The following is a 46,133-nucleotide window of genomic DNA, read 5'->3' as shown; positions in this document are numbered from 1 at the left end:
CTCCCCCACAGCACCCTCACCCGACTGTCCTGCGACGCCGAAATCAGCCGCATCATCCTCGACCCCGCCAGCGTCCCCCTCGACATCGGACGATCAACCCGCGTCGTCCCCCCACACCTACGCCGCGCCCTCGCCGCCCGCGACCGAGGCTGCACCTTCCCCGGCTGCGACCGCCCACCCTCCTGGTGCGAAGCACACCACGTCATCCACTGGACACACNGCGGGNTCACCGCCCTNCACAACCTCGTCCTGCTCTGCGGCCACCACCACCGCCAGGTCCACCACGACGGCTGGACCATCCTCTTCACCGACACCGGACACCCCGCCTACATCCCACCCTGGCGCATCGACCCGGCGCAACGCCCACGCCAAAACCCCTACACCCACCCACCCGACCTCCTCACCAGCGTCACCTGACCGGCGGTCGCCCGCGCCGACAGACGGCCGCGAAGACCTGGCGCCATCGCAAGATCTCCGCAGCCATCAGCCGATCACGACTGCCTCCCGAGCACCGGAGGTCTCACTCGTCCCGAGGTGACAGGTCGGCCTTGTCGTCCGGCTGCCCGACAACCCGGACGAGGACGCGGCCGGTGAACGCGCCGCGCAGCAGGTCGACGAAGGCATGCGGCGCGTTCTCGATCCCATCCACGATGGTCTCGTCGAGTCGCAGCCGGCCCGCTGCCAGCCAAGGGCCGATCTCCTGTTCGGCCTCGGCGCGGCGGTCCGCGAAGTCGGCGGTGCGTAGGCCCCGCAGGGTAAGCCGGTTGGCGATGGCATAGCCCAGGTCCAGGGTCGCCTCCTCGCCGTCGGCGCGGCCGGGCCGCGGGCCGTTCTGGCGATCGAGCAGCCCGCACAGCACCGCCCGGCCGTGCGGGCGCAGCAGGCGGACCGCGGCGGCGAGCTGCGCGCCGCCGGTGTTGTCGAAGTAGACGTCGATGCCGTCCGGGGCGAGTGCGCCCAGCCGCTCGAGGACGGGGCCGTCCCGGTGGTCGAAGGCCGCGTCGAAGCCGAGCGTCCCGGTCACGTGGGCGACCTTGGCCGGTGACCCCGCGCTGCCGATGACCCGGCCGGCACCGCGCAGCCGGGCGATCTGACCGGCGAGGCCGCCGACCGCCCCGGCCGCACCGGACACGAAGACGGTGTCGCCGGGACGCAGCTCGCCCGCGACGACCAGCCCAGCCCAGGCGGTCAGCAGCGGCGCCAGATACGCGGTCGGGCTCGGGAGGACGGCGGTGTCGACCCGTCGCAGCGCCGCCGCGTCGGCGACGGCGAACTCCCGCCAGCCGAGCTGGTGACAGACCTCGTCGCCGACGGCGAAATCGGGGTCGGTGCTGGCGACGACCTCACCGAGGGCCGCCCCCGGCACGACGTCGCCGGGCGCGAGCCGGGGCAGCGGCAGGCCAACGTCACCGAGGAACAGTCGGGCGGCGGCGTCGAGGGCGAACAGGGTGGTGCGGACGACGACCTGACCAGGCCGCGCGGTCGGCACCTCGGCCAGCTCCACGCGGAAGTCCTCCGGCGTCGGAAGCCCGGTCGGATGCGCGGCGAGACACACCTGCCGGCCGACGGCCGGCGTCGACGGCACGGGCGGGGAGACCCGCGGCGAAACGGCGGTCGACGGCGAAACGGCGGTCGACGGCGAAGCGACGGTCGACGAGGAGGCAGTGGTGGACGAGGAGGCAGTGGTGGACGAGGAGGCAGTGGTGGACGAGGAGGCAGTGGTGGACGAGGAGGCAGTGGTGGACGAGGAGGCACTCATGCCGGCGACGGTAGGAGTTGCCGTAGGCGTCAAGGTCAAGCCCGCCACGCGGAGAAACTGCCCCGTCTGTCTCCGCCGCCCCCCGTAGAGGGCGGGAGTCCCGGTCGCGTGCATCGACCGCGCACGCCGGGTTTCATCGGGGCGGGGCTTCGGCCGCCTCGCCCAGTTCCCACCGGAGGGAGATCGGACATGACGATTCCGACCGAGGATTCCGCCGCGGGTCCCAACGGGGACTTATCCGGCCGACGCGGTGGCGAGGGTCAACCGCCCGGCGGCCCCCTGACCGACGAACACCGCCGGTTCCTCGCCGCGCATGCGCGTGGCTTCCTGATCGTGACCGGTGCGGACGGCGGGCCGATCGGCTACCCGATGACCGTCCGGTGGTGCGAGGGCACGCTGGAGTTCAACACCTACCGCAGGAGCGCGAAGGTCATCCATCTGCGGCGCGACGGCAGGGTGTGCGTGGTCGTGGTGCCCCGTGACCGGGCCGCCGATCGGCGGGTGCTCAGCGTCTGGGGACGCGTGCAGCCCGGTGAGGGAAGCATCGAGCACTGGATGCACGGCGACGGCGAGGATTCGGCGCCGGGCCTGTCCGCTCCCGCCCGCCCCCTGATGCCCCAGGCCACGCCTTCTCACGCCGCGACTCCGCCTGTCGTGACCCCGCAGCCCGCGACCCCGCACGTCGTGACACCACCCCACGTCGTCGCCAGGGTCCGGGAAAGACTGCTCGACGGCAGACGGATCATCATCCGGGTGACCCCGCTCACGGCCCTGTTCATGCACGCGACGGAAGGACCGGACGATGCCGGCTGAGCGTCGCCGGCGGATCGCGATGGGCGACGAGCAGCTCTCGGCGTTCCTCGACGGTTCCGCGGAGATGGTCGTCGCGTATGTGAACGCGGACGGTTGGCCGGTCGGCACCCTGGCCGGCGCCGAGCGGCACGGGGAGGAGATCACGGTCGAGTTCACCGATCCGACCGGGACCGCCACCGGGATCGGCGTCGGCGAGGCGGTGTGCTGCGTCGCCGAGGAGGGGGTCAGGTACGACGAGATCCGGGGCGCGATCGTGCGCGGCGAGGTGACCGTGGCCGCGACCGTGGCCGGCCGGCACCGTTGGACCGTCCGGGAGCGGCACACCAGCAGCTTCGACTTCGCGGCCCTGGCCGACCCCGGGCCGGGCGACGCCGGCTGATCCTCCCGATGCGTCAATCCAGGGGGCGACGCGTCAGCTCGGGGGCCCATGCGTCCACCCAGGGGCTGGCGCGTCAGCTCGGGGAACGGCGCGTCAGCCCAGGCCGGCCCGGACGATGTCGCCGTCGTGATGGTGGCACTCGTGCAGCGCGCTGCGGGCCACCAGGGCGATCTCGACGACCCGCCCGTCGAGGTCGATCGTCCGGCGCGCCAGGTCCGCGTCGAGCCGCTCCATCGTCTCGCGCAGGCGGGCGACCCGGCGTGCGAACTGGCCGAGGAGATCGTCCAGGTCGCCGTGACGGTAGTCCGCGGCCGCCACCGACGCGTCGGGGTCGACGGCCGGAATCACCGGGGTCTGCTCGGCGGTGGCCCGTTCGATCAGCCAACGATGGAAGGCCATCGCTTCGCGCAGGTGCCCGAGGTACTCGATCGGCGACCAGACCCTCGGTCCCGGGCGGTGCCGCACCACGTCCGGGGGCAGGGCCAGCAGATGCTCGGCGATCCTCGCGGCGACCGGGCCGAGATCGGCGGCGACCTGCCCGACCCCGACGGCGGACGCGTCGAAGTCGCACTCGCTGCACACCTGCTCCACCGTCAACCCCTCCTCGGTCCACGTGCGCTCGGTCCACGTGCGCTCGCTTCAGGAAACCGCCTCGGCACGGCCGAGTTCCACGCAGGTCTCGGCGGCGAGCCGGAACAGGCGCGCGCGGGTGGACAGCGCCTGCTGCCAGTCCCGCGACGCCCAGACCGGACCCGCCAACGAGTCTCCGGCGTAGAGGAGCTGCGCGAACCGCACCCCGCGGAACCGGGCGACCGCAAAAAAGGCGGCGGCTTCCATCTCCACCGTAAGGCAGCCCTCCGCGCGCCGGGCCTCGACCTTGGCCGGCGTCTCCCGGTAGATCGCGTCGGTCGTCCAGGTCTTGCCGCGGACGAACGGCACCCCGTGCCGGGTCAGCACCGCCTCGGCCGCCGCCACTCCGGCGGGATCGGCGCTCACCTCGCGGCTGGGCGGCTGGTAGTGGAACGAGGTTCCCTCGTCACGGACGGCCCGGTCGGGGACGATGACCTGCCCGAGCACATGGGAGTCGACCAGCGACCCCGCCCCGCCGCAGGCCACCAGCGTCCGGGCACCCAGGACGATGGCCTCCTCCATGAATCCCGCGCACAGCGGTGCGCCGATGCCCGGCTGGAACACGGCGATCGGCGTCCCCTCCAGGATCACCTCGTAGACGGGATGCCGGCCGTGCTCGCCGACGAGTTCGGTCAGCACCCGAGCCTGATGGGTCTCCACCAGGGCATCGACGACCTCCCCGAAGAAACACAGCACCGCGAGTTGCGGCAGCCGGACACCCGCCTTCTCCCGGCCCCGGCCCGCGAACGGCCGGACCATGCCCGCGGGAGAGGGATCGAACTCGACCAACGGAAGCGACGCGTTATCCGAGATCTCCACCCGGATCATTCTGGCAGGCCCGTGTATGGCGCGTCGCCGCCCATATCCGTGATCATTCCTGGCGGGATCGCGCCTGATTCGCGCCTCGACACTCGATCCGTCAACCCGATCCGTCAACCCGATACGGTCCGGCGGGCCTCTGAAGGAAGGAGAGGGAAGGAGGTCCGATGGATGAGGAGCGAGACGTCGAGTTCCGGGCGTACTTCGCCAGCCGGCTTCCGGCGCTGCTGCGCCTGGCGTACCTGCTCACCGGGAATGCAGCCGACGCCGAGGACCTGGCCCAGACCGCGCTCGCCCGGGCCTTCGTCGCCTGGGACCGTGTGCGGACCAGCGACGCCCCGGACGCCTACGTCCGGCGCATCCTCATCAACGCTCACAGTCGCCGGTTCCGCCGCCGGCGGGTCGGCGAGACGTTGATGTCCGATGTGCCCGACGGCGTCCCTCATCCCGGCGGGCTGGCCGGGGTCGAGGACCGGGTCGGGCTGGCCGCGGCGTTGGCCGTGCTGCCGACGCGGCAGCGCGCCGTGGTGGTGCTGCGCTACTGCGAGGACCTGCTTGAGGCGCAGGTCGCGGAGATCCTCGGCTGCTCGGTGGGAACGGCGAAGACCCACGCGTCGCGGGGGCTGGCCCGGTTGCGGGCCGACCCCGCGTTGCAGGAGTTCGTGGCGGCGGCGTCCCTGTCGTCCTCGACTCCGGCGGCCTCGACTCCGGCGGCGGCGTCGTCTCCAATCCCGTCTCCACTTCCGACCGCCGCGCCCGAGTCCCGGCCGGCGCGAAGCCGCCAGGAATCTCCGAGCGGCCAGGGCACCCGCGGACGGGAGGGTTTGGCATGAGACATCAGGACGAGGACCCGATGGCGCACGGTCTGCGCGAGGCAGCCCGCAGCGTCGTCGTACGCCCCACGGACGATCTGTGGAGCGGGGTGGAGACGCGGGTGCCGCGGGAACGGCGCCGGCGCCGGGCCAGGCGGATCGTCCCCGCCGCCGTGCTGGTCATCGCGGCGGCGGGCGTCACTACCGGGGTGAGTGCGCTGGGGAACGGCGGTGGGATGTCGGTGACTCCCGCCCAGCTTCCCTCTCCCGCGTCGGTTCCGCATGCGGTGACCCTCACCCCGACCCAGGCCGAGGATGTGATCATGCACTGCGAATACCTGACGCCGGAGCGTCGGCGGTCCGATCCGCTGGAATCCAGGCTGCGGCTGGTGGCCGCCGTCGAGGACGGGACCGGGGTAAGCGTGCTGCTCGCCGCGAGGATCACCGCTCCCGTCCCCGGCCTGGGGCTCGGCACCTACCTGGGGATCTGCACCGTCCCGCGGACCGGCTCCGGGGGCCTGGACCTGGCCGCGGTCAACGGCGGCTCCACCGGACTCATGCCCGATCCGCCCCGCGGCGTGATCGACGTGAACGCCATCAACGTCGCCCCCGTCGCCGGCCGGCCGGCCGCGACGGACCGGCGGAGCCTCGTCGAAACGGCCGGGCGGGTCGGCCCCGCCGTCACCCGCCTGACGGCGACCACCGTCGGCGGGCAGGTCCTCGAGGTGCCGGTGCACGACGGGTACTTCGTGTACCGCACGGTGCGGGACGACACCGGCGCCCCACCCCGCCGCTCGCCGGAATTCGGTCGCATCGGCGGTGACCTGTCCAGGTCCTTTGACGACTGGGCCCAGCCGGACGGCCGCGACCAACGCACCCGGGACTACGACCACTGGTGGCAGGGCCGGCGCATCGTCCTGCGCGCCTTCGACCGCGACGGGAAGCTGCTCGGCGAGGCCTACGGCGGCTGAGCGCAGCGGTCTGGTGACGGTCGCTGCGGCCGTGCAGACGATGCTGCTGTGCAGACGATGCGGCCAGCATCCGTGCGAGGGGGAGCGAGTTCCTGGTTGGCGTACCTCGTTGACGTTCCGAGAGCACCAGAACTATCGGACTGGACGGCGTCTTGCCCGGTGACGGCATCGAGACCGGCGGCCGGAGAGGCATCGCATGATCACACCGCCGATTCCGCGGGCCTGGTCGACGACTCCCAGTCCTCTCGGCTTGGGCCGTCGAAACCGGGTGTGAAGTCGGGGTGCTGCTCCAGCCAGCGGGCCACTCGGCTACGCACCTCCGCGGTGCCCAACGCCTGGTCCTCGGGCAGAAGAAGATGGCGGACCTGGGCACGGGCGCGCATGACCACAGGGTCATCGAGAGCGCAGGCGGCCAGGGCGGCCTTCTCCCGGAGCGGCGCGGTAGAAGCCACCGGCGCGGCGGCCAGGGCGGTGAACCGGGCTTCTCCGGCCCGGTCAGCTTCCACCTGGATGTCGAACCAGGGACGCAGAACCCGCAACGCCCAGCGGTGGTGAGCCGTGGTGAACACCGACGGGTCCGTGGAAACCGACGGGTCCGTGGAAACAGCGTCGGCGTGCTGTGCCACCCACTGCCCGGCCCGCAGAGCCAGCGCCACCCCCTGGCCGAGGGTGGGATTGGTGTGGGTGACCGCGTCCCCGATACCGACCAGCCCGGTGACCACGGGGCCGTCCTGGTCAACCAGAGCCGTCCACCGATTGTCCAGGCCGGCCATCGCATAAACATCCGAGGTCGCCTGGGGGTGCAGCGCCATCCATGCGGCGACCGCGGGGAACCTGCGCGCGACCGCGTCGAACACCTCGGGGTCCCCCAAGGCCCCACGGGTCGGGTCGGTACCAGACAGCGTCAGCGCCACCGCGAAGGTCCCGTTGTCCGAAGGGAACACCCCCGCGGCAGCGAAGGCCGACGCGGAGCCGGCCGGGACCCGCCCAGGATGCTGCGGCCCCTCGGCACGCAGCCGATACCAGCGGCAGAAGTAGGCGATCCCGGTGCGGTGGTTGTCCACCACCGCAGCCCGGCAACCAGCCTCCGCCAGCCACCCGGTCACCGGGGAACGCCGCCCTGCCGCATCCACCACGAGATCGGCCATGCCCACCCCCGACGCCGAGCGCACCCCGATCACCTGGGGAACCTCCGGCCCGTCGGCGAAGACCAGGTTGTCGACGGCTTCGCCGCGGCGCAGCTCGATCCCCGGCTGACGTTCCACCGCGTGGTGCAGGGCGGTCTCCAGCACGATGCGCCGCGTCTGCACCGTCACCAGGTCCTCGTCTCCCGGCCGGGCCGGTGGCCGTTCGGGGAACCAGTCGAGCTCGTTACGCTCACGCGCCCCCATCCGCAGCATCGCCGCGTACACATCCGGCGCCTCAGCGCGCAGCACATCACGGACCGGGGCCAGCAGACCATGCGGCTGGATCGCCTGCGGCACCGCCGGACGCCGCCAGCCGAAAAAATCCTCCTCGAGATCGGTGCCCGGCCGATACCGGTCCCGCTCGAAAAGCGTCACCACATGGCCCCGACGTCCCAGGAACAAGGCGGTGGCCAGGCCACCGATCCCCCCACCGATAATCGCAACCCGCGTCACTGTGGCCCTCCAACCGTGGGGCGGACGAATCGCGCCCCAGGAAGTGCTTACCAGAGTCCCACGAATCCAGCGGAAGAAAACGAATATGGCAAGGTTGTGCGCGGGGTGCGGAGCGCGGGGTGCGGTGGTCGTCGCCGGCAGGCGACGCAGCTTGCTCAGGGCTCGCGGGGGACGGCTGAGGCGGCCGCCCGGCACGTGAACTGGCTCGGGTCTGCCCCCGCCTTGGCGAGCAGCGCGTAGAGGTGTTGCTGATCGTCCGGGGAGAGGCGGGCGAGCGGGGAGCCCGCCGTGAAGGCCTGCACGAGCTGCGCGCGCACTTCGACGCCTCTGCGAGTCAGACTGATGATCTTCTGTCGGCGATCCGTCGGTGCCGGTCGCCGTCGGATCAGGCCGCGCTGTTCCAGTCGGTCCGTCAGGAACGTCACGGTGGACGGGTCACAGTTCAGCGTTGCCGCCAGCGCGCGCATCGAGGGCGGCGGCCCGTCGGGATCCAGCCGCCACAGCGCGCCGGCGAGCGCCTCGGTGAGATCGAGTTCCTTCACCAGGTCCGCGGCAAGCTCGCCGGTCGCGGCCGCGAGGGTGACGACCTGCTTGACGACGGCGTGGATCAACGAGTCGTCGGAATGCCCGCCGGCGTCGCCCACCCGCCGACACTACAGGGACCGTCCAAAACTTGACGACTCCAAGCACCTCTCAGATACTTGGAGTCTCAAACTATTCTCGGCGGTTTCGTCAACACCGTTGATTACGGGAGGATCAGCATGCATCTGACGGTCTTCGGTGGCACCGGACACACCGGGCGACACGTGCTCGACCAAGCGCTGGCGCAGGGCCACACGGTCACCGCGCTCGCCCGTGACCCCCGCGCTCTCGCCGCCCACGAACGCCTGCGGCCGGTGGCCGGTGACGTCCGCGACGCGGATGTCGTGAAGCAGGTCATCGCCGGCAGCGACGCCGTGCTCAGCGCGCTGGGCCAGCGCCGGTGGGGCAGCACGGTCTGCACGGACGGGATGCGCACCATCCTGCCGGCGATGCAGGACCATGGCGTGCGGCGCCTGATCGCCGTCAGCGGCTACGGCGTGGCCGACAGCCGTCACCGCAATCTCTACGTCGCCATCGCCCGGGTCGCGATCAGATCCCTGATGCGCGACAAGGAGGGAATGGAGGAGCTCATCAGGGCGAGCGCTACCACCTGGACCATTGTGCGACCGGCCCTGCTCACCGGTGGTCCGCACACCGGTGACTACCGCACGGGCAGCGACCTGCGCCTGACGATCACCTCCAGGGTCTCCTACGCCGACGTCGCCGACTTCATGCTCGCCAGTCTCACCCGGGACGACCACGCCTGCCGCGCCGTCGCCATCACCTCGTAGCCGGCCGGCAGGAGGGTCGACAATCACGGGGAATTCGCCGCCCCCGGTGAGGACCTGGCCACAGGTACGCCGATGCCCCGAATGCTGACGTCGCGCATTCTCGAAGTGTCCAACGGCGTGCGACGTAGGCTCGGGGCGGAGGTGGTGACCGGTGGCGACCGCGCGGTCCCCGAGTGGCGGGCCGGGCGGCTCGGGCGGCTCGGGTAGGGCGCGCAGCCTGCGGGGGCAGGGTGAGCAGCTTCGCCGGGAGATCCTGACCGCGGTGAACCGCCTGCTGGTGGAGTGGGGCAGCGCCGAGAAACTGACCATGCGCGCGGTCGCCAAGGAGGTCGGGGTCGCGGCACCGAGCATTTACCTGCATTTTCCCGACAAGGCGGGGCTGGTCTGGGCGGCGTTGTCCGACAAGTACGACGACCTGGTCGCGAGCATGGTGCGGGCGGACGCGGCCAGCGACGGCACCGATCCCCGCGAGCCGCTGCGGGCGCAGACGCATGCCTACTGCCGGTTCGCGCTGAACAACCCCGGGCACTACCGGCTCATGTTCGAGGTGCCGCAGCCGACGGTCGAGGTCGAGAGGATCAGCGAGCACCCGGCCCACGGCGTCTCGGCCAGCCTCCGCGCCGGATTCCGGCGCTGCCAGAAGACCGGGTATGCGCTGTCCCTGCCGGTGGAGCAGGCGGCGCAGACGCTGTGGGCGGGGCTGCACGGCATGGTGACGCTCCACCACAGCCTCTTCCACGACGAGTCGACGGAGAACCTGACGCTGCAGCTCGCCGACGGTCTGCTTGACTCCCTCGTCGCGAGCACGCCGGGCGCCTCGCCGCCGTTCCGGTCCGCTCCCCCGGAAACCGCCGCCTCCCGCCACATCAGGGCCATTCTGGCTGGAAATGTGGACCGTCCCGGCGACGGAAATTCATGAGCCGGCACGCTTGACCTGAATGAACGGGCCGGACGTTCCGACGGCCATTCCAGCAATGACCTGAACGAGGGCAGACACACCGACACAGAACGGTCGATGTCCGACCGAAGCATAAATATCGCGCTTAGTTGCACACGGTTTGCCTACACCTGGAGGCGTGGATACAGTCTGACTTAACTTAGTTAGGTGACCGGGGTCGACAGGTGACCGAGACCACGAAATCTGCCAGTCCCCCGGTCGGCACAGCCCCCAGGAAAGGGCTTGCCCGGAGGTTTCCCATGAAGATTTCCGTCGATGTCGACAAGTGCTGCGGCGCGGGCCAGTGCGTGCTCGCCGCCCCCGACGTCTTCGATCAGCGCGACGAGGACGGCATCGTGATCCTGCTCGACGCCAACCCGCCGGCCGACCAGTACGACAACGTGCGCAAGGCCGCCGCGGTCTGCCCGGCGGCCGCCATCGAGGTGCAGGAGTGACCGCGCCGGCTCTGGCCCGGGTCGCCGTCGTCGGCGCCTCGGCCGCCGGTCTGAGCGTCGCGGAGGGACTGCGGCGCGACGGTTACACCGGGCGGCTGACGCTCATCGGCGACGAACCCCACCTTCCCTACGACCGGCCCCCGCTGTCCAAGCAGCTCCTGTCCGGCGCGTGGGACGCCGACCGCCTGCGGTTGCGCAGCGCCGAGGCGCTCGACGCGCTCGGGCTCGACCTGCGGCTGGGCGCCGCGGCCGTCGCCCTGGACACCGAGGCGCGCGAGGTCGCCCTGGCCGACGGCGACCGGGTCGGCTACGACGCTCTCGTCGTGGCCACCGGGGTCGCCGCCCGTCGGCTGCCGGGCACCGACGGCGTCGCCGGCGTGCACGTCCTGCGCACGCTGGAGGACGCGCTCGACCTGCGCGGGGAACTGCGGCCCGGACGCCGGCTGGTGATCGTCGGCGCCGGTTTCGTCGGCGCCGAGGCGGCCGCCGTCGCCCGGGAGGCCGGCGCCGAGGTCACCATGGTGACCGATGCGGCGGTGCCGCTGGCCGACGCGCTCGGCCCCGACCTGGGCGCCATGCTCTCCCAGGTCCACGCCGAGCACGGGGTGCGGATCGTTCCCGGCGTCCTCGTCGACGCCGTCCTGACCGAGGGTGGCCGGGCCAGCGGGGTGCGGCTGGCCGACGGCCGGACCATCGAGGCCGACGCCGTGCTGGTCGGTATCGGCGCCCGCCCCAACACCGGCTGGCTCGCGGCGAGCGGCGTCCCCGTCGGGGACGGGGTGGAGTGCGATGCCACCCTCCACGCCGGTTCGGGCGTGTGGGCGGCGGGCGACGTCGCCTCGTGGCCGCACCCGCGCACCGGTGAGCGCGTGCGCATCGAGCACCGCACGAACGCCGCCGAGCAGGGCCTGGCCGTCGCCCACAACATCCTCGCCGGGCCGGACCACGCGACCCCCTTCGATCCGGTCCCGTACGTCTGGTCCGACCAGTACGACCTGAAGATCCAGGTCTACGGCCAGCTCCGGGGCTACAACCAGGTACGGGTCGTCGAGGGCAGCCTCGCCGAGCGCCGGCTGACGGCCCTCTACGGCCGCGACGGCCGGGTCTGCGGCGCCGCCGGCGTCACCATGCCCCGGGCCACGCGCAGGTACCGGCTGCTGGTCGCCGAGCAGGCCCCATGGCCGAGCACGGCCGACCTCGCCCCGCCCCCCAGCGCACGCCAGGCCCCCAGCGCACGCCAGGCCCCCAGCGCACGCCAGGCCCCCAGCGCAGGCTCAGCCGCCAGCGGCGGACCGGCGCTCAGTGGAAGGGACGCATGATGTCGGAGACGAAGACGCTGCGGGCCGGCGTGGTGGGCCTGGGGATGATCGGCGGCGGGGTCGCCGTCAGCATGGCCCGGCGCGGCCGGGTTCCCGCGGTCCATGACGTGCGGCCGGGCGCGTCGGCTGGCCTGCCCGGTGTCGGCGACCCGCTGGGCTCGCCCGCGGAGGTGGCGAGGACCAGCGACGTCGTGATGGTCGCCGTCGTCACCGCCGACCAGGCCCGCGACGTCGTCGGCGGGGAGAACGGGCTGCTGGCGGGCGCCCATCCGGGGCTGACGATCGTCCTGCTGTCCACCGTCGTGTTGCCGGTCGTCCACGAGCTGGCGGCGTTGTGCGCCGGGCGTGGGGTGGGCTTCCTGGACTGCGGGGTGACCCCCGGCGACCGGGCGGCCGACCATGGCATGGTCGCCATCGTCGGCGGGGACGAGTCCACGGTGGAGGCCGCGCGGCCCGTGTTGGACGACTGGGCGAGGCGCGTCGTGCACTGCGGTCCGCTCGGCGCCGGGATGGCTACGAAGATCGCCCGTAATGTCGTCACCTACGGAAGCTGGCGCGCCGTGTTCGAGGCGACGAACCTCGCACGCGCCGCGGGCGTGCATCCCGCCCGGCTCGCCGAGGTCATCGACACTGCCGATCCCGAGGGCCACACCCTGCTCGCCCTGCTGCGGCTGCGCGGCGACGACGACGCACTGCCCGAGGCGGCCGGACGGAAGATCCAGCCGCTGATGACCAAGGACCTCGACGCCGCCCGCGACCTCGCGGCCACCCTGGACGTCGACGTGCCCCTGGTCGAGGTGGCCCGGACCCACGCCGACCAGACCCTCGACCTGCACGACCCGCAGGACCCGCAGGACCCGCAGGACCGGGACGACCGGGACGACCGGGACGACCGCGACCACCGCGACCACCGCGACCACCGCGACCACCGCGACCACCGCGACCACCGCGACCACCGGAACGCCGCCGCCGAGCCCGGCGACCATTTTGCCGACGGCCTGCACCGGTACGGCCTGGAGATGATGGATCACGTCTACGGCCCCGGCTTCAGCGCCGGCGTGCAGGGCGCGCACGACCCCTTCACCGACGAGACGGTGGACTACCTGTTCGCCCGGGTCTGGGCCCGGCCCGGGCTGTCCGTGCGCGACCGCCGGCTGCTCACCCTCGGCGTCGCGGCGACCGTCGGCCGTCCCGAACTCGTCCAGATCATCGCCACCGGCGGGCTGGTCAACGACGAGCTCACGCCCGACCAGCTGCGCGAGGCCGTCCTGCACCTGGCCGTCTATACCGGCTGGTGCAAGGCCACCGCCACCCACGCCGGCGTCACCGCCGCCGTCGAGGCCCACACCGCCGTCGAGGCCCACACCGCGAAGGAGCAGTGATGACGACGCAGCACCTCATCGATCAGCCCATCGCCCGCGACCCCGCCCACCCCCTCGACCCGCCCGCGCCCTACACCGAGCTGCGCGAGAACCACCCCGTGGTCAGGACGCGCTTCCCCAACGGCTCCACCGGCTGGCTGGTCACCCGCTTCGAGGAGGGCAGCCAGGTCTTCAGCGATCCCCGCTTCAGCGCGAAGCGCCGCCGCCACGACGCCCCCGAGGGCGAGCAGGCCGAGACCGGTGACGACGCGCCGTTCGACGCGGGCTTCGTGATGATGGACGAGCCCGACCACGGCACCTACCGGCGCCTGCTCACCGCCCGCTTCACCCCCAAGGCGGTGCAGACCAGGCTCCAGCCCTACCTGGACCGGATCGTCGCCGAGCATCTCGACGCCATCGCCGCCGGACCCGAGACCTTCGACTTCGTCCAGGCCATGTCGCTGCCCATTCCCTGCCTGGTGATCTGCGAACTGCTCGGCGTCCCCTACGCCGACCGCGACGGCTTCCACCACGCCACCGAGGTGATGATGGACATGGGCATCAGCCGCGCCGCACGCGACCGTGGGGCCCACTGGCTGGTCGACTACATCACCGCGCTGGTCGCGGACAAGCGCCGCACCGGCGACGCCGAGGGCATCCTCGCCGAACTGATCGGCAAGGCGGACGACGAGGGGTCGATCCTCACCGAACGCCAGCTCGTCGGCCTCGGCGTGCTGCTGCTGTTCGCCGGGCACGACACCACGGCCGCCATGATGGGCCTGTCCACGCTCACCCTGCTCACCCATCCCGAGCAGCGCCGCGACCTGACCGAACACCCGGAGCGGATCGGGACCGCGGTCGAGGAGCTCATGCGCTACCTGACCATCGTCCAGTTCGGCCTCGGCCGGGTCGCCGAGGAGGACCTGGAGCTCGGCGGCGCCCACATCGGCAAGGGCGAGCTGGTCGTGGTCGCCATGAACGCCGCCAACCGCGACCCCCGCGTGTTCGACAACCCCGACGCCCTCGACCTCGACCGCACCATGGTCCGCCACCTGGGCTTCGGCTACGGCGTCCACGCCTGCCTCGGCCAGAACGTCGCCCGCGCGGAACTGAGGACCGTCCTGCCCGCGCTTTTCCAACGCTTCCCCGACCTGCGCCTCGCCACCCCGTTGCAGGAGGTCCCGATGGACTTCACCGGCACCAACTACGGCGTGCGCCAGCTCATGGTCACCCGCTGAGCAGCACGACGGAACCGATCCGGACCCCCGGTCAGGCCGACGGGCGACCACCTGGCCGATGTCGGTTGGCCGGGTGGCCGGACCCCGGCTTCAGGAAACGATCGAGAACGTTGGCGGTGATCCGCGAGACGTTGTTGTCACAGTCGTTGTGCGAGAGGCTTCCCGCCCAGGCGATCGAAGAGGTCGAAAAGACAGCACCGCCGGACTCGGTCTCGAACAGGGTCATATCCGCCCGGACATCCCGGTGCTCACTACCGCCGAGCCCCGGGTACATGAAACCGATCTCCTCCACCACCAACAGGTAGGAGTCGTCGTGGTACTCCGAGGACGCGAGCAGGTACGTGCCCGGCGGGGTGCCCAGGCGGACATCGGCACGGTCCAGTTCCTGGCCGGCCGCGCCGCCGCGCTCCAGCCCGAAGTCGCCGATCAGCTCCTCCTCGCCCACCCCGGAGAAGACCCAGGACACCTCCGCCTCGGCACTGTCCGGCATCCGCCGGTAGTACGAGGACCCGGTGAACCCCTCCGCCGTGAACCCGGCGCCGAACACCTTCTGCGGTGCGCGGCCGCGGTTGCGCCACAGCCCGCCCTTCTCACCGGTGGTGGAGTGCAGGGTCTCCCCGGGCGCGGCCTGCCAGGCCCGCGAGCCGGCCTCGCCCTTGCGGACCTCCATCACCCAGGGCTTCTCGGGGTGGAAGGACGCGACCCAGTAGAACCCGTTACCGCCCATGTACATCACGCGCCCGCCGCCGCCGATGTAGTCCTCGTACGCGTCGAGCATCGGCTCGGAGGTGTACTCGGGATGAGTGCCGGTCATGACCACCCGATATGGCCGCATCGCCGCCACGCCACACCGGTGGACGTCCTCGTCGCAGATGACGTCGAAGTCGTATCCCTTTTCGGTGAGCCAGTTGACGAGATAGAGATCCGCGGGGAACTGCCACGTCCCCATGTGTGTGAACCGGTACCGCGGGCGCATGTTCAGGATCGGCCGGCGCCGCGAGGTGTAGGCGACGCCGCTGCCGTCGGCATGCAGGTCGTAGGTGGATCGTCCGAACCCGCCGTGTTCGAGCTGGAACACGTCCAACGGCTGTACCAGGGGCGTATGGCCGCCGACAGCCTGCCCGAGGGGTGAACCACTGGACAGGTGCTCGTTGGCATAGGCCTGGTAGCTCGCGGTGGGCAACAGCAGAGCGATCGACTTCTCGTGCCCCGGGGCCGGGCCGACCAGGAACGGCACGTGGTCCTCGAAACCGCCCGCTCGCAGCCGCAGGGCGTAAACCCCCGAGGGCAGGTCGGCGCCCACCGGCAGGGTGCAGGTCGGCGCCCAACCGGTGTCGTCGACGTCGTCGGCGTGGAGATGCACCGCGCCGTACAACTCGGGATGCGCCGTCCAGTTGTAGGAGGAGCCGTCCCAGTTGTGGGCGGTCACGGCTCGGGTGGGCATGTTCACCAGCCTGCCGGCGATCCCGGTGCGGCCGCCGGTGCCGCCCCCGGGACCGGCGCCGGGGTCGGGCTCCGGGGCACCGCCGGGCAGGATCGCGGTGCTGTCGATTCCGGCGGACAGATCCCACCAGGCGGTGAGCCCGTCGGTCACCGCCGGCGCGTTGCCGCTGGTGGCCAGCCGGCGCACCTCGTCGCCGGTCAGGGCCCGCCGGTAGACCGCCGGGAGCGCGATCTTGCCGTTGTACGCCCCCCGCACGACGGCCCCGTCGGTCGTGTCCAGGGCGCCGAGGAGCAGGTCGACCGCCGGGATCTCCGGCGGGCCGTCCAGCGTGCCGGTGACCTGCACCAGGTGGTTGGCCACCAGCCGGCCAAACCGGCTGTTGTACGGATTCACCACCGGCACCGCGGTCACGGCGGCAAGACCGGTCGCGCCGTCCCAGCTCGCCGCCAGGGCGTACCAGGTGGCGGCCCGCAGGCCGGCGGGCGCGGTGAGGCAGCGGGAATCCCGGCCCGCGCCGAAGACGAGAGCGGGCCGCAGCCCCTCGGTCAGTACCAGCGCGACGCCTGTCGAGATGGCGGCGTCCCAGGCGGACAGCACCGGCTGCCGGGCCCCGTCGGTGGTGGGCTGAACGAAGGCGAACAGGGTCAGCGAACCGTCCGGTGAGCGCAGGATGTCGCGGGCGCCGGGAAGCCGGCCGTACGACCCGATATGTGCCGGCTGGTCCAGGAGCGGGTACACGCCGTTGACCTCGGAGTCCAGCTCCGTTTCACGAAATCCCGGGCCGCCTGGAGTGGTGTCGCCGTGGCGCAGCCGGACGAGGTCCGCTCGAAAGGTCTCGGCCCCCCGCCCGCTGACCCGGAAGGTCAGCTCCTGACCGGGGCGGACGATGATGTCGTCACAGTAGCCGAGAATCCAGGTCGGGAAGGAATCCGCAACCCCTTCGCCGCTCACGCGACGACACCGAAGACCTGTCGGAGCCGGCGCAGGAAAACCGCGTGCACCGCCTCACCCTCGGTCGGATAGGGGCCGGCAACCCGTTCGGTACGCAGACCCGCCGGGGCGGTGGCAAATCGGGATACGTACCACCGCTCGTCGCCGCCGTACTCGACGATCAGCTTGCCCGGAATGGCGAACGATCCAAGGTAGGTGAGGACCCGGCGGAGCGCGTCGCTGTGCTGGCCAAACGGCTGGTGCTCATGCTCCGCGATGAGTTCGGGTGTCAGCGTCGGCCGCAGGTCGACGTACCTGCGTTCGTGAAAGCGCGCGGCGACCATCCCGTCGAGTGTCTCCTGGCTGGACAGCGGCACTGTATCCCTCCTCACCGTCAGGCGGCCCTACCCGGGGGTTGTACCCGGCAGCCCGCGGAAGCAGTCGGCAGCGCCCGTATCGACCGAGATGCGCCGGCTGGACGGCGCGGAGCGGAACCGCATCGGGGCGCTCTCCCGGCTGACGGCGTCCATGGCCCACCGCCCCGGTGCACGGGGCGGAAATCAGGTTCGCAGCCACCCACAGGTTGACCGGCCCGACCCGGAACACCTCGACATCGACCGCGGTATCCGCGCGGAGAATCCAGCGGGCCCTGCCGGGCGGTGGCGGCGTGTGAGTTGTTCCACGGCCGGGTATACCAACCATCACGCCGGCATGTATTCGATGGCGTCGGAGGTGTGCCATGCGCGGACTGTCGAAGATCAAGGCTCTCTTCCTGATTGCCGGGACCGGAGCATCACTGGCCATAATCCCGTTGACACCAGCCAGTGCCGGTACGATCAACAATCCGCTGACGGTGGCCGGAACCGTCAAGTGCAAGTTTCCCGGCTCCGCCGAATCACTGAAGATCACCGGCGGCGGGGAGGCACACGGCACGACCGTGGGTTCGGGCGGACAGTTCTCGCTGTTCTTCAGCAACCCGCAGCTTCCCAGCGCCGCGATTGCCCAGGTGCGATGCGATGTCGCCGGCACCAGGACCTACCGGAACACGACCTTCCCCCTGCAGCGACCGCTGACCGGGCAGACCCTCATCGTGAACCTCGTAGCCTGACCTGACCTGACCTGACCAGCCGGGCAGGCGGATGGTGCGCGCCCGAATGGGGGCGCACCATCCACTAGCCGGTGGGTGACGCGCCTTTACGTAGTTTCCCGAGCACGGCGACGTCGTGCCCGCCAGCCGCTCTGCAGCGCCATGCCGGCCACCCCGCTCCCTCCCACTCCGAATGCGATTCGGGCAGGTGCAGGCCGCGGCGATGGAGCGGACACTCGGGCCAGAAGAACACGAACAGTTCCATGATGCAGTCCTGCACGCCCGCCGCGACCGACAGGACAGTGCGGGGCAGGTCCGGACCGCCCACGTAGGGCGGCGGATCTCCGCCGCCGCGGAACGGCGCGCCGTCGAACCCCAGGAGGAGCTGCGGTTCATCGTCATCATCGAAACGGCCCGTCCAGTGGAGCGTGAGACGACCGACCCTGGCCTCGGTTCGATCCAGATCGCGCTGCACAACTGCCAGCGCCTGCTCGGTACGAGCGACGAGATCGGGTTCGAACCGATCGCGCGAACTTTCCCAGGACACGATCTCGCCCCATGGCTTTTTGTCTGTACCGAGGTCGCAGCCCAACTCGGTCAGCACCACCGGCAGCAGGCGGAGCGCCTCAAGATCGTCGCGGACGCCGAGACCGGCAAACTCCCGCAGCGTGAGGCCGTCGAACCCGGCCGCCAACGCCTCCGCCGCGAGATGCGGCACGCTGACATGCACCTTCCCGGTGAGCTGCAAATCGTACCAGGCAGCCTCAAGCTCGTCCATCCATGAAGTATGCCGATCGGCCGCCTATCCGCCTCAGTCGGCCTGCGCGGCGCGGCGACGCGCCCACCGTGCCGGATATCCACCTGAGGGTTTGACGCGACCAGCGCTACCGGCCATATTCGACTTGGACGCATATTCAGGAGGTTTTTTCGATGGCCACGCGGAGCACCCGACCGCAGTCGATGTTACCGGGCCTCGTCCACGCTGCGGCGACGCCGGCATGAGCGATCGGGACTGGAACGAGCAGAACCGGCTGGTCATCGGGGAGTTCCGGGCCAACGCCGGGAAGGTCGGTGGCTATTTCGCCGACAAGCCACTCCTGCTGTTGACCACCACCGGGGCGAAGTCCGGAGCGTCACGCACCAACCCGCTCGGCTATCTCGTCGACGGCGACCGCCACGTCGTTTTCGCCTCCGTCGTCGGGGAGCCGACCAATCCCGCCTGGTACCACAACCTGCTCGCCAACCCGGACGCCACCGTCGAGGTGGGCACCGAAATCTTTCCCGCCACGGCGGTCGTCGCCACCGGAGTCGAACGCGACCGTCTTTACGCTCGCCACGCCGCCCAGCACCCCCAGTGGGCCACATATCAGACCAGGACAACCCGCCAGATCCCGGTGATCATGCTGGTCCGCCGAGCGGACGTACACCCTCCGGCCTGATCCTGCCCTCCGGCCTGACTCTGCCCGTCGGCGGACCGGGCGGGACGCGCCGCGACCGGCCCCACGTCACGGGCCGGCGGTGGCCTGCCGCAGGATGGTGGCCGTGAACGTTGCGGGTCCGCGGGCGCTCGTCCCGCTGATCGGATGCCTCCTGCTGGTGGGCCTGGGCGGTGACGGCGGCGGCGTCGGGCTCGTCACCGGCTCGGCAACGAACCGGCAGGTCTCCGCGGACCTCGCCCGCACCCCGCCGATGGGCTGGAACAGTTGGAACGCCCTTGGCGGGAACGTGCGCGACAGCGACATCCGGGCCGCCGCCGACGCCCTGGTCCGTTCGGGGATGCGCGCCGCCGGCTACCGGTATGTGATCGTCGATGACGGGTGGATGGCGCCGACCCGCGGCGGCGACGGGCGCCTGGTGGCCGACCCCGAGCGGTTCCCCGCCGGCATCGCCGCCCTCGCCGCCTACGTGCACGCCCGGGGTCTGCAGTTCGGCCTCTACGCCTCCCCCGGCCGCACCACCTGCCAGGGGCTGCCCGGCAGCTTCGGCCACGAGACCACCGACGCCGCCACCTTCGCCGCGTGGGGGGTCGACTACCTCAAGTACGACGCCTGCGGCTACCCGGACCTGCGCCCGGCCGGCACCGACGCCCGCAGGTGGCTGATCGCCGGCTTCGCCCGGATGCGCGCCGCGCTCGACGCCACCGGCCGGCCCGTCGTGTTCAGCATCAACCCGTCCTCGGACGGCGATCCCGCGGCCGGGCGGGCGTGGACCTGGGCGCCGCGGGTCGCCCACCTGTGGCGGGTCACCAACGACCACGCCCCCTGCTGGGCGACCACCGAGCCGATGGACGGCTACCCGGGCGTCTGCACGACGGACAACCTCGATGCCGCCCGTGCCTGGGAGCCCGACGGCGGCCCCGGGCGCTGGAACGACCTGGACATGTTGGCGATCGGCCTGACCCCGGCCACGGCCAACCCCGTGGTGCGCCAGCTGGCCGGCCTGGCCACCGGGACCCCGGCGGCCTCCCTCGACGACACCGAGGCCCGCGCCGAGATGAGCATCTGGTCGATGCTGGCCTCCCCCCTGCTCGCGGGCAACGATCTCACCAGGATGACCGCGACGACGGCCGCGATCCTCACGAACCCGGCCGTGCTCGCCATCGACCAGGACCCGCTGGGCGCCGCGCCGATCCCGGTGCCCCGCGGCGACGGCCTCCTGCTGTGGACCCGGCCGCTGGCCGACGGTGACACGGCAGTGCTGGCCGTCAACCGCGGCGACTCCCCCCACGCGGCGACCCTCACCGGGGCCGAGCTGGCCCTGCCGGCCACCGCCGCCGCCGGCGGCTACCGTGCCACCGACCTGTGGACGGGCACGATCACCACCAGCGCCGACGGCGCGCTGCCCCTGACCCTCGCGCCGCATGCCGCCGCCCTGCTGCGCCTCNCCCCCGCCGGCCTCACCCCCGCCGGCCGCGACGTCCGCCGAGTTCCGCAGGCGCAGGACTGACCGCCCGGGCAGCGGCTCACACCGGCCAGCGGGCGCCGGGTTCCCAGACCGACATGATGACGCTGGACATGTCCAAGGTGTCGCTCAGCGGCAGGCGCCCGTCACCCACCCGGGTGATGAACTCCCCGAACACCTTCGCCGGATCGTCGTCGAGCTCGTAGACCGCCAGGTGCCGTTGTGGCAGGTGACCGTCACCGGACTCGCCGTCGGCGGGCACGACATCGGCGGGCGGGATGTCCGGCCGGACCCGGTAGCGCTGGGCGGAGACGACGCCGGGGACCTCGCAGACGTCGCGGATGTGCACCTCGTCGTACCACTTGTTGTACTCGTCGTCCCGCCCGTCGACGGGATTGCTCAGGACCAGGAAGAGCGTGCGGGCCACGTCCGGTTTCCCCTCCTCGGCGAGAACCGGCCGTCCCAGGACGCCGCCGGTGTCCGACGATCCGGACACTAGCGACCAGTCGCCACCGAGTCCATGATTTTCTGACAGACAACTGCCAGAAAGTGGCGCCACGACCGCTGCCATCGCCGCTTTCCGGGATGGGCCGCGCCTGCCCGCACACGCCGTGTCGCCCAGCACCGTCGGTCTCCCCGCACCCGAGGAGACTGGGCGCATGCTGCCCGACCGCGCCGTCACCGGGGCGGACCTGCCCGTACGGGACGTCCTGCCCGCGCTCGTCGCCGCGCTGACCGGCGGCGGCCGTCCTGCTCCTGGCACCCGTCCAGACGGGGCGGATCCGGGTAGCGGTGCGGACGGGGCGGATCCGAGTGTCGGTGCGGGCGGGGTCGCGGTGCTGGTCGCACCGCCCGGGACAGGCAAGACGACGCTGGTCCCGCTCGCGCTCGCCGACGAGGTCACGGGCCGGGTCGTGGTGGCCCAGCCGCGGCGGATCGCGGTGCGGGCGGCGGCGCGGCGGATGGCGTGGCTCGTCGGCGGTGAGGTCGGCGACGCCGTCGGCTACACGATCCGCGGGGAGCGCCGGGTGGGGCCGTCCACCCGGGTCGAGGTGGTCACGACGGGGGTCCTGGTCCGGCGGCTGCAACGCGACCCGGAGCTCCCCGGGACCGGCGCGGTGATCCTCGACGAGTGCCACGAACGCCACCTCGACGCCGACCTGGCGCTGGCGTTCATGCTCGACGTCCGCGCGGCGCTGCGGCCCGACCTGCTGCTGCTCGCGACCTCGGCGACCGCCGACACCCCGCGGCTGGCCGACGTGCTGGGCGCGCCCGGACCGCCCGCCCCCGTCGTCGGCGCCGACGCCACGCGCTTCGACGTCGAGGTGGTGTGGGCTCCGCCGCCGGGACCGATCACGCCCGCGCACGGCCTGCGGGTCGACCCGCGGCTGCTCGACCACGTCGCCGCGACGGTCGGGCGCGCCCTGCGGGAGACGGCCGGGGACGTGCTCGTCTTCCTGCCGGGCGCCGGCGAGATCGCCGCGGTCGCCGGGCGGCTCGCGGGCCATCGCGACACCGTCGACGTGCTCCCCCTGCACGGCCGGCAGTCCGGCGGGGCGCAGGACGCGGCCCTGCGCCCCGGGCCGCGCCGGCGGGTCGTGCTGGCGACCGCGGTGGCGGAGAGCAGCCTCACGGTGCCCGGGGTCCGGGTGGTCGTCGACGCCGGGCTGGCGCGCTCCCCACGCATGGATCATGCCCGTGGACTGGGCTCGCTGGCGACCGTGCGGGTGTCCCGGTCGTCGGCGGGGCAGCGCGCCGGGCGGGCCGGGCGCGAGGCGCCGGGCCGGGTCTACCGCTGCTGGTCCGCCGCCGAGCACGACCGGCTGCCCGCCCAGGCCGAACCGGAGATCGCCGTCGCCGACCTGACCGGCTTCGCCCTGGACCTCGCGGTCTGGGGTCATCCCGGCGGCGACGGCCTCGACCTGCTCAGCGACCCGCCGACAGGCGCGATGGACGCCGCCGGGGCGTCCCTGCGGGCGCTCGGCGCGCTCGACGACGCCGGCCGGGTGACGCCACGGGGGCGATTGATCGCCGCCGTCGGGGTCCATCCCCGGCTCGCCGGTGCCCTGCTCGCCGGCGCTGGCGTCGTCGGCGCCCGGCGCGCGGCCGACATCGTGGCGATCCTGTCGGGGGACGGCCCGGCGGGCGGTGCCGGGCCGGGCTCGGAGTCCGACGATCTCCTCGCCGCGTGGCGCCGCCTGCGGGGGAACGCCGACCGGGCCGCGTCCGCCCGCTGGCGCGACGAGTCGCGGCGGCTGCGCTCGGCCACCGAAGCCGCCGCCCCCGCCGCCCCCGCCGTCCCCGCCGTCCCCGCCGTCGGCGGACCGCCCGGTGGCGGCATCGCCGACGACCCCGCGGCGCGGCGCAGACCGCCCGGTGGCGGTGTCACCGACGACCGCGCGGCGCGGCGCAGACCGCCCGGCAGCGGCGTCACCGACGACCTCGCGGCGGGGCTCGTGGTCGGGCTCGCCTTCCCCGAACGGCTCGCCCGGGCCCGCGTCCCCGGCGGCACGACGTACCTGATGGCCGGGGGAACGGCCGCGGAGCTGACCGCCGGCTCGGCGCTCACCGGCGCGCAGTGGCTGGCCATCGCGATCGCGGACCGCGGGGCCGGGCGGGTGTCGGCGCGGGTGCGCCTGGCCGTCGCCCTCGACGAGGCGACCGCGGGCGAGGCGGGCGCCGGGCTCCGGCGCACCGTCGACGAGGTCGCCTGGTCCGGCGGCGACGTCGTCGCCCGCCGGGTGGAGCGCCTCGGCGCGATCGTCCTGACCGAACGCCCGCTGGCCAGGCCCGATCCGGCCCTGCTCGAGGCGGCGGTGCTCGACGGGCTGCGCCGCGAGGGGCTGGCGGCGCTGCGCTGGACGCGCGACGCGACGGGGCTGCGGGAGCGGCTCGCGTTCTGCCACCGGTCCCTCGGCGCGCCCTGGCCGGACGTCGGCGATGACGCCCTGCTGGCGGCGGCGCCCGACTGGCTCGGACCGGATCTCGCCGGCGTCCGCCGCCGGGCGGACCTGGAGCGCATCGACGCCGGCCAGGCACTGCGCCGCCTGCTGCCCTGGCCGCAGGCCGCCCGGCTCGACGCGCTGGCACCGGAACGGCTGGAGGTGCCCAGCGGGTCGCGGGTGCGCCTCGACTACAGCGACCCCGACGGCCCCGTCCTCGCGGTGAAGGTCGCCGAGGTGTTCGGCTGGGAGCGGGTCCCGGCCGTCGCGGACGGCCGCGCCCCCGTCGTCCTGCACCTGCTCTCCCCGGCGGGTCGTCCCGTCGCCGTGACGAGCGACCTCGCGTCGTTCTGGCGCACCGGCTACCCGCAGGTCCGCGCCGAACTGCGCGGACGCTACCCGCGCCACCCCTGGCCCGACGACCCCACCACCGCTCCCCCCACCCGCCGCGTCGCCCCCCGCGCCAGCAGCTAGGCCGCACCGAACGCCCGCGTTTCTCGGCCCCCCGATGCCCTGGGGCGCACCGCTGTCACATGTGCGCCGCGCCGCGGGTCAGAGAGGTGACGGGTGGCGGAAAGCGCCGCGGCGACGTGGGCGGACGAGAGGACCTGAACGGTGGCAGCACGGATGAAGAACCCGGCGGCGGTCATTTCTGAGGCGTGGCCGGCGATCGCGGCCCTGAACGCGGCCAGCGAGACGGGCGGCGTGCCGGCGGCGACCCTTGCGCTGGTGCATCTGCGGGTCAGCCAGATCAACGGCTGCAGTGCCTGCGTGGACGCCGGCTTCCGCGATGCGCTGAAGAGCGGAGAGGCCCCGCAGCGGCTCGGCGCCGTCGCGGCCTGGCGGGAGACGAGCTACTACGACGATGCCGAGCGGGCCGCGCTGGCGCTCGCCGAGAGCGCCACCCGGCTCAGCGACCGCACCGACCCCGTCCCCGACGAGGTCTGGGACGAGGCAGTCAGGCACTACGACGACCGAGGCATGGCCGCGCTGATCCTCAAGATCGCGACGACGAACGTCTTCAACCGGCTGAACGCCGTCACGAAGCAGGTCGCCGGCTCCTGGGGCTAGGCAGCCATCCTGGGGCCGAGATCGGTCGGCTCGTCCGGTGGGACGCGGGCGATCCTGCCCGCCACCGACCCGAGCACCTGTGCTGTGTGCCGCTAGGACGGCAACGGCAACGCGACGGAGGATCGTGACCGATGGACGAACGGCTCGCCCGGAGCTTCGAGGAGCACCGCGGGCATCTGCGCACCGTGGCCTACCGGATGCTCGGCTCCCTCGACGAGGCGGACGACGCGGTGCAGGACGCCTGGCTGCGCCTGAGCCGATCCGACGTCGGCGGCGTCGAGAACCTGGGTGGATGGCTGACCACGGTCGTCGCGCGGATCTGCCTGAACATGCTTCGGGCCCGCAGGACCCGTCCCGAGGACCTGGTCGGCGTCCACGTGCCCGATCCGATCATCGGTCTCGCCCCGACCGCCGGGGCGGGGCAGCCCGAGCAGGAGGCCCTGCTGGCCGACTCGGTCGGGCTCGCCCTGATCACCGTGCTGGACACCCTGGCTCCCGCCGAGCGGCTGGCCTTCGTGCTGCACGACCTGTTCGACCTGCCATTCGACGAGATCGCGCCGATGGTGGGTCGCTCGCCGGCCGCGGCCCGCCAACTCGCCAGCCGGGCCCGGCGACGGGTGCGAGCGCTGGACACGCCCGTCCCCGATGCCGTCCACGCCGACCACGCCGACCAGCGCAGGGTCGTCGACGCGTTCTTCGCCGCGGCCCGCGGCGGCGACGTGACGTCCCTGGTCGCGGTGCTCGACCCCGACGTCGTGCTGCGCGCCGACGGCGGGACGGGCCGGCCGCAGGCCTCGGCGGTGGTGTGCGGGGCGCGCGACGTCGCCCGCCGGGCGCTCCTGTTTGCCCAGCCCGCGGCGGTGGTGCATCCGGTGCTGGTCAACGGCACCGCCGGAGTGGTCATCACCATCGACGGAAGGCCGGTCTCGGTCATGGGATTCGTCGTCGCCGACGAGCGGATCGCCGAGATCCACGCCCTCGTCGACGCCGGCCGCCTCGCCCGGCTCGACCTCGCGGCCTGGCTCGGGCCGGCCGGCGGCGAACGGGCCCGGACTCCACGCTCACGCTAGCTCGGCCATCGGCGCCAGACGGCCATGCTGGCACCCGAGATTCTGGACGCGGCCTTCCCCAATATCGTGTGCGTACTCGGCGTGCTGCGGGAGGTGCATGGTCCGGTGTTGGCGGACAGCGATGGCCAGGCCGTGCGCGATCCTGCCGTCCTGCCGGAGGGAGTGACCGAGCTCGAGAACGACGATCCCTCAGCACTGGGGCCGTACAGGTTGTTCGGCAGACTCGGTGAGGGCGGGATGGGGACCGTGTTCCTGGCCTGGAACCCGGCCGGTGGATGGGTCGCGGCCAAGACACTGCACCGTCACCTTGCACGGCAGGCTGACTTCCTTGCCCGGTTCGCCCGGGAGGTCGACAACGCTCGGCGGATCAACAGTCCGTACACCCCGTCGGTGGTGGACGCGGACACCGCGACACGTGACCCGTATCTGGTGACCGAGTTCATCGCCGGGCCGACGCTGAGCCAGGAAATCAGAAGACGCGGGCCGCTGTCCCGATCCGAGCTGCATCAGCTCGCCTTGAACCTGGCGTCTGCCATGCTTGCCTTTCACCGCGTCGGGATCGTGCACCGTGACATCAAGCCAGCCAACATCATCCTTTCCCGGACCGGACCACGAGTCATCGATCTCGGCATCTCTCGCGCGCTGAACGAGGCCGTCGGCATCACCTTGTCCAGCGGCCAGCAGCCCGGAACACCTCAGCTCATGGCCCCAGAACAGTGGACCGGTCAACGCCCGACCCCGGCGACCGACGTGTTCGCCTGGGGCAGCGTGCTCACCTACGCCGGCACTGGACGCTTCCCCTTCGCCGGGGTGGACCAACGGGAACTGCGGGACGCGGTGCTGCACTCCCGACCCGACACGGACGGTTTGGACGCCCCCCTGCGCCCGCTCATTCTTCGGGCGCTGGCGAAGGACCCGGCGGCACGCCCGGATGTCGCTGATCTCCTGGCCGACCTTCTGGGCGGCGCCGCCCCCCTGGCGGCCACTGGCATCGAGGCGGCGCCCGTCAGCAAGGCGACGCCCGTCATCGGTGCGGCCGTCGCCCAGATCCCGCCTACCGTGGCCCATCCGATGACCGACGAGTCGGTCACCGCACGCGCCGAACCCGCTTTTGCCGACGACCACGCGGAGCCCGCCCGGTTCGAGAAGACGTCGGACATGACTGCAACCGCCGCCACGGCGATCGGCGGTTCGACACGCACAGGTCGCGTCCCGTCCCCGTCCCCGGATCGGGGCACGGGGACGGGCGGTGCGGCGGGTGGGCCGGCAGTCGCACGGCGGGGTCGCCGACAGGGGCGGCGGCTGACCGTCCTCGCCGGCACGCTGGCGATCGCGGCCGTCATCACGGTGGTCGCACTCCTCATCCATCGGATGACGTCGCCGTCCCGCCCGGCCACCGCCGTCGTTCCCGAGGGGCTGATCGGCCTTCCCGTCACCCGCGCGAAGGCCTCGCTCCAGTCTGCCGGCTTCCGCCAGATCGCCCAGACCCGCAGTCCGGATGACCGGGCACGGGGCACCGTGCTCGCGGTCAGTCCGCAGTCCGGCGACGTCGTCCGCATGGACTCGCCCGTGGTTCTCACCATCTCAGCCGGTCGCTCCGCGGTTGCGGTCCCGAATGTCGTCGGTCAGTCGCAGTCGGATGCTGAGACCGCGCTCCGCCGGTTGAACCTCACCGTCACCGCGCAGATCAGCACCGCGGTCAGGGCGGGTGCCCCACCGGGATGGGTCGAGGCGCAGGATCACGCCGGTGAGAAGGTGGAACCCGGAACCGCGGTGACCATCACCGTGGTGAGCCTTCAGCTCCCGGTGCCCGACTTCGTCGGCCAGCCTGCCCGAACCGCCGTCGAACAGCTCACGGACGCCGGATTCCAGGTCACGCGGGAAGAACGTCGGTCGGATTCCGCGGTGGGCACGGTTATCGACCAGCAGCCCCGGATCGTGCCCGCGGACCGTGGCTCCGACGTCCGTCTCATCGTCTCCACCGGCCGCCCGGCCCAGACAGCACCGCCCCGAGCCACCACACCCCGAGCCACGGCACCTCGAGCCACGGCACCCCGAGCCACGGCACCCCGGGCCACCACCCGCACTCCGGCTACGCCTTTGGACCTCTTCGGCGCCACCACCCGCGCTCCGGCTACGCGGACTCCGGGAGGCCTCGGCGGCGTCTTCGGGTAGGGAAGCCGAGATGGCCCGTGCATCCCGGCCGCGACCGAGAGCCACGCTGGTGACAGGGCACGATCGAGGGCTCCGTCACCGCGCCGTCAGTCCGCCGGTCCCAGTAACCGATCGACGGTGAAGCGGGGTGTCGACGTGACCAGGTTGACGCCGCCCGGTCAGGCTCGCACGGCTATGTAGGGCCGGCGAGCGACAGGGGATGGCCACGGTGGCAGGCGAACAGGACTCCCGCAGGGTCCCGGTGGATCGGTCGGAGGGGTTCGGCGAGCGGCTGCTGGGTCTGCTGCTGGACCGCGCTCACGAAATGCCGCCGCAGTTGATCGCCCCGCTGGTGGCCGAGGAGGTGAACAGGATCGGCGGTCGGAACGTCTCGATCCTGCTGCAGGACTACGAGCAGCGGCTGCTGACGCCGCTGCCGGGTCGAAACCTCATGATCGGGGAGCCTGAGCCGATCGACGACTCCCCCGCCGGCACGGCATTCCTTGGCGCGACGACCGTCGAGCAGCCCCTGGCCGAAGGTGTGCGGATGTACCTGCCCCTGCTGGACGGAAGCGCCCAGGTGGGGGTACTCGCCCTCACCCTCGCCACCGTCGATGACGACGACCGCCGGTTGCTGCGGCGACTGGCCGGCCTCGTCGCCGACATGCTAGTCACCAAAAGTAACTATACCGACCAGTTCTTCCGGGCCCGGCGCCGCGCAGCGATGAGCGTGGCCGCGGAGATCCAGTGGTCCCTGCTGCCCCCGCTGACCATGCTCACCCCGCAGGTCGCGGTAGCCGGCATCCTCGAACCCGCCTACGACATCGCGGGTGACAGCTTCGACTACGCCCTCAACGACGAGATCCTGCACATGTCCGTCATCGACGCGATGGGGCACAGCCTGGACGCCGCCGTACTGGCGACGGTGGCGATCGGCGCCTACCGGCACGCCAGACGTGCCGACATCGGGCTTGCCGAGCTGTACATGTTCATGGACGCGGCCATCAGCGCGCAGTTCGGACCCGACCACTTCGTCACCGCGCAGATGATGCGTCTGAATGTCGAGACAGGTCACCTGCAATGGGTCAACGCGGGTCACCCACCAGCACTGCTGATCCGCGATCACCAGGTCATCCAGACCTTGGCGAGTCCGGGAACGCTACCGGTGGGCGTCGGCGGCGACATACCGCAGATCAGTGAGCAGAAACTCCGGCGCGGGGACCGGGTCCTGTTCTTCACCGACAATCTCGTCGAGGAGCATGAAAGCGGCGGAGAACAGTTCGGCGAGGAGCGACTGATCGGCATCATCGAGCGCGCCCGAGGCGAAGATGTGCGGGAGATGGTACGCGGAGTTTCCCATGCGCTGATGCGGGAACGGCGTGGGATCACGACCGACGACGCGACCCTCTTCCTGGTCGAGTGGCGCGGGGGCACCGCCGACCACCTCGCCACCGTCGATCTGTGACCGGGAGGAAGCGGGCGAAGAGGCAGGCGAGGAGGCGGGTGGCGCCCGGCCGTGGCACGACCTGGACCCGGAACCCCCAGGGCGATCGTGATGATCGTCGCGATGCGGGCTCGACATGCGATCATCCGCCTATCGCGAGACAGTCACCAGGTCCGGGGTGAGTCGGTACGGACCGCGACAGGTGGAGCGTATGCGCGGACGAGGTGACGCTGTGTGGTTCAGCTTGAGATACCCGGCGTCCTGATCCGGGAGGAGCTGGGACGCGGTGCCTACTCCGTCGTGTATCGGGCGGAGCGGGAGGGCCGGGATTATGCGGTCAAGGTGCCGCTTCGGGCGGTGGCGCGTGACGAGACCGTCGTGCGTGCGTTCGCCCGCGAAGCCACCATTCTGGCCTGCATAAACCACCCCAACATAGCTCGGGTCCGGGCCGCCGGGCACACGGCGGACTACCCGTTTCTCATCATGGACCTGGTCGAGGGAGATTCGCTGAAGGCGCGGATCGCCGCGGGGCCGCTGGGGGTCACCGAGGCCACGCGGGTGGCGCTGGACGTGGCGTCGGCGCTGTCCGAGGCGCACCGGCGCGGCCTGGTCCACCAGGACGTCAAGCCCGCCAACATCATGATCGGACCGGACGGAAAGGCCACCCTGCTCGACTTCGGGCTGATGACCCGGGCCGGCGGGCCACCGACCGACCGGGCCGTCGGCACGGTTCTGTTCGGCGCCCCGGAACAGACCGGCATGCTGCGACGGCCGGTCGAGCCGCGCTCCGACCTCTACGCCCTCGGCGCGGTGCTCTACACCTGCCTGGCCGGCTCGCCGCCGTTCCAGGCCGGCGACACCGCCGAACTACTCCGCCTGCACGCCGTCGCGACGCCCCGTCCCCTGACGCAGGTGCGCGCGGACGTCCCCGCGGAACTCGCCGCGGTCGTGACCCGGCTGCTGGCCAAGGACCCGGACGACCGGTACCCGTCCGCACTCGACGTCGTCGCCGCGCTGACGCCGCTCGTACCGGGCGCAGCCGCTCCCGCGCACCCCACGGTCGGCCGGGCCGCGCCGGCCGGCGTGGGCGACCCGGACACGCTGGTCCGGGGTCGCCACATCGGCCGCCGCAGCGAACGCGCGCTGCTGCGACAGGCGTGGACGCGATGCCTCGGCGGGGAACCATCTCTCGGCGGGAAACGATCTCTCGCTGGGGAACGATGTCCCGCCGGGGAACGATGTCCCGCCGGGGAACGCGGCGTCGTGACGGTCATCGGGGAGGCCGGCGCCGGCAAGACCCTCCTCATCCAGGACCTGCTCGCCTCGCACGGCCCGGTCGACGGCACGGCGGACGGACCGGTGATCCTGCGCGGGCGGTGCGCGGCGAACGCCTCCGCTCCCCTGGCGCTGCTGCACGATCTGATCGGCGGCTATCTGCACGGTCTGGCGGCCGTGCCCGAGCCACGACGGCGGGACCTGGTCGCCCGGATGGTGTCGGCCGCGGGTCCCGATGCCGCGCTGCTCGCCCGCGTGCACCCACTGCTCGCCCGTGCGCTGAACGTGGACCGCGCGGCCGGCGAACCGGAGGCCGGCGAACCGCGCTTCCGTTCGGCCGCCGTCGGCTTTCTCAGCCGGCTCGCCCTCCGCTGCCACGGACTGGTCATCTGGGTGGACGACGCCCACTGGCTGGGCCCGGCCGACCAGCAGATCCTCGAGGACCTCACGGCCTCGACGGACCCCGCGCCGCTGCTGCTGGTCAACTCGACCCGGGATCCGGCCCTGCGCGTGGCGGCCGGATCCGCCACAAGCTGGGACATCACGCTCGGGCCGTTGCACGAGCACGAGGTCGCGGAGGTGATCCGCGACTATCTCGGCGAGATCACCGACCAGGCCTTCGCGCGGGACGTCGCCGTGCGGTCGTCCGGGAACCCGCTGGCCGTCGCGGAGTACATCCGGGCCGTGATCGACGCCGGGCTCGTCCGGCCCGACTGGGGCCGCTTCACCCTCGACCGCACCGGCCTGGACTCGCTGCCGCTGCCCGAGGAGGTCCTCGACCTGATCCGCCATCGGGTGCACGCGCTCAGCCCGACCGCCGCGGCCGTCCTCGGGGTCGCCGCCGTGATCGGCCGCAGCTTCGACCTCGCGTTGCTGACCGCCGCGAGCGGCCGGACCAGGGCCGCGATCTCGATGGCGACCGCCGAGGCGGAGGCCCATCAACTCGCGGCCCGCGGCCGGGGCAGGACCTGGTCCTTCGTCCATGACTGCGTCCACGAGGCACTGCTGTCGACTATGAGCCCGCAGGAGCGGACGGCCGCGCACCGACGCCTCGTCGAGGTCCTCGACGCCGACGGCGCGGGGGGCGGCGACCACCTGTACGCACTGGCCCGACATGCCGTCGCCGGACAGATCGCGCCGAACCGTCGTTTCCGGCTGACCTCGGCCGCCGCGGCGGCTGCACTTGCCACCCCGGCGCCCTACGAGGCCGTCGCCCTCTACCGGTCCGCGCAGACGGCCGCGGACGAGGCGGGCATCGAACCCGACGCCGAGTTCGAGGAGGGTTTCGCGCTGGCCGCCGCGCGTACGCTCGCGCCGGCGGACGCCCGGACCCATTTTACCCGCGCGCTTCGTTCGCAGGCCGACCCGCGGCGGCGGGCCCGTGCCTATCTGGAACTGGCCGGGGTCGAGTTCGCCGAGTTCCGGACGGCCGCGGCGCTGGACTACGTCCACCGCGGCCTGGCCGAGATCGGCCGCGGAATACCGGCCAGTCCCGCGGCGATGGCCGCCGTCAGCATGGGCCGATGGGCGGCGGGAATGGCGTGCCGACGGCCGTGGACAGGTTTCGGCCGAGCCCGCGGCGAACGCCGGGAGCTGCACGAGATCCGCTGCCGCCTGTACGAGATCGGCATCCTGAGCGAATGGATCTCCGGGCGGATCGGTCCGATGCTGGCCTTCATGATGTCGTCCGTCCACCCCAGCCAGCGGCTGGGCTCGGGCGAGCAGTACGTGCGCAGTCACGGCTGCTTCGTGCTCGTCGCGGCGGACTTCCGGCGCGCCCGGGTGGTGGAGCGCGGGGTCACCCGGCTGCGGAACCTCGTGGCGGACAGCGAGGACCCGGTGCTGCGGGCGGAGGCCTACCTGTACACGTCCGCGGCGCTGCTGTTCCTCGGCCGCAACGTCGCGGGTGAGCGGGACTCCGAGGACACGTTCCGGCGCGCTCACCGGTGGATCGAGACCTTCTTCTTCACCAGCAGCTACTCGATCCTCGTGCGCAGCCTCGCGCTGCGCGGGCATGACCGCGAGGCGTGGGCGAGCTGCGAGGCCAGGCCGCATGGAGAGCGCGTGCAGGCGGACCTCGCCATCCTGCGGGCGAGGCTTGCCCGCACCCTGCGTTACCCTCCGGTTCCCCATCCCGGGCTCGGTGCGCTCGACGGCGAACCCGAGGCCGAGCGGATCCGCCGCTACCTGATCTGCAGTGACGTCGCCGAGCTTGAGATCGAGGACGAGGACTTCGGTCCGGCCTTCGACGCCGCGGTCGAGGTGGGCGACGCGGTCGTCCGGCCGTCCTGGCGAGTGCCCGGGTTCTTCCGGAAGTTCTGGATCACCAAGGCCCGGGGCCGGCTGGAGCAGGCGCGGGCCGCACCGGCCGGGCCGGTGCGCACCCAGCGGTACCGAGCCGCACGGCGTGCGCTACATGAGGCCCGCCGGGCGGCGGCCTACCCGCCGTTCGCCGCCGACCTGCGGGTGCTGCGGGCCGTCGACCGCCAGCTCGTCGGCGACCACGCCGGCGCACTCGACCTGTTGGACGCGGCGGAAGGGGCGGCCCGCACCCTCGACCTGCCCCGGGTCCGCTTCGACGTTCTCCTGGAACGGGCCCGCTGCCTGCGCGCACTCGACGAGCCCGACCGCGCCACCACCGAGGCGGAGCTGGCGGCGAAGGTGGCCGCGAGGTACGGCTGGATCTGCCGGGAACACAAGGTGTACCGCGAGTTCGAGCTGACCGAGCGGGGCCTGTCGTTCGCCGAGGCGAGCGGCGCGGCGTCACCGGCCACCGCGTCCCGGGACCGGCGCCGGCTCGACGCGGTGCTTCAGGTGAGCGCGGCGGCCGGGCGGGAGACGACGCCGGAGTCCGTCGCCACCGTGGCCCTCGACGAGATCATCTCCATCCTCGGGGCGGATCGGGCGCTGCTGCTGCTCCCCGACCCGGCCGACCGCGAACGCGACTCGGGACGGCTGCGGCTCTACGCGCAGCGGCACGCCGAACCGACCGATGACCTCGGGCCGGACGACGGGCCGGACGACGGGCCGCGCGGCATCGCGACGACCGTCATCGAACGCGTTCAGGTCGAGCAGCGGCCGCTGGTGGTCACGGGCACGGACGAGGGTGCCGCCCTCGGTTCGCAGAGCGCCGTCCAGTACGGGCTGCGCAGCATCCTCGCCGCGCCGGTTCCGGTCAGCGACGGCCGCAGCGGCGTCATCTACGTGGACAGCCGGGTCGCCAAGGGGCTGTTCAACGAGGACGACGCCCGGATCCTCATCACGTTGGCCAAACAGGTGGGACTGTCGCTGAACATGGCCGAGGCGGCCCGCCTGCAGGCGGTCGTCGCGGCGGAACGCCGACAGCGGGACCTGGCCGAGACGATGCGCAACGTCACGCTGCAGGCGACCTCGACCCTGAACACCCGGGAGATCCTCGGGCGGGTGCTGACGGCGACCAGACACGTCCTGCCGTTCGACTTCGCCTGGGTGCTGACCCGGGTGTCCGGAACCGTCCGGATCAGCTCGACGCACGGCGAGGTGGCGGACGGGGTCGTCGGTACCGAACTGCACCCTGCGGCCGGCGGCCCGATCGCGCGCGCCTTCGACCGCCACGAGGTCGTCGCCACCGCCCCCACGATCGAGCTGCCGGGCGGCGGGCAGGCGGCCCGGAGCTGGCTGGCCGCGCCCGTCCCGCTGCGGGAAAGCATCGAGATGGTGGTCGTGCTCGCCTCCCGGGCACCCGACTGCTACTCCGAGACGCGCATCCAGATCGCGCAGACCATGATCGATCAGGTGGTCATCGGCTATCAGAACGCGTGGCTGTTCGAGAAGGTGCAGCGGCTTGCGGCCACCGACCAGCTCACCGGTCTGGCCAGCCGGCGACATTTCCTCGAGCAGGCGGAACATGTCTTCGCCGCCCACGGCGCCGCGGGTCGACCGGTGAGCGCGGCGATGGTCGACATCGACCATTTCAAACGGGTCAACGACGTCCATGGCCATATCGTCGGGGACGAGGTCCTGACGGAGGTCGCCCGGCGCCTTCGGCGGGCGTTCCGCGACGAGGATCTCATCGGTCGGGTCGGCGGCGAGGAGTTCGCCGTGCTGATGTCCGGGCCGGCGACCACCGCCGAGGCCCTCGGGCAGAGGCTACGGAACGCTCTCGCGCAGGACCCGATCGACACCTCGGTCGGGCCGCTCGACATCCGGCTGAGCGTCGGCGTCACCCCGCGGTCGCCCGGCGACAGGAGCCTGCGCGACCTGCTGACCCGCGCCGACAACGCGCTGTACGAAGCCAAGCGCGGCGGGCGCGACCGGGTCGCCGTCCAGCTCCGGTGACCGGATGACCGACCCGTCGAGCGGCACCACGCGGTGTCGCCGGACGGGGCCCGTTCCCAGCACCCTTGCAAAACGGAATGATCTTCCGTATCGTGAGGCATCCGAAACGGAAACGGATTCCCATTCCGGTGGTCTGACGGTCGGGCCCGGCGGCTGGATGTCGAGATGGCCCGCCGGGTCCTCCCCGCGGGGCACGTCCTGCTCGAAGGATGAGGATGAGTGCTCAGGAACTGAACGCAACCACGACGCGGGGCCCGGACCGGGTCGCCGAGGCTCCGTCGGCGGAGCACCGCCGGCGCCGTATGAAGATCGCGCTGGGTGTCATCGTCGCGTGCCAGCTCATGGTGATCATCGACGCGACGATCGTGAACATCGCGCTGGCGCGGATCCAGTCCAGCCTGCACTTCTCCGCCTCGAGCCTGGCCTGGGTGCAGAGTGCCTACTCGCTGGCCTTCGGTGGGCTGCTGCTGTTGGGCGGACGGGCGGGCGACGTCTTCGGCCGGCTGCGGCTGTTCATCGGCGGGTTGGCGCTGTTCACCCTCGCCTCGCTGGCCGCCGCCCGCGCCGCGCAGGGGGTAGGGGCCGCACTGGCCGCGCCGGCCTCGCTCGCCCTGCTCGCCACCACCTTCACCGAAGGTCCCGAGCGGCGACGCGCCCTGGGGGTCTTCTCCATGATCGCCGGACTCGGGCTGACACTCGGTCTCATCCTCGGCGGGCTGCTGACGACGGCCTCCTGGCGGTGGGTGTTCGTCATCAACGTTCCGGTCGGCATCGCGGTCATCGCGCTGGCCCGGCCCTTCCTCAACGAGACCCCGCGGCATCCGGCCCGATTCGACGTTGCCGGCGCGATCGTGTCCACGGCGGGGATGACGTCGCTGGTGTACGGGTTCATCCGGGCCGCATCGGAGGGCTGGTCGGACAGCCTGACCGTCGTCACCCTCGCCGTCGGCGTCGTGTTCCTCCTGGGGTTCCTGTTCGTCGAGGCCAGGGCCGAGCAGCCGATCATGCCGCTGCGACTGTTCGCGGAACGGCTGCGGGCCGGGGCCTATACCAACATGCTGCTCATGTCGGCGGCGATGGGAAGTTTCTTCTTCTTCCTGTCGATCTTCCTGCAGAAGGTGCTGGACCTCAGCCCGCTGCGCACCGGCCTGGCATTCCTGCCCATGGCCCTGGTCCAGTTCGGTGGCGCGCGCACGGCGCCGAAACTGGTCGCGCGCTTCGGCCCGAAGACCATCACCGCGGTCGGTACCGCATCCGCGCTGGTCTCCGCTGTCTGGCTGACCCGGCTGGACGGCGCGAGCAGCTACCCGGGCGGCGTGGTCGGACCGCTGATCCTGCTCGGCCTCGGGATCGGGCTGGCTTTCATGCCCCTGAACATGGTCATCCTCGCCGGGCTGCCGCCACGGGACACCGGGTCCGCCTCCGGGCTGCTGCAATGCCTGCAGCAGATCGGGCTCGCCGTGGGGATCGCCGTTCTCACCACGGTGTACGGCACCTCGCTGCGCAACTCCGCCGATCATCCGGACACCACCCTCACTCCGCAGGCCCAGATGCACCACGATCTGGCGCACGGGATCGCGACCTCCTTCTTCGTACTGGTCGCCTTCATCGCGGTCGCGTTCGTGGTGGCCGTCTTCGTCTTCAAGAACCGTAAGCCCGCGACTACCGGCGCCTGACCCGGCCCGGTCCGGTCCGGCCCGGGCCGGAACAGCACGGAACAGCACGGAACGGGCGTCGGGCAAGATCCCACCGGTTCCCCGTGACCAGCCGACCGTGGCGCCTATCGGCGACGCATACCTTCCATCAGGTAGCCGAGCAGATCGACCCCCCGACCCGAGCCCGTCTCCTCCGCGGTCAGCGCGATCGCATTGGTCAGCTTCAGGAGGGTGGACATGTCCAGATCTGCCCGCATCGTGCCGTCGCGCTGCGCCCGGGAAAGCAGGACGGCGCCGGCGGCCCGCATGTCCTGGCAGGACACGGAAAGCGGTGAGATGCCGTCGTGCAGAACCGACATGACCTCCCGTGCCAATCCGCGATATTCGCCGAGGTGGGAGATGAACTGCTGCAGCCAGTCGGCAAGCGCGTCGTCGGGCGGCCCGACCTCGGCCAGGTTCACCGCGGCGACCCGCAGCGCCTCGAAATGATCCAGCAGGACGGCCTCGAGGAGCGCCTCGCGGGTCGGGAAATGCCGGTAGACCGTTCCGGTACCCAGCCCGGCGCGCTTGGCCACCTCGTACAGCGAGGCATCGGCTCCCACGTCGGCGAAGACCGCGCGCGCCGCGGTGAGCAGGCGCTCACGATTGCGCAGCACATCCGTCCGGACGGGTCGGTCGGCTGACGCGGCCGGCGGCCGAACCATCATGGCTGCCTCCCCAGCATTGCCAAACGGAAGAATCTTCCGGATAATATCACACGAATTTCGAGTCCTCCGCGGTCACGGCCTCCACCGGCCTTCGAGGAATGACAGATGGGCAGCGGAACAGCACTGCCAGGGTCAGGAGTACCGGGACCCGACCGCAAACAACCGGAGACGAACATCATGGATGTGCGCGAGGCGTTGTACACCACCCGCACCATGCGGCGGGTGAAGCCCGATCCCATACCTCTGTCGGTCCAGGAACGCATCATGGACGCCGCCGTTCGGGCGCCCAACGGCGGGAACCTGCAGAAGTGGCGCTTCGTTCTCGTCGATTCCCCCGAGGTCAAGGCCGTCCTCGGCCCGCTCTACCGCGACGCGGTGGCGCGTGGCCTGCAGGGCTACTACGGCGACGCGGCGGCAATCGCCACCAGCACTCCCGAAACGGAGGAGGGCGTACTCGCCAGGCGCATGGTGCGCTCGGCGAACTGGCTGGCGGATAATTTCGAACAGGTTCCGCTGTTCCTGTTCGCGCTCATTCCGGCGACCAAGTCCGTGGGTTCGGTGTTCCCCGCCGTCTGGAGCGCGATGCTGGCCGCTCGGGCCGAGGGCGTCGGCTCGGCGCTCACCACGATGCTGGGTGTCGGCCACGGCCTGGAGACGCTTGCCGCGCTGGGGGTGCCCTTCGAGGAGAACTGGATCAACGCGTGTTGCGTCTCCTTCGGTTACCCGACCGGGCGCTGGGCGGTCGCGCGCCGAGAACCCCCGCAATCAGTGACGTACCGCAACCGTTGGCTCGCACCGAGCGGGTTCCTCGGCGCCGGCCCGCTGTGGCCTGACGGCGCCGCGTCCGCCAGTGAGCCGGATCCCGCCAGTGAGCCGGATCCGACCAGCGCGTCGTAATCCGGCTCAGGCGACTAATCCGGCTCAGGCGACCTGGCGCCAGGCGTCGGCCAGTGCGGTGAAGCTGTCCCGGCGGCGGTCCCGGTCGAGGCCCGGGGTGACAACGACGATCTCGTCGACCTGGGCTTCCTGCTTCAGCTCCAGCAGCCGTCCGGCGACGGACTTCGGCTCGCCGGTCACCATCCGACCGTCGTCGCGGCGGGTGGCGCGGAACTGCGGCGAGCGGGCGAACGCGCGGACGTCCTCCGGCCGCAGCGGCTCACGGATCCCGCGGGTGATGTTCTGGATCATCAGGGCCCAGGCAGCCTCGAAGTCGCCGATCGCGTCGTCGTCGTCGCTGGCGAAGGCCAGCACGGACATCGCCGAATACGGCGTCGCGCCGTCGGTGCGCGGGGTGAACTCGCGCCGGTAGGCCCGCAGCGCCTCGACGGCGAGATCCGGGCTCATGTGGTGCGCGAACACCGCGCTCAGCCCGTTGACGGCGGCGAACCGCGGACCGTACGGGCTCGACCCCAGCACGAACAGCTCGGGCCGCTCCTCGACCAGCGGCGCTGCCACGAGCTGCGCGTAGGGATGGCCGGCGGGGAAGCCGTCACCGAGGAACGCCAGCAGCTCGCCGACCTGCCCGGGGAACTCCGCGGCCGGATCACTGGCCACACCCCGGCGCAGCACGTGCGCCGTCAACGGGTCGGTCCCCGGCGCCCGACCGAGCGCGAGATCGATCCGGCCCGGGTACATCGCCAGCAGCGTCCGGAACGTCTCGGCGACCTTGAACGGCGCATGGTTGGGCAGCATGATGCCGGCCGCGCCGACCCGGATCCGGGACGTGTGCGCGCCGACGTGGGCCGTCAGCAGCTCCGGGGCGCTGCACGCCAGGCTGGTCATGTTGTGGTGCTCGGAGACCCAGTACCGCCGATAACCGGCCGCCTCGACGGCCTGGGCGATGCTCACCGCGCCGGCGATCGCGGCGCTCGGGCTCTCGCCGTGCTCGATCCCGACGAAGTCGAGAACGGCCAGCGGAAGGACGTCGTCAGCAACACTCACCCTCAGGTCAATTCCCCGTCCCGCGACCGCATTCCCGCCGCCGCCACCGAGGTGCGTGCGGTCGACGACGCCGCAGTCGCGGCCGGCCCACTCCGGGGTGGGGCGGGTTGCGGCACGTTCAGCACGGTCCGAGCCCGCAGACCGGGCACGACGCACCGCATCTGACGTCCCCCGGCACCGCCGCTGCGCGGCCGGTCGGCGGGTGCTCCGCGGGCCGGACGGCGTGCGCCGGCGGGAGGAAGGTCCCGCGGAGCCGGGCCCGGCTCGTCCCGTATTCAGGATGCCCGGTCGAGCGGCGCAAGGCCGCGACCGGGCGAGGAACCAGCCCGACCGTCAGGTCGGAAGCCGGAGGAGAAAGCGGACGCGATGAGCAAGAAGACCTTCACCGCCCAGGACATCGAGGACTACATCACCGAGTACCGGGCCACCGGCGGCAAGCCGACCGGCAGGTTCGCGGGGCCCACCCGGCTGCTGTTGCACAGCGGCCACGATGCCGACGGCAAGCCGCACATCGTGCCGTTGAGCTACTTCGCCGACGCCGACAAGGACCGTTGCGTCGTGCTGGCCATCAACGACGGCCTCGATGAGGATCCGCGGTGGCTGCGGCACCTGCGCGCGCACCCGGAGGTCACCGCCGAGATCGGCAGCGACACCGTCCGGCTGACGGCCACGGAGATTCACGGCGCGGAGCGCGACGCCATCTACGCGCGCCACGCCGAGACGTTCCCGATCCTGCTGGAGTTCCAGTCGGCGACGACCCGGGTCATCCCGGTCGTCGCACTCGCTCCGACCGGCAACGCCTGACCCGTTCCCCCGCCTGACCCGTTCCCCCGCCTCACCCGCCGGGCCGAGCGTGCGGCCGAATCCGTCACCGCACGCTCGCCGGCACCCTCGGCACCGCCGCCTCGCTCCGCCCCCCGGGCTGGGAGCGAGGCGGCGCCGGTCAGTCGCCGAGGGCGGCGGCGCTCGCCGTGTCAGGCATTTCCAGGTGACACGTGAGCCCGCCGTCGATCGGCAGCAGGACGCCCGTGATGAACGAGCCCTCGTCGGAGGCGAGGAACACCGCCCCGCTCGCGATGTCGCTGGAAAGGCCGAGCCGAGGCAGCATGATCGTCTTGCGGACGGGCGCCATCAGCGCCTCGTTCGCGACCATCTTCGTCATCTCCACGCCGCCGGTGTTGGTGAAGCCGACGATGATGGCGTTCGAGCGGATGCCGTACTGGCCGTAGTCGACCGCGATCTGCCGGGTCAGCGAGTTGATCGCACCCTTGGAGGACTGGTAGCTCGGCCGCCCGGTGATCGACAGCACGCTGGACGCCGCGGAGATGTTGATGATCGCCCCGCCGCCCGCCGCGATGAGGTGCGGAATGGCGTACTTCGCCGCCCAGAACGTCCCGTACAGGCCGATGCGGACGATCTCGTCGAAGACCTCGGTGCTGACGTCCGCGACCTTGGTGTCCGGCCTGCCGGGCCCGGTGAGGTGCGTCGCCGCCGCGTTGTTGACGACGGTCGTGAGCGAACCGTAGGTGGACACCGCCAGGTCGACCGCCGCGCGGACGTCGTCCTCCGAGGCCGCGCTGCCGGCGGCGAACGTGACGTTCTCCCCGCGGGCCTTCGCCTCTTCCTCGATCTCCTTGCCGGCGTCCACCGACCGGCCGGTGAAGACCACGGACGCGCCCTCGCGGGCGAACCGCTCGACGAACTCCCGGCCGATGCCTCGCGTGCCGCCCGTGATGAGGGCGACCTTGCCGGACAGGCGCTGCGTACTCATGCCTGCAGCTCCGCGGAGACCACGCCGACCGGCGCGGGCAGGTCGAGCACCGTGACCCAGCCGGTCTTCTGCGTGGCGGCGACGCCGGGCAGGCAGGCGACCGCGCGCGCGGCGTTGAGGGCGGCGACGTGGTCCGGCCCGTCGTGCGAGCCGGGCAGGCCGAACTGCAGCTCGATCGACGGGCTGCCCTCGACGATGACGCGCCAGTTGGGCTCGTCGTCGTCCTGGCGCCAGTCGTCGCCGAGGCCGAGCACCGCGCTCTGCTCGTTGACGAGCTCGTAGAACGGCTTGCCGTTGGAGTAGGCGGTCAGCGTCCACCGGGCCCCGGCGACGTGCCCCTTGGGAATGTGAAGGCCGCTGGGCTGCAGCGTGAGGTCCTCCGGCGCCGCGCCGAACTCCTTCTTCGTCAGCTTGGTGCCGTCGTACGGAATGCCGAGGGCCTGCGCGACGATCTGCGCGGACTGGCCGATGCACCACTGCCAGGACGCGTCGGCGAAGGAGAGCTCGCCGTCGAGGTCCACGTGATCGGGGATCTCCTGGCCGAAGCCGAGGAACTCGCCGAGCTGGAAGGCCGACGGGTAGTGCGGGACGTGGTCCTTCTGCCAGGCGCGCACGAACGTGACGTCGGCGCTGTAGCCGGTGGCGAACAGCGGCAGGACGTCGCTGATCAGGCCGGGGATGTTGCCGCCGGCGATCAGGGCGGAGCCGCCCTCCTCGCCCGCGGCCTGAATCAGGTCGTACGACGGCTCGCTCGGCAAAAACCAGCCACCGTGGCTGGAGTAGACGCTGGTGCCCGCGCGCATGAACCTCGCGATCAGCTCCGGCTGCCAGTCGATGCCGTGCCACGCGAGGACGTCCGCCTTCAGCCCGATCAGCGCGTCGACGTCGCGGGTGGCGATGACACCCGTGGGGGCGATCCCGACGATCTCACCGGCGTCCTTACCATCCTTGTCCTCGCTGTGCACGAGAACACCGACGAGCTCGAACGCCGGATTGCCCTGCACGAGCCGCACCACTGTGCTTCCGACCCCGCCGGTGTAGCCGACAACCACCCGTAACGCCATGCGTCGCCTCCGCGTTCACCCCTGTGCGTCCAACCGGACGTGCCGAGCGTCACACGCGTCGACCGGCACCGTCAATCGCCGATCAGGAAGCTGAACGTTCGTACAGCGCCCGGAATCTCCTCGCCCGGCCCGGTGTTCAGTTCCGGCGACGGTGGACGGCAGGGTCGCCGGCCGGGCCCGATGCGCCCGCCGGCCGCGAGGGTGTCGGCGTGACGGCGCCCCGCGACGGACCCGCGACAAGGAGGGTGACGGTCGGACGCATGCGCGTGGACATCTGGAGTGACGTCGTCTGCCCGTGGTGCTACATCGGCAAGGCGCGTTTCGAGCACGCCCTGGCCGGATTCGCGCACCGCGACGAGGTGAGCGTGGTGTTCCACTCCTACGAGCTGGACCCGACGCTGCCCCGCGGCGAGTCCGGCCCCCTGCGTGAGGCGCTGGCCGCCAAGTTCGGGCGCCCGGTCGAGGAGGTCGCCGCGATGGAGAACCGCGTCGCCGACGCCGCCCGTGGCGAGGGGCTGCAGTACACCGCGGACCGGCTCAGCGGGAACACCTTCGACCTGCACCGGCTGCTGCACCTGGCCACCGACGCCGGCCGGCAGGCCGAGGCGGTCAGCGCCCTGAACGCGGCCCACTTCGGCGCGGGCCGGCCGGTGTTCGACGCCGAGACCGCCGTCGAGGTCTTCACCGCCGCCGGCCTCGACGCCGCCGAGGTCCGCCGGGTCTGGAAAGGCGACGACTACACCGACGCGGTGCGCGCCGACGAACGCGCCGCCCGCGACCTCGGCATCACCGGGGTGCCGTTCTTCGTCCTCGACGACGCCTTCGGCGTCTCCGGCGCGCAGCCCGTGGACCTGTTCACCCAGGCCCTCGACCAGGCCTGGGCGCACCACCGGGCCGCCGCCTGACGGGCCGCCGCCTTGCCGGGCCACCCATCCAACCGGCCGCCCCGGCACCTTCGAGTGCTCTCACTGCTCGTCCGAGCAGGTACGGGATGGTCCACTGATGGACCGGCGCGGCCGTCGATCACAGGATGCGACCCAGGAGACGCCGGTAGCCGACGAGCGTCACCCAGGTGACGCTCGTGCTCCCGCGCTGCCCCGATCGGGAGGCAGTTCTGGCCCCGGGTAAGGGCAGCCGGGGCCAGAACTGCGCGCGGGACGACGTGTTGCTGGAATTTCCTGGGATCGTGAGTAGTAGCCGGGCCTCCCTTCGCCGTGCTGCTGCCTTGATGTCGAGGGGTTCGGGCTGCTGGGCGGCGCCCGCTGCCCGGCTCTGCGTTGGGGGCGTCGGGCGACCGGCGGTCCGGATGGGTGAGGGTGGGGACAGCACGCGGTCGGCGGTGGTCCCGGCGACGCTGGTCCCGGCACGGGTGGCCGCCCTGGCCTGCCCGTCGGAACGTCGCTGCCCCACTCGGCCGAGATGATCGCGTCGAACTCGGCCTGCAGCAGGTCGGGGTCGGCGCAGATCAGGTCGGCCAGCTGCGCCTCGACCGACCGGACCGGCGCCGGCCCCTGTGGGGTAGCCATCGGTCCCGCCCCGGCTCAGGCGTGGATGGCCCGGCGGTCGTCGCTGGACGTCTCGATCGCGATCTTCCGGGGCTTGGCCTTTTCCGCGACCGGGATCCGCAGGGTCAGCACGCCGGCGTGGTAGCTGGCGGTGATCTTCTCGGTGTCCAGGTTGTCGCCCAGGATCAGCTGGCGGCTGAACACTCCGCGGGGCCGCTCGGCGACCAGGACCTCGCGGTCTCCTTGCAGTGCCGGGCGCTGCGCGCGCACGGTCAGCACGTTGCGTTCGACGTCCAGATCCACGGTGGCGGGGTCAACCCCGGGCAGATCGAACTCCGCCACGAACTCCTCGCCCTCGCGCCAGGCGTCGATCGGCATCCCGCTCGGCCGGGCCACCGTGCCCAGGGTGCCGAGCACCTGCTGGCTCAGCCGATCCAGCTCCCGGAACGGGTCGGTGCGCACCAACATCGGAACTCCACCTCCACGATCACGATTTTGTAGATCAGAGCGTTGGATCATCCACTTATCTGTAGTGGCTGACCTAGATTTTTATATAGCACCGATGGCAGACTGAGGCAAGTCCCCGGTCGGCTGTCCGGGCGAGTCCCTGGAGGCGCCCCGTGAGACCGTCGGATGTCGACCCGACCCAGGGGGTGTATGGCATCTCGGTCGCCGCCGATCTCGTCGGGATGGACCCGCAGAGCCTGCGCCTGTATGAGCGGCGCGGCCTGCTGGAGCCGGCCCGCACCGACGGCGGGACCCGCCGGTACAGCAGCGACGACCTGGCCCGGCTTCAACGGATCGGGCATCTACTCGCAGCCGGGCTGAACCTCGCCGGCATCGCCAGGGTGCTCGAGCTGGAGACTGAGAACGCACGGCTGCGAGCCGCACTTGAGCTGACTCAGGCTGCGGACGTGGAGCCGCCACCGCGGTCGGGCCGCCTTCGAACCACGGACTGAGGCAGGAAGGCCGCGCCCGAGACACTGACCGGCGCGGTGACGTACGGACTGCCCGTCTAACGGACCGCCACGGTGCGCCCCTCAGCCTCGCCCCGGCGCAGGCGCTCGAGCCCGTCGGGGATGGCGTCGAAACCGACGGTGGAGATGACCGGGTCGAGCGCGCCCGAGGCCAGCAGCGCGTAGACCGCGACCAGGTCCTCCTTGGTGGCGCCGAGGGTGCCGCGCAGCTCGAGGCGGCGGACCACCAGGTCGACGATGCTGAGGGTCGCCTCCGGCCGGCCCGCGCCGATCTGCACGACCCGACCGCCGGGGCGGGCCGCGCTCAGGGCGAGTCGCGTGGTGTCGATGCCGGCGAAGTCGAACACCACGTCGAGGCCGAGGCCGGCGAACCGGTCGGCGTCGGTGGTGAACGACGCCGCGCCCAGCAGGTCCGCCGTCGCCTCCAGATCGGACCGCACGTCGGTGACGTGGACCTCCCCGCCGAGCAGGACGGCCACCCGGGCGCCGATCTGACCGAGCCCGCCGAGCCCGATCACGCCGACGCGACTGCCGCTGGTCACCTCGCCGATCGCGCTCACCGCGTGGTAAGCGGTCGCGCCGGCGTCGGTGGCGGCGGCGGCCTGCGCGTAGTCGACCCCGACGGGCACCGGCACGAGCTCGTCGACCTGCGCCAGCGCCCCGCTCGGCGTAGCCGCCGTCGCGACCCACCCCGGGCCCGTCGTGCAGGACCGGGGCGATGCCGACCCGGTCGCCGACGGCGAAGCCCGTGACACCGGCGCCGAGTTCGGCGACCGCGCCGGCGATCTCGTGGCCGAGCACGATCGGGACGTGCGAGGGCATGCCCGGCACCTCGCCGTTCATGAAGGAGATGTCCGTGTGGCACAGCCCGGCGGCGTGAACGTCCACGACCACCTGGCCGGGCCCCGCTACCGGGTCGGGAAGCTCCACCGGCCGCAGGGGCTCCCCGGTCGCCACGAAGTGCCACGCCTTCATCACGGTTCTCCTTGTCGCGCGCCGCCCGCTGCGGTGGGAACTGGGCGCCTAGTAGACCGTCGCTGTTTAGTTCTGGGGTNTGGCAGGCTGGTGTTGGCAGATCTTCCTCGTCCCCTCTGCCGGTCAGGACAAGTCATGCCGTCACAGAAGAAGCGGCCGGTCACCTTGACCGCGGCCGATCGTGAAGCGTTGGTTCGGGTCACCACCACGGGTGTGCATCCGGCCTCGATGATCAGGCGGGCGCAGGTGCTGCTCGCGTTGGACACCTCGACCGGCGAGGTTGATCCTGTCGAGGTGATCGCGGCACGGCTGGGTGTCTCGGGTGAGACGCTGCGGCTGGTCGCCAAGCGGTTCGCCGAGACCAGCGGCGACATCTGGGCCACGGTCGGGCGCAGGC

39 protein-coding genes and 5 pseudogenes are annotated in these 46,133 nt (G+C 72.0%); 28 read left to right on the top strand and 16 right to left on the bottom strand.

Annotated elements, in window-relative coordinates; all coding sequences use genetic code 11:
* Both FF36_RS38960 and FF36_RS38955 read left to right on the top strand, forming a co-directional pair.
* Positions 1 to 219, top strand: a pseudogene (locus tag FF36_RS38960) (HNH endonuclease signature motif containing protein); the annotation flags it as partial.
* 18 nt (positions 220 to 237) lie between these two features.
* Positions 238 to 417: pseudogene (locus tag FF36_RS38955) on the top strand (HNH nuclease); the annotation flags it as partial.
* A gap of 103 nt (positions 418 to 520) precedes the next feature.
* On the opposite strand, the gene FF36_RS24965 reads toward FF36_RS38955, so the two are convergent.
* Complete coding sequence (locus FF36_RS24965; protein ID WP_044887608.1) at positions 521 to 1,585, bottom strand: MDR family NADP-dependent oxidoreductase; 1,065 nt, start codon at positions 1,583 to 1,585, stop codon at positions 521 to 523.
* An 82-nt stretch (positions 1,586 to 1,667) separates the two neighbouring features.
* Between FF36_RS24965 and FF36_RS38950 the strand changes: the two genes are divergently transcribed.
* From FF36_RS38950 to FF36_RS24950, 3 genes are all read left to right on the top strand, one after another.
* Positions 1,668 to 1,847: a hypothetical protein gene (locus FF36_RS38950; RefSeq protein ID WP_157866985.1), complete on the top strand. Its 180-nt coding sequence runs from the start codon at positions 1,668 to 1,670 to the stop codon at positions 1,845 to 1,847.
* A 101-nt stretch (positions 1,848 to 1,948) separates the two neighbouring features.
* Positions 1,949 to 2,572, top strand: a complete 624-nt coding sequence (locus tag FF36_RS24955) for a pyridoxamine 5'-phosphate oxidase family protein (RefSeq protein ID WP_044887606.1) — start codon at positions 1,949 to 1,951, stop codon at positions 2,570 to 2,572.
* The gene (locus FF36_RS24950; protein WP_044887605.1) at positions 2,562 to 2,951 is read left to right on the top strand and encodes a hypothetical protein; all 390 of its coding nucleotides are present in this window, start codon (positions 2,562 to 2,564) and stop codon (positions 2,949 to 2,951) included. The genes FF36_RS24955 and FF36_RS24950 overlap by 11 nt, the downstream gene beginning before the upstream one ends.
* Positions 2,952 to 3,044: 93 nt before the next feature.
* Here the strand turns inward: FF36_RS24950 and FF36_RS24945 are convergent, their stop codons facing one another.
* Positions 3,045 to 3,542, bottom strand: coding sequence for a DinB family protein (locus FF36_RS24945; RefSeq protein WP_044887604.1), 498 nt, complete (start codon positions 3,540 to 3,542; stop codon positions 3,045 to 3,047).
* A 48-nt stretch (positions 3,543 to 3,590) separates the two neighbouring features.
* Positions 3,591 to 4,400 (bottom strand): nucleoside phosphorylase, encoded by an 810-nt coding sequence (locus FF36_RS24940; RefSeq protein ID WP_236706150.1) that lies wholly within the window; start codon positions 4,398 to 4,400, stop codon positions 3,591 to 3,593.
* A gap of 167 nt (positions 4,401 to 4,567) precedes the next feature.
* On the opposite strand from FF36_RS24940, the gene FF36_RS24935 reads away from it, so the two are divergent.
* The gene (locus FF36_RS24935; RefSeq protein WP_044887603.1) at positions 4,568 to 5,233 is read left to right on the top strand and encodes a SigE family RNA polymerase sigma factor; all 666 of its coding nucleotides are present in this window, start codon (positions 4,568 to 4,570) and stop codon (positions 5,231 to 5,233) included.
* Positions 5,230 to 6,183: a hypothetical protein gene (locus tag FF36_RS24930; protein ID WP_128423383.1), complete on the top strand. Its 954-nt coding sequence runs from the start codon at positions 5,230 to 5,232 to the stop codon at positions 6,181 to 6,183. Before FF36_RS24935 ends, FF36_RS24930 begins: the two co-directional genes overlap by 4 nt.
* A 200-nt stretch (positions 6,184 to 6,383) precedes the next feature.
* On the opposite strand, the gene FF36_RS24925 is transcribed toward FF36_RS24930, so the two are convergent.
* Both FF36_RS24925 and FF36_RS24920 read right to left on the bottom strand, forming a co-directional pair.
* Positions 6,384 to 7,823: an NAD(P)/FAD-dependent oxidoreductase gene (locus FF36_RS24925; protein ID WP_044887601.1), complete on the bottom strand. Its 1,440-nt coding sequence runs from the start codon at positions 7,821 to 7,823 to the stop codon at positions 6,384 to 6,386.
* 155 nt (positions 7,824 to 7,978) lie between these two features.
* Entirely contained in the window at positions 7,979 to 8,467 is a 489-nt protein-coding gene (locus tag FF36_RS24920; RefSeq protein ID WP_052681402.1) for a MarR family winged helix-turn-helix transcriptional regulator, read from the bottom strand.
* Positions 8,468 to 8,584: 117 nt separating this feature from the next.
* Here FF36_RS24920 and FF36_RS24915 point away from each other — a divergent pair, with 117 nt between their 5' ends.
* The 6 genes from FF36_RS24915 to FF36_RS24890 all read left to right on the top strand — a co-directional run bounded on the left by FF36_RS24915 (position 8,585) and on the right by FF36_RS24890 (position 14,506).
* Positions 8,585 to 9,196 (top strand): NAD(P)-dependent oxidoreductase, encoded by a 612-nt coding sequence (locus tag FF36_RS24915; RefSeq protein ID WP_044887600.1) that lies wholly within the window; start codon positions 8,585 to 8,587, stop codon positions 9,194 to 9,196.
* Between the two features lie 151 nt (positions 9,197 to 9,347).
* Complete coding sequence (locus FF36_RS24910; RefSeq protein WP_199865493.1) at positions 9,348 to 10,115, top strand: TetR/AcrR family transcriptional regulator; 768 nt, start codon at positions 9,348 to 9,350, stop codon at positions 10,113 to 10,115.
* A 278-nt stretch (positions 10,116 to 10,393) separates the two neighbouring features.
* On the top strand, positions 10,394 to 10,588 hold the full coding sequence (locus FF36_RS24905; RefSeq protein WP_044887599.1) for a ferredoxin: 195 nt from the start codon (positions 10,394 to 10,396) through the stop codon (positions 10,586 to 10,588).
* Positions 10,585 to 11,907, top strand: a complete 1,323-nt coding sequence (locus FF36_RS24900) for an NAD(P)/FAD-dependent oxidoreductase (RefSeq protein ID WP_044887598.1) — start codon at positions 10,585 to 10,587, stop codon at positions 11,905 to 11,907. Before FF36_RS24905 ends, FF36_RS24900 begins: the two co-directional genes overlap by 4 nt.
* Entirely contained in the window at positions 11,907 to 13,289 is a 1,383-nt protein-coding gene (locus FF36_RS24895) for an NAD(P)-binding domain-containing protein (protein ID WP_095212344.1), read from the top strand. The genes FF36_RS24900 and FF36_RS24895 overlap by 1 nt, the downstream gene beginning before the upstream one ends.
* Positions 13,289 to 14,506 carry a cytochrome P450 gene (locus FF36_RS24890; RefSeq protein ID WP_044887597.1) on the top strand — a complete coding sequence of 406 codons (1,218 nt, stop codon included), beginning with the start codon at positions 13,289 to 13,291 and terminating at the stop codon, positions 14,504 to 14,506. Before FF36_RS24895 ends, FF36_RS24890 begins: the two co-directional genes overlap by 1 nt.
* Before the next feature lie 31 nt (positions 14,507 to 14,537).
* On the opposite strand, the gene FF36_RS24885 is transcribed toward FF36_RS24890, so the two are convergent.
* On the bottom strand, positions 14,538 to 16,901 hold the full coding sequence (locus FF36_RS24885; protein WP_052681401.1) for a N,N-dimethylformamidase beta subunit family domain-containing protein: 2,364 nt from the start codon (positions 16,899 to 16,901) through the stop codon (positions 14,538 to 14,540).
* Positions 16,898 to 17,257, bottom strand: a complete 360-nt coding sequence (locus FF36_RS24880; protein ID WP_044887596.1) for a N,N-dimethylformamidase alpha subunit family protein — start codon at positions 17,255 to 17,257, stop codon at positions 16,898 to 16,900. Before FF36_RS24880 ends, FF36_RS24885 begins: the two co-directional genes overlap by 4 nt.
* Positions 17,258 to 17,619: 362 nt before the next feature.
* On the opposite strand from FF36_RS24880, the gene FF36_RS24875 reads away from it, so the two are divergent.
* Positions 17,620 to 17,988 carry a hypothetical protein gene (locus tag FF36_RS24875; RefSeq protein ID WP_044887595.1) on the top strand — a complete coding sequence of 123 codons (369 nt, stop codon included), beginning with the start codon at positions 17,620 to 17,622 and terminating at the stop codon, positions 17,986 to 17,988.
* A gap of 64 nt (positions 17,989 to 18,052) precedes the next feature.
* Here FF36_RS24875 and FF36_RS24870 read toward each other — a convergent pair whose 3' ends face one another.
* Complete coding sequence (locus FF36_RS24870; protein ID WP_044887594.1) at positions 18,053 to 18,745, bottom strand: hypothetical protein; 693 nt, start codon at positions 18,743 to 18,745, stop codon at positions 18,053 to 18,055.
* A gap of 220 nt (positions 18,746 to 18,965) precedes the next feature.
* Here FF36_RS24870 and FF36_RS24865 point away from each other — a divergent pair, with 220 nt between their 5' ends.
* Both FF36_RS24865 and FF36_RS41150 read left to right on the top strand, forming a co-directional pair.
* Positions 18,966 to 19,406, top strand: a complete 441-nt coding sequence (locus FF36_RS24865) for a nitroreductase family deazaflavin-dependent oxidoreductase (RefSeq protein ID WP_044887593.1) — start codon at positions 18,966 to 18,968, stop codon at positions 19,404 to 19,406.
* A 94-nt stretch (positions 19,407 to 19,500) separates the two neighbouring features.
* Positions 19,501 to 20,850 (top strand): annotated as a pseudogene (locus FF36_RS41150) (glycoside hydrolase family 27 protein); the annotation flags it as partial.
* A gap of 79 nt (positions 20,851 to 20,929) precedes the next feature.
* Here the strand turns inward: FF36_RS41150 and FF36_RS24855 are convergent.
* Positions 20,930 to 21,295: a hypothetical protein gene (locus FF36_RS24855; RefSeq protein ID WP_044887613.1), complete on the bottom strand. Its 366-nt coding sequence runs from the start codon at positions 21,293 to 21,295 to the stop codon at positions 20,930 to 20,932.
* 232 nt (positions 21,296 to 21,527) lie between these two features.
* On the opposite strand from FF36_RS24855, the gene FF36_RS24850 reads away from it, so the two are divergent.
* The 7 genes from FF36_RS24850 to FF36_RS24820 all read left to right on the top strand — a co-directional run bounded on the left by FF36_RS24850 (position 21,528) and on the right by FF36_RS24820 (position 36,817).
* Entirely contained in the window at positions 21,528 to 24,284 is a 2,757-nt protein-coding gene (locus FF36_RS24850; RefSeq protein WP_044887592.1) for an ATP-dependent RNA helicase, read from the top strand.
* A 141-nt stretch (positions 24,285 to 24,425) separates the two neighbouring features.
* Positions 24,426 to 24,881 (top strand): carboxymuconolactone decarboxylase family protein, encoded by a 456-nt coding sequence (locus tag FF36_RS24845; protein ID WP_242419548.1) that lies wholly within the window; start codon positions 24,426 to 24,428, stop codon positions 24,879 to 24,881.
* Positions 24,882 to 25,012: 131 nt separating this feature from the next.
* Positions 25,013 to 25,951 carry a sigma-70 family RNA polymerase sigma factor gene (locus FF36_RS24840; RefSeq protein WP_044887590.1) on the top strand — a complete coding sequence of 313 codons (939 nt, stop codon included), beginning with the start codon at positions 25,013 to 25,015 and terminating at the stop codon, positions 25,949 to 25,951.
* Between the two features lie 24 nt (positions 25,952 to 25,975).
* A complete protein-coding gene (locus FF36_RS31740; RefSeq protein WP_052681399.1) occupies positions 25,976 to 28,126 on the top strand; it encodes a protein kinase domain-containing protein in 2,151 nt (716 codons plus the stop codon).
* 199 nt (positions 28,127 to 28,325) lie between these two features.
* On the top strand, positions 28,326 to 29,570 hold the full coding sequence (locus FF36_RS24830) for a PP2C family protein-serine/threonine phosphatase (RefSeq protein WP_044887589.1): 1,245 nt from the start codon (positions 28,326 to 28,328) through the stop codon (positions 29,568 to 29,570).
* Positions 29,571 to 29,783: 213 nt separating this feature from the next.
* Positions 29,784 to 35,141 carry a diguanylate cyclase gene (locus FF36_RS24825; protein WP_044887588.1) on the top strand — a complete coding sequence of 1,786 codons (5,358 nt, stop codon included), beginning with the start codon at positions 29,784 to 29,786 and terminating at the stop codon, positions 35,139 to 35,141.
* A 215-nt stretch (positions 35,142 to 35,356) separates the two neighbouring features.
* Complete coding sequence (locus tag FF36_RS24820) at positions 35,357 to 36,817, top strand: MFS transporter (protein WP_052681398.1); 1,461 nt, start codon at positions 35,357 to 35,359, stop codon at positions 36,815 to 36,817.
* Between the two features lie 104 nt (positions 36,818 to 36,921).
* Here FF36_RS24820 and FF36_RS24815 read toward each other — a convergent pair whose 3' ends face one another.
* Positions 36,922 to 37,503 (bottom strand): TetR/AcrR family transcriptional regulator, encoded by a 582-nt coding sequence (locus FF36_RS24815; protein ID WP_044887587.1) that lies wholly within the window; start codon positions 37,501 to 37,503, stop codon positions 36,922 to 36,924.
* 177 nt (positions 37,504 to 37,680) lie between these two features.
* Between FF36_RS24815 and FF36_RS24810 the strand changes: the two genes are divergently transcribed.
* A complete protein-coding gene (locus FF36_RS24810) occupies positions 37,681 to 38,400 on the top strand; it encodes a nitroreductase family protein (RefSeq protein WP_044887586.1) in 720 nt (239 codons plus the stop codon).
* 24 nt (positions 38,401 to 38,424) lie between these two features.
* Here the strand turns inward: FF36_RS24810 and FF36_RS24805 are convergent, their stop codons facing one another.
* The gene (locus FF36_RS24805) at positions 38,425 to 39,444 is read right to left on the bottom strand and encodes an LLM class flavin-dependent oxidoreductase (protein ID WP_044887585.1); all 1,020 of its coding nucleotides are present in this window, start codon (positions 39,442 to 39,444) and stop codon (positions 38,425 to 38,427) included.
* A 366-nt stretch (positions 39,445 to 39,810) separates the two neighbouring features.
* Between FF36_RS24805 and FF36_RS24800 the strand changes: the two genes are divergently transcribed.
* The gene (locus tag FF36_RS24800; RefSeq protein WP_044887584.1) at positions 39,811 to 40,248 is read left to right on the top strand and encodes a nitroreductase/quinone reductase family protein; all 438 of its coding nucleotides are present in this window, start codon (positions 39,811 to 39,813) and stop codon (positions 40,246 to 40,248) included.
* Between the two features lie 139 nt (positions 40,249 to 40,387).
* On the opposite strand, the gene FF36_RS24795 is transcribed toward FF36_RS24800, so the two are convergent.
* Both FF36_RS24795 and FF36_RS24790 read right to left on the bottom strand, forming a co-directional pair.
* On the bottom strand, positions 40,388 to 41,215 hold the full coding sequence (locus FF36_RS24795) for an SDR family NAD(P)-dependent oxidoreductase (protein WP_044887583.1): 828 nt from the start codon (positions 41,213 to 41,215) through the stop codon (positions 40,388 to 40,390).
* A complete protein-coding gene (locus FF36_RS24790; protein WP_044887582.1) occupies positions 41,212 to 42,279 on the bottom strand; it encodes a dihydrodipicolinate reductase in 1,068 nt (355 codons plus the stop codon). The genes FF36_RS24795 and FF36_RS24790 overlap by 4 nt, the downstream gene beginning before the upstream one ends.
* Before the next feature lie 260 nt (positions 42,280 to 42,539).
* Between FF36_RS24790 and FF36_RS24785 the strand changes: the two genes are divergently transcribed.
* Entirely contained in the window at positions 42,540 to 43,184 is a 645-nt protein-coding gene (locus FF36_RS24785; protein ID WP_044887610.1) for a DsbA family oxidoreductase, read from the top strand.
* Between the two features lie 636 nt (positions 43,185 to 43,820).
* Here FF36_RS24785 and FF36_RS24780 read toward each other — a convergent pair.
* Complete coding sequence (locus FF36_RS24780; RefSeq protein ID WP_044887581.1) at positions 43,821 to 44,252, bottom strand: Hsp20/alpha crystallin family protein; 432 nt, start codon at positions 44,250 to 44,252, stop codon at positions 43,821 to 43,823.
* A 152-nt stretch (positions 44,253 to 44,404) separates the two neighbouring features.
* On the opposite strand from FF36_RS24780, the gene FF36_RS24775 reads away from it, so the two are divergent.
* On the top strand, positions 44,405 to 44,743 hold the full coding sequence (locus FF36_RS24775) for a MerR family transcriptional regulator (protein WP_044887580.1): 339 nt from the start codon (positions 44,405 to 44,407) through the stop codon (positions 44,741 to 44,743).
* 56 nt (positions 44,744 to 44,799) lie between these two features.
* Here FF36_RS24775 and FF36_RS38945 read toward each other — a convergent pair whose 3' ends face one another.
* Together FF36_RS38945 and FF36_RS41145 are read right to left on the bottom strand one after the other, a co-directional pair.
* Positions 44,800 to 45,390, bottom strand: coding sequence for a zinc-binding dehydrogenase (locus tag FF36_RS38945; protein ID WP_242422829.1), 591 nt, complete (start codon positions 45,388 to 45,390; stop codon positions 44,800 to 44,802).
* Positions 45,391 to 45,520: 130 nt separating this feature from the next.
* Positions 45,521 to 45,736, bottom strand: a pseudogene (locus FF36_RS41145) (alcohol dehydrogenase catalytic domain-containing protein); the annotation flags it as partial.
* 135 nt (positions 45,737 to 45,871) lie between these two features.
* Between FF36_RS41145 and FF36_RS24765 the strand changes: the two are divergent.
* Positions 45,872 to 46,133: pseudogene (locus tag FF36_RS24765) on the top strand (helix-turn-helix domain-containing protein); the annotation flags it as partial.

It is taken from the genome of Frankia torreyi (assembly GCF_000948395.1).
GTDB lineage: Bacteria > Actinomycetota > Actinomycetes > Frankiales > Frankiaceae > Frankia > Frankia torreyi.
Note: the sequence above shows the minus strand (reverse complement) of the source record. Positions and strands in the feature narration are given on the sequence as shown.

Bases quoted from the DNA above. Each gene is read 5' to 3' on its own strand.
- FF36_RS24955 (WP_044887606.1), top strand. From the start codon at position 1,949: ATGACGATTCCGACCGAGGATTCCGCCGCGGGTCCCAACGGGGACTTA.
- FF36_RS24950 (WP_044887605.1), top strand. From the start codon at position 2,562: ATGCCGGCTGAGCGTCGCCGGCGGATCGCGATGGGCGACGAGCAGCTC.
- FF36_RS24935 (WP_044887603.1), top strand. From the start codon at position 4,568: ATGGATGAGGAGCGAGACGTCGAGTTCCGGGCGTACTTCGCCAGCCGG.
- FF36_RS24930 (WP_128423383.1), top strand. From the start codon at position 5,230: ATGAGACATCAGGACGAGGACCCGATGGCGCACGGTCTGCGCGAGGCA.
- FF36_RS24915 (WP_044887600.1), top strand. From the start codon at position 8,585: ATGCATCTGACGGTCTTCGGTGGCACCGGACACACCGGGCGACACGTG.
- FF36_RS24905 (WP_044887599.1), top strand. From the start codon at position 10,394: ATGAAGATTTCCGTCGATGTCGACAAGTGCTGCGGCGCGGGCCAGTGC.
- FF36_RS24895 (WP_095212344.1), top strand. From the start codon at position 11,907: ATGTCGGAGACGAAGACGCTGCGGGCCGGCGTGGTGGGCCTGGGGATG.
- FF36_RS24890 (WP_044887597.1), top strand. From the start codon at position 13,289: ATGACGACGCAGCACCTCATCGATCAGCCCATCGCCCGCGACCCCGCC.
- FF36_RS24875 (WP_044887595.1), top strand. From the start codon at position 17,620: ATGCGCGGACTGTCGAAGATCAAGGCTCTCTTCCTGATTGCCGGGACC.
- FF36_RS24870 (WP_044887594.1), bottom strand. From the start codon at position 18,745: ATGGACGAGCTTGAGGCTGCCTGGTACGATTTGCAGCTCACCGGGAAG.
- FF36_RS24865 (WP_044887593.1), top strand. From the start codon at position 18,966: ATGAGCGATCGGGACTGGAACGAGCAGAACCGGCTGGTCATCGGGGAG.
- FF36_RS24850 (WP_044887592.1), top strand. From the start codon at position 21,528: ATGCTGCCCGACCGCGCCGTCACCGGGGCGGACCTGCCCGTACGGGAC.
- FF36_RS24840 (WP_044887590.1), top strand. From the start codon at position 25,013: ATGGACGAACGGCTCGCCCGGAGCTTCGAGGAGCACCGCGGGCATCTG.
- FF36_RS31740 (WP_052681399.1), top strand. From the start codon at position 25,976: ATGCTGGCACCCGAGATTCTGGACGCGGCCTTCCCCAATATCGTGTGC.
- FF36_RS24830 (WP_044887589.1), top strand. From the start codon at position 28,326: ATGGCCACGGTGGCAGGCGAACAGGACTCCCGCAGGGTCCCGGTGGAT.
- FF36_RS24820 (WP_052681398.1), top strand. From the start codon at position 35,357: ATGAGTGCTCAGGAACTGAACGCAACCACGACGCGGGGCCCGGACCGG.
- FF36_RS24815 (WP_044887587.1), bottom strand. From the start codon at position 37,503: ATGATGGTTCGGCCGCCGGCCGCGTCAGCCGACCGACCCGTCCGGACG.
- FF36_RS24810 (WP_044887586.1), top strand. From the start codon at position 37,681: ATGGATGTGCGCGAGGCGTTGTACACCACCCGCACCATGCGGCGGGTG.
- FF36_RS24800 (WP_044887584.1), top strand. From the start codon at position 39,811: ATGAGCAAGAAGACCTTCACCGCCCAGGACATCGAGGACTACATCACC.
- FF36_RS24795 (WP_044887583.1), bottom strand. From the start codon at position 41,215: ATGAGTACGCAGCGCCTGTCCGGCAAGGTCGCCCTCATCACGGGCGGC.
- FF36_RS24790 (WP_044887582.1), bottom strand. From the start codon at position 42,279: ATGGCGTTACGGGTGGTTGTCGGCTACACCGGCGGGGTCGGAAGCACA.
- FF36_RS24785 (WP_044887610.1), top strand. From the start codon at position 42,540: ATGCGCGTGGACATCTGGAGTGACGTCGTCTGCCCGTGGTGCTACATC.
- FF36_RS24780 (WP_044887581.1), bottom strand. From the start codon at position 44,252: ATGTTGGTGCGCACCGACCCGTTCCGGGAGCTGGATCGGCTGAGCCAG.